General features: G+C 67.1%; 54 protein-coding genes (2 of these 54 only partly in view). 43 read left to right on the top strand and 11 right to left on the bottom strand.

Translation table 11 applies throughout. The annotated features are described in order from the left end of the window. From BAY15_RS18395 to BAY15_RS18245, 31 genes are all read left to right on the top strand, one after another. Positions 1–6,426, top strand: partial view of a putative Ig domain-containing protein gene (locus tag BAY15_RS18395; RefSeq protein WP_068854413.1) — the 3' end only. It extends 10,740 nt beyond the left edge of the window; the window shows 6,426 of its 17,166 coding nt (coding positions 10,741–17,166); its start codon lies beyond the left edge, outside the window; it ends in the stop codon at positions 6,424–6,426. After that, complete coding sequence (locus tag BAY15_RS19310) at positions 6,423–6,791, top strand: hypothetical protein (protein WP_157771781.1); 369 nt, start codon at positions 6,423–6,425, stop codon at positions 6,789–6,791. The genes BAY15_RS18395 and BAY15_RS19310 overlap by 4 nt, the downstream gene beginning before the upstream one ends. Positions 6,792–7,560: 769 nt before the next feature. After that, a complete protein-coding gene (locus tag BAY15_RS18385) occupies positions 7,561–8,709 on the top strand; it encodes a tetratricopeptide repeat protein (RefSeq protein WP_083214236.1) in 1,149 nt (382 codons plus the stop codon). A 14-nt stretch (positions 8,710–8,723) separates the two neighbouring features. Next, positions 8,724–8,969 carry a flagellar biosynthetic protein FliQ gene (locus tag BAY15_RS18380; RefSeq protein ID WP_237334290.1) on the top strand — a complete coding sequence of 82 codons (246 nt, stop codon included), beginning with the start codon at positions 8,724–8,726 and terminating at the stop codon, positions 8,967–8,969. Positions 8,970–8,972: 3 nt separating this feature from the next. Next, the gene (locus BAY15_RS18375) at positions 8,973–9,731 is read left to right on the top strand and encodes a flagellar biosynthetic protein FliR (RefSeq protein WP_068854409.1); all 759 of its coding nucleotides are present in this window, start codon (positions 8,973–8,975) and stop codon (positions 9,729–9,731) included. Positions 9,732–9,733: 2 nt separating this feature from the next. Beyond that, positions 9,734–10,801, top strand: a complete 1,068-nt coding sequence (locus BAY15_RS18370; RefSeq protein WP_068854408.1) for an EscU/YscU/HrcU family type III secretion system export apparatus switch protein — start codon at positions 9,734–9,736, stop codon at positions 10,799–10,801. Then, positions 10,798–12,861, top strand: a complete 2,064-nt coding sequence (locus BAY15_RS18365) for a flagellar biosynthesis protein FlhA (RefSeq protein WP_068854882.1) — start codon at positions 10,798–10,800, stop codon at positions 12,859–12,861. The genes BAY15_RS18370 and BAY15_RS18365 overlap by 4 nt, the downstream gene beginning before the upstream one ends. Positions 12,862–12,864: 3 nt before the next feature. Continuing rightward, positions 12,865–13,554 carry a flagellar hook-basal body protein gene (locus BAY15_RS18360; RefSeq protein WP_068854407.1) on the top strand — a complete coding sequence of 230 codons (690 nt, stop codon included), beginning with the start codon at positions 12,865–12,867 and terminating at the stop codon, positions 13,552–13,554. An 11-nt stretch (positions 13,555–13,565) separates the two neighbouring features. Then, the gene (locus BAY15_RS18355) at positions 13,566–14,339 is read left to right on the top strand and encodes a flagellar hook-basal body protein (RefSeq protein ID WP_068854406.1); all 774 of its coding nucleotides are present in this window, start codon (positions 13,566–13,568) and stop codon (positions 14,337–14,339) included. Positions 14,340–14,342: 3 nt separating this feature from the next. Then, on the top strand, positions 14,343–15,023 hold the full coding sequence (gene flgA / locus BAY15_RS18350; RefSeq protein WP_068854405.1) for a flagellar basal body P-ring formation chaperone FlgA: 681 nt from the start codon (positions 14,343–14,345) through the stop codon (positions 15,021–15,023). Next, entirely contained in the window at positions 15,016–15,609 is a 594-nt protein-coding gene (locus BAY15_RS18345) for a flagellar basal body L-ring protein FlgH (protein ID WP_068854404.1), read from the top strand. The genes flgA and BAY15_RS18345 overlap by 8 nt, the downstream gene beginning before the upstream one ends. 5 nt (positions 15,610–15,614) lie before the next feature. Further along, positions 15,615–16,727: a flagellar basal body P-ring protein FlgI gene (locus BAY15_RS18340; protein WP_068854881.1), complete on the top strand. Its 1,113-nt coding sequence runs from the start codon at positions 15,615–15,617 to the stop codon at positions 16,725–16,727. Positions 16,728–16,740: 13 nt separating this feature from the next. Next, positions 16,741–17,109 carry a flagellar basal body rod protein FlgB gene (locus BAY15_RS18335; protein WP_068854403.1) on the top strand — a complete coding sequence of 123 codons (369 nt, stop codon included), beginning with the start codon at positions 16,741–16,743 and terminating at the stop codon, positions 17,107–17,109. 2 nt (positions 17,110–17,111) lie between these two features. Then, the gene (locus tag BAY15_RS18330; protein WP_068854402.1) at positions 17,112–17,486 is read left to right on the top strand and encodes a flagellar basal body rod protein FlgC; all 375 of its coding nucleotides are present in this window, start codon (positions 17,112–17,114) and stop codon (positions 17,484–17,486) included. Further along, complete coding sequence (fliE, locus tag BAY15_RS18325; RefSeq protein ID WP_068854401.1) at positions 17,486–17,779, top strand: flagellar hook-basal body complex protein FliE; 294 nt, start codon at positions 17,486–17,488, stop codon at positions 17,777–17,779. Before BAY15_RS18330 ends, fliE begins: the two co-directional genes overlap by 1 nt. 2 nt (positions 17,780–17,781) lie before the next feature. Then, on the top strand, positions 17,782–19,164 hold the full coding sequence (fliF, locus tag BAY15_RS18320; protein WP_083214235.1) for a flagellar basal-body MS-ring/collar protein FliF: 1,383 nt from the start codon (positions 17,782–17,784) through the stop codon (positions 19,162–19,164). Next, positions 19,164–19,610 (top strand): hypothetical protein, encoded by a 447-nt coding sequence (locus BAY15_RS18315; protein ID WP_068854400.1) that lies wholly within the window; start codon positions 19,164–19,166, stop codon positions 19,608–19,610. The genes fliF and BAY15_RS18315 overlap by 1 nt, the downstream gene beginning before the upstream one ends. Before the next feature lies 1 nt (position 19,611). Further along, positions 19,612–20,280 (top strand): FliH/SctL family protein, encoded by a 669-nt coding sequence (locus BAY15_RS18310; protein WP_157771780.1) that lies wholly within the window; start codon positions 19,612–19,614, stop codon positions 20,278–20,280. After that, positions 20,277–21,605 (top strand): FliI/YscN family ATPase, encoded by a 1,329-nt coding sequence (locus BAY15_RS18305; RefSeq protein ID WP_068854398.1) that lies wholly within the window; start codon positions 20,277–20,279, stop codon positions 21,603–21,605. Before BAY15_RS18310 ends, BAY15_RS18305 begins: the two co-directional genes overlap by 4 nt. Then, a complete protein-coding gene (locus tag BAY15_RS18300) occupies positions 21,602–22,054 on the top strand; it encodes a hypothetical protein (RefSeq protein WP_068854397.1) in 453 nt (150 codons plus the stop codon). The genes BAY15_RS18305 and BAY15_RS18300 overlap by 4 nt, the downstream gene beginning before the upstream one ends. Further along, positions 22,051–22,746 carry a hypothetical protein gene (locus BAY15_RS18295; RefSeq protein WP_068854396.1) on the top strand — a complete coding sequence of 232 codons (696 nt, stop codon included), beginning with the start codon at positions 22,051–22,053 and terminating at the stop codon, positions 22,744–22,746. The genes BAY15_RS18300 and BAY15_RS18295 overlap by 4 nt, the downstream gene beginning before the upstream one ends. Then, on the top strand, positions 22,736–23,164 hold the full coding sequence (locus tag BAY15_RS18290; protein WP_068854395.1) for a flagellar hook assembly protein FlgD: 429 nt from the start codon (positions 22,736–22,738) through the stop codon (positions 23,162–23,164). The genes BAY15_RS18295 and BAY15_RS18290 overlap by 11 nt, the downstream gene beginning before the upstream one ends. Before the next feature lie 15 nt (positions 23,165–23,179). After that, positions 23,180–24,358, top strand: a complete 1,179-nt coding sequence (locus BAY15_RS18285) for a flagellar hook-basal body complex protein (RefSeq protein WP_068854394.1) — start codon at positions 23,180–23,182, stop codon at positions 24,356–24,358. Beyond that, positions 24,358–25,095: a FliM/FliN family flagellar motor switch protein gene (locus BAY15_RS18280; protein ID WP_068854393.1), complete on the top strand. Its 738-nt coding sequence runs from the start codon at positions 24,358–24,360 to the stop codon at positions 25,093–25,095. The genes BAY15_RS18285 and BAY15_RS18280 overlap by 1 nt, the downstream gene beginning before the upstream one ends. Before the next feature lie 13 nt (positions 25,096–25,108). Beyond that, complete coding sequence (locus tag BAY15_RS18275; RefSeq protein ID WP_083214234.1) at positions 25,109–25,411, top strand: FliM/FliN family flagellar motor switch protein; 303 nt, start codon at positions 25,109–25,111, stop codon at positions 25,409–25,411. Further along, positions 25,408–25,755 (top strand): hypothetical protein, encoded by a 348-nt coding sequence (locus BAY15_RS18270; protein WP_068854392.1) that lies wholly within the window; start codon positions 25,408–25,410, stop codon positions 25,753–25,755. The genes BAY15_RS18275 and BAY15_RS18270 overlap by 4 nt, the downstream gene beginning before the upstream one ends. Continuing rightward, complete coding sequence (gene fliP, locus BAY15_RS18265) at positions 25,742–26,503, top strand: flagellar type III secretion system pore protein FliP (protein ID WP_068854391.1); 762 nt, start codon at positions 25,742–25,744, stop codon at positions 26,501–26,503. The genes BAY15_RS18270 and fliP overlap by 14 nt, the downstream gene beginning before the upstream one ends. A gap of 5 nt (positions 26,504–26,508) precedes the next feature. After that, complete coding sequence (locus BAY15_RS18260; RefSeq protein WP_068854390.1) at positions 26,509–27,213, top strand: sigma-70 family RNA polymerase sigma factor; 705 nt, start codon at positions 26,509–26,511, stop codon at positions 27,211–27,213. A 79-nt stretch (positions 27,214–27,292) separates the two neighbouring features. Then, positions 27,293–28,804, top strand: a complete 1,512-nt coding sequence (locus BAY15_RS18255) for an alpha/beta hydrolase (protein WP_068854389.1) — start codon at positions 27,293–27,295, stop codon at positions 28,802–28,804. Continuing rightward, positions 28,801–29,547: an ATP-binding cassette domain-containing protein gene (locus BAY15_RS18250; RefSeq protein WP_068854388.1), complete on the top strand. Its 747-nt coding sequence runs from the start codon at positions 28,801–28,803 to the stop codon at positions 29,545–29,547. The genes BAY15_RS18255 and BAY15_RS18250 overlap by 4 nt, the downstream gene beginning before the upstream one ends. Further along, positions 29,544–30,728 carry an ABC transporter permease gene (locus BAY15_RS18245; RefSeq protein WP_068854387.1) on the top strand — a complete coding sequence of 395 codons (1,185 nt, stop codon included), beginning with the start codon at positions 29,544–29,546 and terminating at the stop codon, positions 30,726–30,728. Before BAY15_RS18250 ends, BAY15_RS18245 begins: the two co-directional genes overlap by 4 nt. 58 nt (positions 30,729–30,786) lie before the next feature. Here the strand turns inward: BAY15_RS18245 and BAY15_RS18240 are convergent, their stop codons facing one another. Beyond that, a complete protein-coding gene (locus tag BAY15_RS18240) occupies positions 30,787–31,803 on the bottom strand; it encodes an energy transducer TonB (protein WP_068854386.1) in 1,017 nt (338 codons plus the stop codon). Between the two features lie 157 nt (positions 31,804–31,960). Next, on the bottom strand, positions 31,961–32,596 hold the full coding sequence (locus BAY15_RS18235) for a TIGR00645 family protein (RefSeq protein WP_068854385.1): 636 nt from the start codon (positions 32,594–32,596) through the stop codon (positions 31,961–31,963). 107 nt (positions 32,597–32,703) lie between these two features. Here BAY15_RS18235 and BAY15_RS18230 point away from each other — a divergent pair, with 107 nt between their 5' ends. The 3 genes from BAY15_RS18230 (at position 32,704) to BAY15_RS18220 (ending at position 37,903) form a co-directional block, all read left to right on the top strand. Then, positions 32,704–33,393 (top strand): glutathione S-transferase N-terminal domain-containing protein, encoded by a 690-nt coding sequence (locus BAY15_RS18230; RefSeq protein ID WP_068854384.1) that lies wholly within the window; start codon positions 32,704–32,706, stop codon positions 33,391–33,393. A gap of 334 nt (positions 33,394–33,727) precedes the next feature. Next, on the top strand, positions 33,728–35,956 hold the full coding sequence (locus BAY15_RS18225; protein WP_068854383.1) for a S9 family peptidase: 2,229 nt from the start codon (positions 33,728–33,730) through the stop codon (positions 35,954–35,956). A gap of 147 nt (positions 35,957–36,103) precedes the next feature. Next, positions 36,104–37,903 carry a DUF885 domain-containing protein gene (locus tag BAY15_RS18220; RefSeq protein WP_068854382.1) on the top strand — a complete coding sequence of 600 codons (1,800 nt, stop codon included), beginning with the start codon at positions 36,104–36,106 and terminating at the stop codon, positions 37,901–37,903. A 108-nt stretch (positions 37,904–38,011) separates the two neighbouring features. On the opposite strand, the gene BAY15_RS18215 is transcribed toward BAY15_RS18220, so the two are convergent. Continuing rightward, on the bottom strand, positions 38,012–38,470 hold the full coding sequence (locus BAY15_RS18215; protein ID WP_068854381.1) for a hypothetical protein: 459 nt from the start codon (positions 38,468–38,470) through the stop codon (positions 38,012–38,014). Between the two features lie 200 nt (positions 38,471–38,670). On the opposite strand from BAY15_RS18215, the gene BAY15_RS18210 reads away from it, so the two are divergent. From BAY15_RS18210 to BAY15_RS18195, 4 genes are read left to right on the top strand one after another with little or no spacing between them, the layout of a single operon-like run. Then, positions 38,671–38,919, top strand: coding sequence for a hypothetical protein (locus tag BAY15_RS18210; protein WP_068854380.1), 249 nt, complete (start codon positions 38,671–38,673; stop codon positions 38,917–38,919). Between the two features lie 60 nt (positions 38,920–38,979). Then, a complete protein-coding gene (locus BAY15_RS18205; protein WP_068854379.1) occupies positions 38,980–39,897 on the top strand; it encodes a bestrophin family protein in 918 nt (305 codons plus the stop codon). Positions 39,898–39,920: 23 nt separating this feature from the next. Continuing rightward, the gene (hemB, locus tag BAY15_RS18200) at positions 39,921–40,910 is read left to right on the top strand and encodes a porphobilinogen synthase (RefSeq protein WP_068854378.1); all 990 of its coding nucleotides are present in this window, start codon (positions 39,921–39,923) and stop codon (positions 40,908–40,910) included. A 31-nt stretch (positions 40,911–40,941) separates the two neighbouring features. Then, on the top strand, positions 40,942–41,214 hold the full coding sequence (locus BAY15_RS18195; RefSeq protein WP_068854377.1) for a gas vesicle protein GvpG: 273 nt from the start codon (positions 40,942–40,944) through the stop codon (positions 41,212–41,214). A 4-nt stretch (positions 41,215–41,218) separates the two neighbouring features. Here BAY15_RS18195 and BAY15_RS18190 read toward each other — a convergent pair whose 3' ends face one another. After that, positions 41,219–42,085 (bottom strand): PD40 domain-containing protein, encoded by an 867-nt coding sequence (locus BAY15_RS18190; RefSeq protein WP_068854376.1) that lies wholly within the window; start codon positions 42,083–42,085, stop codon positions 41,219–41,221. Between the two features lie 54 nt (positions 42,086–42,139). On the opposite strand from BAY15_RS18190, the gene aroE reads away from it, so the two are divergent. The 3 genes from aroE (at position 42,140) to dinG (ending at position 45,539) form a co-directional block, all read left to right on the top strand. Next, on the top strand, positions 42,140–42,982 hold the full coding sequence (gene aroE, locus BAY15_RS18185; RefSeq protein ID WP_068854375.1) for a shikimate dehydrogenase: 843 nt from the start codon (positions 42,140–42,142) through the stop codon (positions 42,980–42,982). A 2-nt stretch (positions 42,983–42,984) separates the two neighbouring features. Beyond that, entirely contained in the window at positions 42,985–43,329 is a 345-nt protein-coding gene (locus BAY15_RS18180) for a hypothetical protein (protein WP_068854374.1), read from the top strand. A 107-nt stretch (positions 43,330–43,436) separates the two neighbouring features. Next, entirely contained in the window at positions 43,437–45,539 is a 2,103-nt protein-coding gene (gene dinG / locus BAY15_RS18175) for an ATP-dependent DNA helicase DinG (protein ID WP_068854373.1), read from the top strand. A gap of 10 nt (positions 45,540–45,549) precedes the next feature. Here dinG and BAY15_RS18170 read toward each other — a convergent pair whose 3' ends face one another. After that, positions 45,550–46,767 (bottom strand): DUF418 domain-containing protein, encoded by a 1,218-nt coding sequence (locus BAY15_RS18170; RefSeq protein ID WP_083214233.1) that lies wholly within the window; start codon positions 46,765–46,767, stop codon positions 45,550–45,552. A 56-nt stretch (positions 46,768–46,823) separates the two neighbouring features. Then, a complete protein-coding gene (gene ilvD / locus BAY15_RS18165) occupies positions 46,824–48,656 on the bottom strand; it encodes a dihydroxy-acid dehydratase (protein ID WP_068854371.1) in 1,833 nt (610 codons plus the stop codon). Between the two features lie 193 nt (positions 48,657–48,849). Here ilvD and BAY15_RS18160 point away from each other — a divergent pair, with 193 nt between their 5' ends. Beyond that, on the top strand, positions 48,850–49,413 hold the full coding sequence (locus BAY15_RS18160) for a DUF1190 domain-containing protein (RefSeq protein ID WP_068854370.1): 564 nt from the start codon (positions 48,850–48,852) through the stop codon (positions 49,411–49,413). Between the two features lie 4 nt (positions 49,414–49,417). Next, positions 49,418–50,596, top strand: coding sequence for a glutathionylspermidine synthase family protein (locus BAY15_RS18155; protein WP_068854369.1), 1,179 nt, complete (start codon positions 49,418–49,420; stop codon positions 50,594–50,596). A gap of 108 nt (positions 50,597–50,704) precedes the next feature. On the opposite strand, the gene BAY15_RS18150 is transcribed toward BAY15_RS18155, so the two are convergent. The 5 genes in view from BAY15_RS18150 to BAY15_RS18130 are tightly spaced (each overlapping or abutting the next) and all read right to left on the bottom strand, a layout consistent with a single transcriptional unit that may run on beyond the window. Beyond that, entirely contained in the window at positions 50,705–52,003 is a 1,299-nt protein-coding gene (locus BAY15_RS18150) for a DUF58 domain-containing protein (protein ID WP_068854368.1), read from the bottom strand. Then, complete coding sequence (locus BAY15_RS18145) at positions 52,000–53,001, bottom strand: AAA family ATPase (protein ID WP_068854367.1); 1,002 nt, start codon at positions 52,999–53,001, stop codon at positions 52,000–52,002. Before BAY15_RS18145 ends, BAY15_RS18150 begins: the two co-directional genes overlap by 4 nt. Further along, positions 52,998–54,173 (bottom strand): DUF4350 domain-containing protein, encoded by a 1,176-nt coding sequence (locus BAY15_RS18140; RefSeq protein ID WP_068854874.1) that lies wholly within the window; start codon positions 54,171–54,173, stop codon positions 52,998–53,000. The genes BAY15_RS18145 and BAY15_RS18140 overlap by 4 nt, the downstream gene beginning before the upstream one ends. Next, positions 54,170–55,774: a DUF4129 domain-containing protein gene (locus BAY15_RS18135; RefSeq protein WP_068854366.1), complete on the bottom strand. Its 1,605-nt coding sequence runs from the start codon at positions 55,772–55,774 to the stop codon at positions 54,170–54,172. Before BAY15_RS18135 ends, BAY15_RS18140 begins: the two co-directional genes overlap by 4 nt. Then, positions 55,764–56,335, bottom strand: partial view of a stage II sporulation protein M gene (locus BAY15_RS18130; protein ID WP_068854365.1) — the 3' portion only. The gene runs 421 nt beyond the window's last position; the window shows 572 of its 993 coding nt (coding positions 422–993); the start codon falls outside the window, past its right edge; its stop codon occupies positions 55,764–55,766. The genes BAY15_RS18135 and BAY15_RS18130 overlap by 11 nt, the downstream gene beginning before the upstream one ends.

Genomic DNA, 56,335 nt, shown 5'->3' with positions numbered 1-56,335 from the left:
GCACCTACGTTGGGCGGGCGCTCGGCAATCGCCGGCACGGCATGGAGTTACACCTTCCCCGCCTTCCAGGACGCCAACCAGGAAGCCGTCAGCTACAGCGTCAGCAACCTGCCGGCATGGATGAGCTTCAACCCCGCCACCCGCACCCTGAGTGGAACACCGGGGCCGGTTGGGTCGTGGACCCTGACCATCACTGGTACCGACGCGGCAGGCGCAAGCGCATCCACCACGCTTACCGTCACCACGCCGAACAATGGTCCAGTGCTGACCGGCGTATTGCCGGCGCATGAGACCTGGCGCAACACGGCCTGGTGGATCCAGATTCCGGCAAACACCTTCGTGGACCCCAACGGCGACACGTTGACATGGAGCGTCAGCGGCCTCCCGGCGGGCATCAACTTCGACCCCGTCAATCGCACGCTCTCGGGCTATGCGACCACACTGGGGACGTATAACGTCACCGTCAGCGTGAGTGACGGTCGCGGCGGCAGCAACGCCACCAGTTTCGCCATCTTCGTCACCAATGCCCAGCCGGTTTACAACGGCGGTCTGGTCAACCGCTCGGCCATGCGCGACGAGCAGGTCAACTGGCCGCTGCCGGCGGGCACCTTCACAGACGCCAACGGCGACGCCCTGACCTACTCGATCATGGTCGAAGACCCGGCCCACGAAGAGTGGTTCTGGGATGCCTCCGACGCCGCGTGGGCGTTCCGCCAGGTGCCTGCCACCTGGAAGACCTCCTATTCGCTGGTCATCGATGCCAATACCGGCACGATCACCGGCACCATGCCGGTGTTCACCATCCCGCGGCACCCGGTAACTGGCTGGGGCGGCGGCTTCCTCAACGACTTCCGCATCAAAATCATCGCCACCGATGGCCATGCCACGACCGAAGGCATCTTCGGTGGCCACATGACGATTCCCAACTCCGCCCCGGTTGCGCCGTCGTTGCCCGCGCGCACGGCCACGGCTGGCACGGCGTGGAGCTACGTCATTCCTGCCTTCCAGGACGCCAACGACGACGTTCTGACTTACACCGTCGGCAACCTGCCGGCGTGGATGAGCTACAACGCGACCACCCGCACGCTCAGTGGTACGCCCGTCGCGGTGGGCTCGTGGGCGATCACCATTACCGCCACCGACCCCTCCGGGGCCAGTGCCTCCGGCACGCTCACCGTCACCACGCCCAACAGCGGCCCGGTGCTGACCGCCACGTTGCCGGCACGTGAAACATGGCGCAATACGGGCTTCTGGATCCAGCTGCCGGCCAGCACCTTCGTGGATCCGAACGGCGACGCGCTGACCTGGAGCGCCAGCGGCCTGCCCGCCGGCCTCACCTTCGACGCAGCCAACCGCGTGATCACGGGCTACGCGACCACGCTGGGAACCTACAACGTCACCGTGACGGCCAGCGACGGGCAGGGCGGCAGCACCTCCACCAGCTTTGCCATCTATGTCACCAATGTGCAGCCGGTGTACAACGGCGGGCTGCCCAACCGCACCGGCCAGCTGAATGAACAGGTCAACTGGCCTTTGCCGGCCGGCACCTTCACCGATGGCAATAGTGATGCGCTGACCTACTCGATCATGGTCGAGAACCCAGCGCACGAGGAGTGGTTCTGGGACGCTGCCGACGCTGCGTGGGCGGTCCGCCAGGTACCGGCCACGTGGCAGGCCTCCTCATCGCTGACCATCAATCCGAACACGGGAACCATCACCGGCCCTATGCCGGTCTTCACCCAGCCGCGCCATCCGGTGACCGGCTCTGGCTTCGCTTACCTGCCGTCCTTCCGCGTCAAGGTCATCGCCACCGATGGTCATGCCACTGCAGAAGCTGTGTTCGGTGCCTACACGAACCTTGCGCCATCCGGCGGCATGAACAACCGGACGATCAAGTCCAACGTTCCCACCAGCTTGCAGGTCAGTACTTTCTTTGATCCCAACGGCGACGCTCTGACCTACTCGGCGGCCGGTCTGCCGCCGGGCATGTGGTTCGACCCTGCAAGCCTCACGCTGAACGGGCCGGCCACCGCAGGTACCTACACTGTCACGATCTACGCAAACGACGGACGCGGCGGCGTGGGCGCCTACAGCTTCGTGCTTACGGTACAGGCCAACAACGCGCCGAGCGTGCCGAGCATTGGCAATCTGTCGATGCAGGTGGGCACCGGCGTCGGCGTGGTCCTCCCCGCGTTCCCCGACCCGGATGGCGATCCGGTCACCTACCAGCTCTCCGCGTTGCCGCCGGGCCTGTGGTGGGACGCCAACAGCCGCACCATTGGCGGCACGCCTACGCAGCCTGGCACCTATGGCATGACCATGGCCGGTGTGGACAACCGCGGCGGGGTGAGCTACGCCGGGTTCCAGATCAGCGTGGCGGCGGCGCCCATCCCCAACCGGGCGCCCTACGTCGCCGTCGCGCCGCCGTCCCCTGCTGCCCACTTCTACGGAACCAACCGGTACGTGGTGAGTCCCTCGGGCTTCACCCTGAACCCCAATACCTTCGCCGACCCGGACAACAACCCGCTCAGCTATGCGGTGATCCAGAAACCGAGCTTCCTGTCGTATTCCTACACGCCGGGCGTGGGCCACCAGTTCTCTGGCGTCAACAACGACCAGCGCAGCTGGGCCACCCACACCATCATCATTCGCGCCACCGACCCCAGCGGTCTGTACGTGGATGTCTCCTTCACGGTCACCTCCGAGTTCTACAAGTACACCCCAGGTGGACCGCAGGAGCCGCGCATCGCGCAGTCCTCCGCTGAGCAGGTGCTTACGGCGGCGCGCACATCGGCGCTCGTTCCGGAAAGCATTGAAGACGAAGCACTGGCATTGGCGTTTGCCACCGGCGAGGCAGCGTATGGCGCGCCGATGGCCCGTGCAGCCGCGGCTCAGGCCACGTCTGCATCCACGCTGACCCCCTGGGCCGGCCCGGTGAACATCGCCGGTGGTGCTCCGCCGTCCGGTTTGGGCAACGTCTCGGTCGCCAGCGGCACCGGCGCTGTACCGGTGGAAACCAAGGAGTACTGGTACACCTACGACGGCGAGAACCGTATCCTGGTCAACAACGGGTCGCTGCAGAACGGCCAGATCGTTCTGACGCTTGCCGGCGAGGATTCCTACAGCCTGGCCTACGACGCAGCCGGCAACGTGGTATCGCGCACCACCAATCGCACCACCAACGGGGTGAGCTTCTATTGGATCGACCGCACCTCGTATGACCTGCGCGGCAACCGCCAGTTCGAGTACTTCACCGACACCATCAAGAACGGTAAGTTCGAGTCGGGCGGTGGCGTACGCAGGCAGATGAAGTACGACGCGGCCAACCACCTGACCGCGTCGATGTCCTACTACGCCAGTGGCAGCGTCTGGGAAGACAGGACTCCGCCGGGCCAGCAGTATGAAAGCTGGGGCTTCTATTACTACGGCGGCTGGCTGGCCGGGGCGGAAACCTATTCCTATGACGGCGACGGTCGCATCACGGTGCAGCAGAACCTGTTCCGCAATGAAACCGGCGACATGTCCTGGCTGAAGAACGCCGACGACGCGGGTGGACGGCAGTCCACCGACGTGGGGGTACTCAAGTTCCAGTCCGGTACCGACTACAGCGGGGGCTACGACGTCGCGGGACGGCTGACGACCTACCGTTACATCACCCCGCAATACACCCACACCTACACCACGCTCTATCAGTCCCGCGAGAGCTGGATCCAGAAGAGCATTACTGGCAGCAGCACGGACAGCAACTACAAGACGACGACCAACGTACTCAGCTACGACGCGTTCGGGCGCCTGATGTCCCAGCGCGAAACCACGCGGTTGAAGAACGGCAGCATCGATGACCGCATGCGGTACTACGCCAACGACATGGATGGCAAGGTCATCAATCGTCGCGAAGGTACGCTGAACAGCTCCGGCGTCTTCGTGCAGGAGGGCGTGGGTGGCCCATCCAACTTCCGGCTGGTGCAGGCCAACGGGCAGCAGTTCGCCGAGCTTCGTGAAGGGTTCCAGGGCGTGTTCGCCAACCGCCCTTACACCATGCCGCAGATCCAGAGCCTGGCGGGGCGAGGCACCTATGACGCTGGCGGCGGCCAGACGGTAGCGCAGGCCGGCGACACGCTGCGCACGATCGCGCAGCGCGTCTACGGTACCGATCAGCTGTGGTATGTGCTGGCCGATGCCAATGGTTTCGGCGATGCTGACGCCGAGATCGGCGCGGGCACGCGTATCAACACGCCGGAAACGTCGGTCAGCCGCAACAACGCAAACACTTTCAAGCCCTACGATCCTGCGTCGGCGATCGGCAACACGACGCCTGGCCTGCCGTACGTCCCGCCGCCGCCGAGCGGTGGCTGCGGCACGCTGGGTATGATCATCATGATCGTCATCATCATTGTGGTTACGGTCTATACAGCAGGCGCGGCCACACCCGCTGCGGGTGGGCTGGCGGGCGGTACGGCTGCTGGTACCACAGCGGCAGGAACGGCGGCGGGGACCACTGCCGCCGCCGCAACCGGCGCCGCCGCGACGACCACGACAGCCGTGACGACAGCTGCGACTGCAGCCTCGGCTGCCTCGACGTCGGTTATGGCAACTGGTCTTGCGGCACTCTCGGGGGGGAACATTGTGGCCGCCGGCATCGGCGCATTCGTAGGAAGCGCCGTCGGTCAGGCAGCCGGCAGCCTAATGGGGGTGGCCAGTTTCAGCTGGAAGAACGCAGCGGTAGCGGGCGCCACCGCAATGGGAACGGCTGGATTTGGTGCTGCGGCGAATGCGAGTAAGTTCGGCAACTACATCAGGGACGTCAACTACGCACGCGCTGCAGCGTCCTCGATGGCAGGGGGCATCAGTAGCTACGCGGCGAGCCGCGCCATCGGCGTGGACGCCAGCTTCAGCTGGCGCAGCATCGCGGCAAACGCGGTATCTGCAGCAATCAGCACCGGCATCGGCGACAAGTTGGGCTGGAACCCCACCACTGATGCAGGAGGGAGCGGCGAGTTCTGGTCGGATATGGGCAATGGAGTGGTGGGTGGCGCGACTCGCCTCCACACTCGTCGCGCCTTCGGCCTCAACGATAAGGTGGATTACAAGAGCATCGCCGCAGACGCGTTTGGGAATGCGATAGGGAACGCATCCGTCCGTGGAATTCAGAGCATGGAGATCGAACGGGCGATGCTCGAAGGACTCAGCGAGGATCAGGTTGCCGCCTACAAGGAGTCCAAGCCCCAGGGCAAAGCCGCAAGGATGACCATGCTCTCCATGTTGCGGAACATGGGCAAGGACATTCCAATCGACCAACAGGTCGACTTCATCAATCGCACGTTGGAAATGAGCACCAACGAGAGTAATTACAGTACAGAGTACAGAAGGGAAATGACCCAGGAGTACCTGGGCATGATGCGAGACGAAAATGGAATGCCGCTGAGCTCCGACGTCATCGATGCCAACATGGGTATGTTGGCAGACAAGGGCTTCTTTGGAGAGGGTGTCGTGAGCGTGGGAGTGGGCGACACCGTCCCGCTGAACGGTCCGGAGAGCGCGCAGCCCGTAGCCTCGACTGCTCTGCTTAGCGCGGAAGATCAAGCTCTGATTCTTCAGGATCAACGTAGACGTGACGCGCCAGCGCTGCTGAAGTATGAGATTGACCAAGCATCGGAATGGGTCGGCGGGAAGATGAGGATCATTGGGGAGGCGGTGGAGGAACGGCCGATCCTCAAGTACGGTTTCGTAGCGCTCGACGTTGTGGCCGGTCCGAGCATGTACCTCGTGCGAGAGGGTATCGGTCGGTCGCCGGTGGGTGCGTGGGTCGAGAAGCAGCAAGAGCGAGCTCTCGGAGCTGTGGCGGGGCGCTTCGAACAGCTGCCGGGCTACTCGTCGGCCGAAGCAAACGACGGCGCCGTCGGGGTGTTTGGCGTAGCTGGCATGTCAATGTTTGGTGCGACTGGATTGCTGAAGCGTCTGCCAGTGGTGAACCGCCTACTGGCGAAGGGGCCCCGACTTGAGTTCCACGCAGGCGCGGAGGTTCATATCGCTGGTGCTGGAGGCAATCACGGACCTACCGGTGGAAAGAGAGTTGTGTCCAATGGCGCGGGTCCGGAGAATCGCTCCCTACATGAGGATTACAAGGCTGAATTGCGGTCCGCTATGGAGAAGCCGACGGTCTCCGATCCCGTTCTTGGTGACCTCGTTGATAAGCTCTATCGGCCGAATGCTAAAGTGGGAAGCGGGAGCACTGCGGCTGCCGTTCGAGAAGAAATGGCAACGGGAAAGCCTGTAGGTAACAAATTCCATACGCAGAAGGCACAAGACAGTATTGTGTCGCTCCGGAAGTGGCTTGATAAGAACCCGACGGCGAGTGCTGGGGATCGGGCTGCGGCCGAGAATATTATTCGAGATACACAAGACGCTTTGAAGGGACGCCCATGAATACCGCTTGCAGTGACTTCGCTCTCGCCATTGCTAAACGATCACCAGAGCTGCAATCGGCTTACGATGGAACTTTCGACTATTGGGCGCCAGATCAGCCTCCGGTTACAATCTTGTTCGCCGCATTAGGTGATGAAATCGCGGTAACTTTAGGTCGTTGCAGTTTGGCCGCGGAGCAGGAGCTATTCAGTCGCATTGAGGACGCAATTAGTAGTGACGATGAGGAGTTGGCGACCGCAGTCGCAACAGGCCTAGTTGAGTCGATCGTCTCTAAGCTTGCTCAGGACGAGGTGGCACTACATCGCGTGCTCAGCATGTTTGGTGAGCAAACTAGATCGCACGCAAGGGCATGGTTGTCTGAATGAACCCGCACGGCAACAGTGCGCGGAACTCCATATCAGCTCAATCAATGCACGGCTCGGATATTAGTGCCGAAATACAAGCTGGCTAGCGCGATCCAAGATTGCCTCGCTGCGATGGCTGCTTCGACAGAGTCGCTTGAAGGCGCGTTGGGGTTCGACGACCCTTTTTCAGGGAGGAAGGGAGGGGGCACAAACAAGCAGGCTATGTTTCAGGTATTGAATATGAGTTTCATCGTGTTGGCGTGTACATCAACTCGCAGCCAGCTGGTGTCGAGATGGAGATCGAGTTTGGCCTGGGCGGAAAGTAGGGTGGTTTCGACTCATGGCGCTTATGGCAATGGGTGAAGGGCAAGCCAGGGCGCTACCCAGGCCTGTCCAGCCACCGGGTAGTTCGCGATGGATTGGCGGAAATGCGTAGCAGTGGAGAGGTTGTGCCATTGAGTGGGTCGCCTCACTTGCAGTTGGCAAGGACGAGTAAATAGAGTGGAGTGCGGCGGTTTCGGGCTCTCGCCGGTTAACGTCCAGGCAGACGGGATTAGCTAACGGCCCCCAACGTTTTTGGTTTTTGTGTCCATACTTCGTTGTTCAAGAGTTGGCAAGTCCCAGAACTCATTCGACTTCGCAGTAAGTAAAGCTGACAGGTTGCCTATTGCATTCACACAATTTTCACGCCTATGATCGGCGCTCGAGCTGACCCATACAGGGAATGTTCAGGGGGGGCGGCTCGGGGGTTGGGCCGCGACACGGTAGTTGCTAGGGGTAGTAACCGATCATGGGTCGCACGGATTCGCGTTCCGCGCGTTTGCGCGGGTATTTGGCGTCAGATCAAGGGAATATGGAACTCGCGATGGCGTTGGTCGAGGAGCTTCTGCTCGACGGCCAGCCGCGCGATGCGTATGCCGTTCTGGCTGACCACCCGGCTTCGCATACTCCGGAGTTTCGCCACCGTATGGCACAGCTGGCATTGTCGGCGGGTGACTACGCATTGGCGCTGCAGTCGCTGGAAACATTACGCGCCGAGCATGACAGCGACGTTGCGGTCGATCACGACCACGCCTTCGCCCTGATGTGCCTGCGGCGCCTGGATGACGCGTCCGACGCCACCGCGACCGCGCTGAACAAGCACGGCCCCCACCCGTCGCTCCAACTGCTGCAGGGGCGCCTCGCCATGCTGTCGGGCGACCTGGACCAGGCCGTAGCCGTGCTCAGCGCACTCGCCCAGAGCCAACCCGGTGATGCCCAAGTGCAGGGCGTACTCGCCCTGGCGCTGCTGGATACCGACGATCTCGCGCGGGCGGCGACGCACGCCGCCGCTGCCATCGCCTTGCAGGAACATCAACACGAAGCCTTGCTGGTACTGGGCACACTGGCGCTGCAGTCCGCGCCGGCCGTGGCGACGCGTCACTTCCAGCGGGCCGTAGACACCTATCCGGGCTCCGGCCGTGCGTTGTCCGGGCTGGGCCAGAGCCAGATGCTGCAGGGTGGGATCACTGCAGCCGAGGGAACATTGGTGCGGGCCACCCGTGCCATGCCCGAACACCTGGGCACCTGGCATGCATTGGCCTGGTCGCAGCTGTTGCAGGGCAATGTGGATGCCGCCCGCACAAGCTTTGAACACTCGTACGCGGTGGACCGCAGTTTCGGCGATACCCATGGCGGCCTGGCGTTGGTCCATGCGCTGCAGGGCCGCACCACCGAGGCCGAAGACGCGCTCAAGCGCGCTCTCCGGCTGGACCCGAATTCGATGACCGCACAGTACGCGCAGGTAGTACTGCGCAGCGGCCGTGGCGAAGCTGCGCTTGCCCAGCAAGGTCTCGCAGCACTGCTGGATTCGGCCGGTATCGATGCCGGCATGCCGGTTCCAGTCTTTGCCGATGCCTTGCAGCGCATCGTTGGCGGGCGGGCGCAGCCGAGCCGATGACCGCAGACTTCGCAATGCGTCTGCTCATCGAAACGTTGCTCGCCGCCGTCAAGATGAGTGCCCCGATCCTGCTGGCTACGCTGGTGGTGGGCCTGCTCATTTCGATCGTGCAGGTGGTCACCCAGATCCAGGAAATGACGCTTACGTTCGTGCCGAAGATCATCGTGGTGGTCATCGTCTGCGTAACCCTGGGTGCCTGGATGCTGGGCGTCGCGGTGGAGCTTGCCCGCCGGATGTTCGAGACCGCGTCGGGACTCTGACCCATGCCTGCCCTCCACGACTTCCTGGCTACCTACGTGCTGGCGCTGCTTCGGTTCCTTCCGACGGTGCTGCTGGTCCCATTGTCGCCGCTGCGCTGGGCGCCGGGGCTGGTTCGCATTGCATTGCTGATGCTGCTGGCGTGGCTGGGTACCAGCTTGATGCCGGCGGCGGTTTCCCTGCAGGGCGGCCCGGCATGGATCTCCGCGATCTGCGGCGAGTTGTTGATCGGCACGGCATTCGGGCTGGCGGTGATGCTGCCCAACGCCGCACTGCACACTGCTGGCTGGGTATTGGATATCCAGGCCGGCAGCAGCGCCGGCGCGCTGTTCGACCCGGGCAGCCAGAACGACATGCAGGCGGTGTTCGGCACCGCATTGATGCTGATTGCCACCGCACTGTTCTTCCTGCTGGACCTGCACCTGCAGCTCTACCGCATGCTGGCGGTGAGCCTGCAGCTGGTGCCGTTGGGCCGTGGCGGCGTGCGGCTGGAGTGGGACGGGCTGGCCGGCCTGCTGGGCCAGAGCTTCCTGCTCGGCTTCATGGTGGTGCTGCCGGTGATTCTGGGCCTGCTGCTGGTGGACGTGGGCGTGGCGTATGCCACGCGTTCGATGCCGCAGGCCAATGTGTACTTCCTGGCGCTGCCGCTGAAGCTGCTGGCTGCCATCGGCCTGATGATGGCCACCTTGCCGTTCGTGCCCACGCTGTTCGCGCGGCTGTTCAACAACGCGTTTGCGCGCGTGCCGACGTTGCTGGGGGGCTGACGATGGCCGAAGGCGACCAGGACAAGACCGAACAGCCCACCGCGTTCCGGCTCGACGAAGCGCGGCGGAAAGGCGATGTCGCGCGCAGCCAGGACATCACCGGCGTGCTGGTGCTGATCGTGTTCGCCAGCGTGTTGGCCCTCACGGCAGGCGACATTGCCGGGGCACTGGCCGACGCCACGCGCGCGATGGTGCAGGTAGCGGCCAGCGCGCCCGCGCCGGGCATGGGACTGATGCACGGCATCGCCTCGATCTGCGCACCTCTGGGCCATGCACTGATGCCGCTCGTGCTGGCGCTGATGGTGGCCGCGGTACTGGGCAACGTGCTGCAGACCGGGCTGATGTTCACTACCCACCCGCTGACTCCGGACCCCAAGCGGCTCAACCCGGCCCAGGCGTTCAAGCGCCTGTTCGCGCTGCGCAGCCTATGGGAGCTGGGCAAGATGGGGGTGAAGTTCCTGCTGCTGGCGGTGCTGTGCTGGGTGATGGTGCGCCACGCGGCCGAGCTGGTGGAGACCGCCACGCGCACCGCGCCCGGCGAGGCTGGCAGCCTGCTGCTGCGCGGCTTCGTGCGTACCTCGATCTATGTATTGATGATTCTTGCGCTGGTGGCGCTGGCCGATATGCTGTTCAGCCGCCGCAACTTCATGCGCCAGATGCGCATGAGCCGGCGCGAATTGAAGGATGAAGTGAAGCGCCGTGATGGCGATCCCGGCATCAAGGGCCGCCGCCGCGAAAAGCTGCGCGAGCTGCTGAAGAAGAGCCGTGCGCTGGGCCAGGTATCCCAAGCGGATATGGTGCTGACCAACCCCACTCACGTGGCCGTGGCCCTGCGCTACCGGCCGGGCAAGACCCTGGGCCCGGTGGTAGTGGCCAAGGGCGCGGGCGTGATGGCCACGCACATCCGCAGCCTGGCGGCGCGCCACAAGGTGCCGGTGTGGCCGTCGATGACTCTGGCGCGCGCGCTTTACCGCGAGTGCGATATTGACCAGATGGTGCCTGAGGCGCAGTACGCGGCATTGGCGCCGCTGTACCGCCGCCTGTGGGCGCAGCGCGGGGCGGCGGCATGAAGGCGTTGTTCGGCCAGCTGTGGGAAGGCAAGCGCGACCTGGCCATGGTTGCGCTGGTGCTGGGCGTGCTCATCGTGCTGTTCGTGCCGGTGCCGCCGATGCTGCTGGACCTGCTGCTGGTGCTGAACATCAGCATGGCGCTGCTGATCCTGCTGGTGACGTTCTTTACCGATTCGCCGCTGAAGTTCTCCACCTTCCCGACCATCCTGCTGCTGTCCACGTTGTTCCGGCTGTCGCTGAACGTGTCGGCCACCCGCTTGATCCTGGAAGGCGCCGACGCGGGCCGGGTGATCAACGCCATCGGCGAGTTCGTGGTGGGCGGCAACTACATTGTTGGCGTGGTGGTGTTCATCATCCTGGTGGTGGTGCAGTACGTGGTGGTCACCAGCGGTGCGCAACGCGTGGCGGAAGTGGCGGCGCGCTTCACCCTGGATTCGATGCCGGGCAAGCAGATGAGCATCGATGCCGACATGAACATGGGGCTCATCGACGAGAAGGAAGCGCGCGAGCGACGCAGCCAGATCGAGCGCGAAGCCAACTTCTATGGCGCGATGGACGGCGCCACCAAGTTCGTCAAGGGCGATGCCATTGCCGGCATCGTCATCATCCTCACCAACATCGTGGCGGGTCTGGCGGTGGGCATTGCCCAGCTCGGGCTGCCATGGGGCGAGGCGGTACAGCGCTTTACGCTGCTGACCATCGGCGACGGCATCGTCACCCAGATTCCGTCGCTGGTGATTGCCGTGGCCACCGGCATCATCATCACCCGCGCGGCCGCCGATGCGCAGCTGGGCTCGGAAATCCCCAAGCAGATCCTGGCCAACCCGAAGGCGCTGCTGATCGTGGCGATGGTGTTGCTGGTCGTGCTGGTATTGCCCGGCTTCCCGGTGGCCCCGGTGCTGGTGGTGCTGTGCATTCTGGGCGGCCTGGCGTGGCTGGCGACCCGGTCGGAAGAAGCGCGCAAGGCCGAAGCCGGCGACGCCGCGGCCGAGCCGCAGCGCCTGGAAGGCGGCGCCGCCGCCCCGCAGGATATTGGCCAGCTGCTGCGCATCGAAGCCATCGAGGTCCGCCTGGGCAGCGCGCTGTTCGATGCCTTCACCGGGCCCGACAGCGATTTGGCCGACCGTATCGAACACCTGCGCCGCCAGTTCGCCCAGGACCTGGGCTTTGTCATGCCCCGGGTGCAGCAGCAGCGCAGCGAACTGGCGCCTGAAAGCTATGAGATCCACTTCCACGGGTGCCGGGTCGGGCAGGGCAGCCTGATGACCGACCGCGTGCTGGCGATCAATCCCGGCGGGCAGCGCGCCCGGCTGGAAGGACCGGACACGCGCGACCCGGCCTATGGGTTGCCTGCGCAGTGGATCGACCGCCAGGCACGCCAGACTGCACGCACCGCCGGCTACACGCTGGTGGAGCCCGATACGGTGCTGATCACCCACCTCAGCGAACTGATCAAGCGGCAGTCGGCCGATCTGCTCACCCGGCAGGACACCGAGCGCATGCTGATGCGGGTGCGCGAACAGAATGCTTCGCTGGTGGAAGAACTGGTACCGGCGATCCTGAGCTATTCCGAAGTGCAGAAGGTGCTGCAGCTGCTGCTGCGCGAGCAGGTCAGCGTGCGCCACCTGGAAGCCATCCTGGAAGTACTGGTGGATGCAGGGCGCACGGTGAAGAACGCCGAAGACCTGGCCGAACGGGTGCGCGAGCGCCTGGGCGGCACCATCTGCCAGAGCCTGCGCGATGCCAATGGCGATCTGCACGTGATGACGCTGGCGCCGGAGCTGGAACACGAGCTGTTGTCCAGCGTGCGCGGCACCGAAGGGCGCGGCAGCCTGTTCGGCGAGATCGCGCAGCTCGATGGCTTCATGAAGAGCCTGGCCACGCAGAGCGAATCGATGATGGGCCGCAACCTGGTGCCGGTGCTGCTCTGCCCCGGTCCGGTGCGCCGCTCGCTGCGCCAGCTGCTGTCGCGCTCGATGCCATATCTGGCGGTGATCAGCCTCAATGAGATTCCGGCCACGCTGCCGGTGCGCTCCTTTGCCGCCATCCGGAGTCAATGACCGATGACCGATTCCTTGCAGGCCCTGGGCCGACAACTGGGCACGGATGTGGACACGCTGGCTTCCATCAGCCGCAACGTGGCCAACCTGCAGACGCCCGGCTACCGCGCCGAGCGCATGAGCGGCGATTTTGCCACCCAGGCCGGTCTTGCCGCGGTGCCCGACCAGCGCGATGGCAGCCTGGCCCAGACCGGGCGCTCGCTGGACCTGGCGCTGCGTGGGCCGGGCTTTTTCGTGGTTGAGCGACAGGGCCAGCAGCTGCTGGTGCGCTCGGGGAGTTTCCGCCTGGATGCCGATGGCAGCCTGGTCACCCAGCATGGCGACCAGGTGCTGGGCCAGTCCGGGCCAATCAGCATCGATGCGCGCCGGCTGACCGCCGATACGCCGCTGCGGGTGCAGGCCGACGGCCAGCTCTGGGCCGGCCAGGAAGCGCTGGGCCAGCTGCAGCTGGTGGCCGTGGCCGAACCGCTGCAGCTGCGCAGCATGGGCAACGGCGCCTACCGCTACGACGGTTTGCCCGGCCAGTGGCAGGGCAGCGTGGTGCAGGGCGCGGTGGAGCAGGCGAACGTGGACCCGGCCGATGAGATGTTGCGACTGATGGAACTGACCCGCCACGTCGATGCCGTGCGCCGGGCGATGAGCACCTACGACCAGATGCTGGATGCCGGCATCAACAAGATCGGCGAGAACTGAGAGGGATATCCATGATCGACGCATTGCACATCGCAGCTACCGGCCTGCGCAGCGGCCAACAGCAGCTGGACACCATTTCCAACAACGTGGCGAACCTGCAGACGCCGGGCTTCAAGGCCAGCCGGGTCAATTTCGCCGATATCGCCACGCCATTGCCGGCGCTGGGCGAGACGCCTGCGACCCCAATCGGCGAGCAGCACGTCGGTGGTGTACGGATCACCTCCACCAGCACCTCGTTCGAACCCGGCGAAATGCGCCAGACCGGCAACCCGCTGGACGTGGCCATCGATGGCACCGGCTTCTACGAGTTCGAGGCGGCCGATGGCGGCCTGGTGTACTCGCGCAGCGGCCAGTTCCGCGTGGATGAGGAGGGCTACCTGCGCAACTTCCAGGGCCTGCGCCTGGCGGGCGATGTGCAGATTCCGCGCGAAGGCATCGACATGCGCATCTCGCCCGAGGGCGAGGTCACCGTGCAGATGCCCGATGAGCTGGAGCGCACCGTGGTGGGCAACATCGAAGTGGTGCGGTTCGCTGCTGCGGATGCCATGCGCTCCATCGGCGACAACCTCTATGCGGTCACCCAGCAGGCCGGCACCGCGGTGTACGGCCGCGCCGGCGACGACGGTGCCGGCAAGCTCCGCCAGGGCCAGATGGAGATGGCCAACGTGGAGATCATCGAAGAGATGTCCAGCCTGGTGCTGGCCCAGCGCGCCTATCAGCTCAATGCCCGCGTGCTGCAGGCCGCTGACCAGGTGATGGATACGATCAACAACCTGAGGCGCTGAGGCATGTCACTGACGACATCGCTGCTGTGGCTCGCGCTGGCCGCCGGAAATACCGGCGACCCAGGCGCCGCGCTGGCTGCGCAGGTGCAGGCGGCGCTGCAGGCGCGCCTGCTCGCCCAGGGCAGCAGTGCACGGGTGAGTGTGGGCGGGCTGAACGCGCAGGCCTGGCCGGCCGGGCAGGTGAGCGTGGAGATTGGCGAGGTTGCCGGGCGCTGGCCGCGCGCACGCGCCACGGTGCCGGTGCGCCTGCGCGCGGATGGACGTCTGGTGCGTACGCTGAGCCTGCCGGTCACCGCCAGCGATGTGCGCACGGTGCTGGTGTTCGGTGCCGACTACACCGCGCGTACCGCGCTGGACGAGGTGCAGCTCCAGCAGGCAGCCGTGGACATGGTGTGCTGCGGTAGTGCGTCGCTGGCTGAGCGCCCGGTTGAAGGCTACCGCCTGCGCGCCGACGTGCGCGCCGGAACGCCTCTCACCGAAGACAGCATCGAAACGCGCCCTGCGGTGCAGGGCATGCAGAACGTGCAATTGCTGGTCCAGCACGGTGCCATCCAGCTGTCGGCCGAGGCGGTCGCGCTGCAGGACGGGCGCGTGGGCGAGCGCATTCCGGTTCGGCCCAGCTATGCAACGGAAACAGTGGTCGCAGTGGTCACCGCCCCGGGAAAGGTACAGGTCCATGAATAAGCTGCAGCAGCGCGTGCTGGCCTGTGTCGTGTTGATGGCCGCAACGGCCGCCGCGCACGCCGCGCCCACGCGGCAGACCTTGGTGGATGTGGAGAACTATCGGCCGCTGATGGCCGACCACCGCGCCTACCAGCCCGGAGACGTGCTCACCGTGTACGTGGCCGAAGCCACGCGCGCCAAGTCGCAGGCGGCCACCGATGCGTCCAGCCAGCTGGCACTGGGGGCATCGCTGTCCTCGCCGAGCACCAACTATTCGGCCAAGGCCGGGTTGAACGGCAGCAATGCCGGCGGCGCGCAGACCACCCGCAGCGGCGAGCTGCGCACGCAGATTTCGGTGCAGGTGGTGGCGGTGCAGCCGGATGGAATGCTGGATATCGAAGGCGAGCAGACGCTGCTGGTCAACCGCGAACGCCAGCACATCCGCCTGCGCGGCCGGGTGCGGCCGCAGGACATCGCCGCGGACAACACGGTCTGGTCGCACCGGATCGCCAATGCGGACATCGAACTGGACGGCGTGGGTGATGTCAGCACCTCGCAGCGCCAGAGCATGATCTACCGCGCCCTGAAATGGTTGAGGTTGCTGTGAGCACCATGCGTCTGCTCTGCCTTTCGTTGCTGGCGCTGCTGGGTGTCGCCAGCCCCACGCTTGCCGCCACGGTGAAGGTGAAGGACATCGCCCGCGTTGCCGGTGTGCGCGAGAACCAGCTCACCGGCTATGGGCTGGTGTTTGGTCTGTCCGGCTCCGGCGATTCCAGTCGCAACCGCGCCACGGTGCAGTCGGTCGCCAACACCCTGCGCAACTTCGGGGTGAATGTGTCCGACCAGGACGTGGCCAGCCGCAACGTGGCGGCGGTCATCGTCACCGCGCGCCTGCCGGCCTTCGCCGAGCCGGGCCAGCTGGTGGACGTGCAGGTGGCCTCGTCCGGCGACGCACGCAGCCTGACCGGCGGCACCCTGATGCTTACGCCGCTGCGCGGAGCCGATGGCCGGCTGTATGCCATGGCGCAGGGCGCGCTGTCGGTAGGCGGCTATCAGTTCGAAGGGCTGGCAGCATCGCTGCAGCGTAACCACCCCACGGTGGGCTGGATTCCGTCCGGCGGCAGCATCGAACAGGCCTCGCCCCTGCAGGTGGATACCGACGGCAAGTCGCTCTCCATCGTGCTCAACGAACCCGATTTCACCAATGCCACGCGTATTGCCGATGCCATCCGCGGCATGGGCGATGTGAGCGGTGCACGTGCCGAGCACGCCGGGAAGGTGAGCGTCACCTTCGCGCGCCCGCCAGGCGATCTGGTCGCGGTCATTTCGCGCCTGGAAAACCTCACCCTCGAACAGCAGCGCAAGGCACGGGTGGTGGTCAACGAGCGTACCGGTACGGTGGTGGCCGGCGGCGACGTGCGGCTGGGCCGGGTCAGCGTGTCGCATGGTGGGCTGAAAATCGAGATCCGCAATGAGTTCCAGGTGTCGCAGCCCGATGGCATCTATTACCGCCCCAGCAGCGGCATTGCGTCGGTGGTGACGCCTTCCACGCGTATCGATGCGGATGAAGGAGTAGCGCCGCTGGTGCAGATGCCGGAAGGCGCATCGGTGGCCGACCTGATCAGTGCGCTGCGCACCGCGCGCCTGACCACGCGGGATGTGATTGCAGTGCTTCAGTCGATCAAGACCGCCGGCGCGCTCGATGGCGAGCTGGTCATTCAATAACAGGGGGAAGGAAATGGATGCATCTACGCTGGATGCCGTGAGGCTGTCCATGGGCCTGCAGCAGCTTCGGGCGGAGCTGGCCAGCAGCAACGTCGCCCGGGCCGGCACCCCGGGCGCACGCGCGCGGACGATCGATTTCGCCGGCCTGGAAAACCTGCTGGCGGCCTATGGCGAAGGCCGCGCCTCGTCTGCCGACCTGTCTGCTGGATTGCATGCGCTGGCGGCGCTGTCGCCACGCGACAGCAGCGTGGAGGCAGCGTCGCTTGGCCTGGATACCCAGGTGGCTGAAATGTCTGCGGCATCGATGAACTACCAGACCCTGGGCGAGGTACTCAGCCGCCAGTTCGGGCTGATGCGCCTTGCCGTGACGGGTAGGAGCTGAGCATGGCCATCGACAGCATTCTCGATACGGTGCGCGCCGGCATGGCCCAGGAGCGCCTGCGCCTGGACGCGGCCAGCCGCAACATCGCCAGTGCCAACGTGGCGCTGCCGGCCACTACCGCTGCACAACGCTGGCAGGTGGGCACCGGCGCCGATTTCGCCGCGCGCCTGCAGTCCGTTCCTGCCGACACCCGCGAGGTCAGCGATCCGGGCCATCCGATGGCCGATGCGCAGGGCTTCGTGCACTACGCGCGGGTCGACATGGTGCAGGAGATGACCACGTTGATGACCGCCAGCCGTGGCTACGAAGCCAATGTGCGTTCGTTCAACCTGCTGCGCGGCATGACGCTGCGCGCGCTCGATATTGGAGCCAAGTAATGGCGATTGAAGCAATCGGCGCGCTCGACGCGCTGCGCGGCACCCCCATCGGCAGCACCGGGTCCAGCCCCGTGACCGACTTTTCGGCTGCGATCGGGCAGGGCGTGCAGCACCTTGAGAGCCGCCTGCAGGCCGCCGATGCTGCGACCCAGGCGCTGGCCAGCGGCAAGGACGTGCCGGTGCACGAGGTGATGATCGCCATGGAACAGGCCCGCATCGAGCTGACCTTCGCGGTGGAAGTGCGCAACCGGTTGCTTGAGTCGTACCAGGAACTGGCACGGATGCAGCTCTGACCATGAACGTTCCGTCTTTCTACACCTCGCTGTCCAAGCCCGCACGCGCCGGCCTGCTGGTCGGCATCCTGCTGGTGCTGGGCGCCACCGTCGCGGTGGTGGCTTGGTTGGTGGCTCCGCGCCAGCAGACGCTGTTCAGCAACTTGCGGCAGTCCGATGCGGCCGAGATCGTGCAGGCGCTGGGCGACTGGAAGGTGCCCTATCGCCTGGGCGAGGGCGGTACCTCGATCAGCGTGGACGAGGCAGCGGTGTATGAAACCCGCATGCGCCTGGTATCGGCGGGCATCCCCAAGGGCGGTCACGTCGGCTTCGAGCTGTTCAACGAATCGGACTTCGGGGTCACCGAGTTCGCGCAGAAGGTCAACTACCAGCGGGCGCTGCAGGGCGAAATCGAACGCACCATCACCAGCCTGCCCGGCGTGCTGGATGCCCGGGTGCACCTCACCATCCGCCGCCAGGGGCTGTTTGCCGAGCAGGAAGATGGCTCCAAAGCATCGGTCGCGCTGTCGCTCTCGCCGGGCCAGCGCCTGAGCCGCGGCCAGCTGGATGGCATCCGCAGCCTGGTGGCCGCGTCGGTGGAAGGGCTCAAGCCGGAGCAGGTGTCTGTGCTCGATTCGGAGGGCGCGTTGCTGTCCGGTGGTGCGCCGGGCGTTGCCGCCAGCGGTGAGCAGGTGCAGGGTGAACGCAAGGGCGAAGTGGAGCAGGCGATCACCACGCGGGTGGCAAGCCTGCTGGGCAAGACCATGAATGCCGGCGATTTCGCGGTGTCGGTGGATGCCACGCTGAACTACGACGCGGTCCGCGAAGTGAGCGAACGCCCGGTTGCGATGGGCGAGCAGGGCACCGGGCTGGTGCAGCGCCGCCGCACCACCACCCAGCCGCAGCAGGAAGGCGCCAATGCGCCGCGTCAGGAAGAGGACACCGAGTACGTGCTTGGTACCACCCGGCAGGAGGTCAACCGTGCCCCGGGCCGTGTCGAGCGATTGTCGGTGGCCGTGGTGGTGCCCGCGCGGCTGGACGACGTCGAGCTGTACCGCCTGCGCTCACTGGTGGCGGCGGCGGCCGGCATGGATTTCGAACGCGGCGATCAGCTTGAAATCTCCCGGCTGGGCCAGGGCCGCGTAGCGGCGCCCAAGGAGACGGTGGCGGCACCGGCCGGCGGCACCGTCACGCCGGCGCCCACTGCTGCCGTTGAGCGGGCGCCGAACCGGCAGGCGCCGGTGCAGGGCTACGGCTGGCGGCTGATCGCCGCTGCCCTGCTCGGTATCGTCGCCACCTGGCTGTGGATCGGCCTGCGGCGCCGCCAGCCGGCGCGCCTGACCGCGCAGCAGCGCGAAGAGGCGCTGCAGAAGATGCGCCTGTGGCTGCAGGACGGACGCCAGTGATGAGCGCGCCGGACATCGCCGAAGCGCATCGCCGCTGCGCGCTGCTGTTGGCGCCACTGCACCGGCGCGACCAGACCGCGCTGCTGGCGGCACTTCCGCCTGCCGACGCGGCGCTGGTACAGCAGGTGCTGGCCGAGCTGGTGGCGTCGGCGCTGCCCATTGATGCCCTGCCCGCCGGTTGGCTGGATGCGGAAGCGCCGGCGCGCATCGCATCCGATATGGGCGCACGTATCGATTGGAATGCGTTCGCCGGCCGCGTGTCCTCGCCTTGGCTGGCGCGCGCGCTGGCATGCGTTCATGGCGCAGAGCGCGAGTTCTGCCTTGCCGCATTGGAACCGGCCAGCCGCACTGCGGTCACGCCGTTGCTGGGCAGCGTGCCCACCCTGCCGCCGGGGCTTGAGGCGTCGTTGCGCACGCGCCTGCTCAACGCACCGGAGGCGGGCTGACATGCAGCGCGTGAGCCCGATGCCGGGTGCAGCAATGAGCCTGTCGCAGGCCTTGGGCGTACCCACGGCTGCCGCCGCTGCGGTGGTGGACGAAGCACCGGTGCCGTTCGCGCCGCCCGGCCCCACCCTGGCCGAAGAGCGCACGGCTGTACTGGAGCAGGCGCGGCAGGAGGGGCTGCGCCTGGGCGAAGCGGCGGCGGCCACCGCGCTGCAGAAGCAGTTGCGTGAGCAGAGCACGGCACAGGAAGCGGCGCATGACGCACGCCTGCAGGCACTGGCCATGCAGCAGCAGCTGCTGGCGGACCTGCTGCACGCCGTGCCGGAACAGGTCCAGCAGTTGGAAGCACGAACCCTGGAAGCGGCCGCCGTGCTGGCGTTTGCAGCCGCCACGCGTGTGTACGGCACCGCCACGGCCGACTTCCGCCAGGTGTGCGCGCAGCTGCTGGAAGAGCAGCGCGAACGCCCGGTGGTGTTGCGGGTGGCGCCGGCCCTGCATGACGTGGTGGAAGGTTTGGCCGATGCACAGGTGCGCGTGGAATCGGCGCCCGGCCTGGCACCGGGGCAAGCGCAGCTGCAGACCAGCACCGGCATTGTCGATGGTGGCGTGGATGTGCGCCTGGACGCGATCCGCACGGCGTTGCTCGCTGGCCTGGCGGCGCAGCCCCGATGACTGCCATCGGCCTGGACGCCCTGCTGGAACAGCTGCGCAGCGTGCCGACGGCACGCCGGCTGGGCCGTGTGGAGTCGTTCAACGGGATGGTGGTCGAGGCGCTGGGGCCGGACGTGGTGTTGGGCGAGCGTTGCCTGATCGAAGGTAACGGTGGGCACCGCGTAGACGCGATGGTGGTGGGTTTCCGCGCCGGCCTGACCCAGCTGATGCCGTATGGCGAGCTGACCGGCATTGCGCCGGGGCATCTGGTGCGGTCGCTGGGGCGCGGGGTCGACGTCGGCGTTGGCGACGCACTGCTGGGTCGGGTCATCGATGCCCATGGCGGTGCACTGGACGACGGCCCTGAACTGAATCTCGAGCTGCGCTATCCGTTGACGCGCCCGCCGATCAACCCGTTGCACCGTTTGCCTATCGAGCGGGCGCTGGAAACAGGCGTGCGTGCCATCGATACCCTGCTGACGCTGGGCGAAGGCCAGCGCGTGGGCATCATGGCCGGCAGCGGCGTTGGCAAGAGCACCCTGCTGGGCGCCCTTGCGCGCCAGGTCGATGCGGATGTGACCGTGCTGGCCCTCATCGGCGAGCGCGGCCGCGAGGTGCACGATTTCCTGCAGCACTCGCTGGGGGCCGAAGGCCTGAAACGCTCGGTGGTGGTGGTTGCAACCGCTGACGAACCTGCGCTGATGCGCACCCAGGCGGCGTATGCGGCGCACGCCGTGGCGGAGTACTTCCGCGACCAGGGCAAAGCGGTGCTGCTGGTGGTCGATTCGATGACCCGCTTTGCGATGGCACAGCGTGACATCGGCTTGTCCATCGGCGAGCCGCCCACCTTCCGGGGCTACACCCCGTCGGTGTTCGCGCAGCTGCCTCGCATGTTGGAACGCTGTGGCCGGGTCCGCGGCGGCGGCTCGATCACCGGCATCTACAGTGTACTGGTCGAGGGGGACGACATGAACGAGCCAATCACCGATCACATGCGCGCCATCCTGGACGGCCACATCATCCTGGACCGCGAGCTGGCGGCGCGTGGCCATCACCCGGCCATCGACGTGCTGCACAGCGCAAGCCGGTTGATCGGCGCGGTGGCCAGCGCCGACGAGCAGGACACGGCGCGCCGGGCGCGACGCGAACTGGCGGTCTATGAGCGCGCACGCGATCTGGTCGAGCTGGGTGCGCACCAACCCGGCGTCAACCCGGAGCTGGATGGCATCCTGCAACGGCGCGCGGACATGGAGGCCTTCCTGCAGCAGGCAGCCGAAACGCGCTGCGGCCGGCCCCAGGCCCTGCAGCAGCTGCGCGGCGTACTCGCCAGGGAGTCGGTGCCATGAGTCAGCGCGAACGCGCCCTGGCGGCACTGCACCGTCTGCGTGATTTCCAGCACGGCCAGCAGGAAACCGCGCATCGGCTCGCGCAGCACGACGAGAATGCGCAGCTGAACGCGCTTCAGCGCGCCCGTTCCGCGCTAGAGCACGGCCAGCAGCAAGCCGGTAGCGCGGGGCAGGGCAGCAGCCTCGATCTCGGCCGCGCCGCGCTGGTGGCGCAGCTGATGGAAGGCCTGCTGGAGAATGTCCGCGATCGGCGCAGCGCGCATGAGCAGGCAGGGGCGCGCACCGCGCTGGCCGCTGCGCAGCACCTGGCGGCGCAGCGCCAGCGCGATCAGGTGGGCGATCACCTGGCCCAGGAACGCGCGCGCTTACAGCAGGCCAGCGACGTCCGCGACTTCGACGACCGCAGCGATCTGCTGCTTGCCCGCCGGCTACGTGGAGACGCGACATGATCACGCCCCTGCTCGACCCGAATCTGATTCCGCTGGTGCGTGCGCCAGAGCGGCGCGCGGGCGACCCCGCGCCACGCGCATTCGAACATGCCGTGGCGGCGACCCTGCCGGACGCGGGCGTGGCGTCGGCGCCGGTTGAAGTGGACCTGCAGGACGAGCAGGGCGCGATCCGCACGATTGCCCTGCCGTGGGGACTGGCCGCAAACCCGCGCCTGTCCCAGCAGTTGCCCGGCGCCACCGCGCAGACAGCCTTGTTCCTGATGCTGCAACCGGGTGCTGCGCTGGCTGCGCCGGGCGAATCCGGGCAGGCAGCTGGCATCCAACCGTCTGGGATCGCACCTGCGCCGGCCATGACGATGCCAGCAAATGCATCCTTGCCCTTGCCCCTGTTGGGCCTGCGCGACACGGCGCGCGCATCGGAGCGCCCCGCCTCCACCACCAGCGCTGCGCTGCAGGCCGATACCGGCGTGCCATGGCAGGAGCGCTGGCTGCAATGGCTGCGCGGCAGTGGCGGCGACCTGCAGCTTCGCCTGCGTGACTACCGCCTGGACGATGCCGACCACCCGAAGCTGCTGGAGCAGCTGCACCTCTTCGCCCGTGACCAGGGTCTGGCGCTGACGCGCGTAAGCGTCAACGGCCATGAACTCTGGCGCGCGCCCGACCCCGCAACAGGAAACCACCATGGCCGTTGATGCAATCGGAAGCACGTTGGGCACCCAGCAGACCGAGCTGACCAACAACAACACCATCAACCAGGACGATTTCATCAAGCTGTTCCTGGCCCAGTTGCAGTTCCAGGACCCCATGGAGCCGGTGGACAACCGCGAGTTCCTGGCGCAGCTGGCGCAGTTCTCCGCGCTGGAGCAATCGCGCCAGCTGAGCCAGAACACGGCCGACCAGCTCACGATGTCGGCTGCCAGCCAGGCGGTGAGCCTGATTGACCGCCAGGTCGAAATCGCAGGCGAAGGTGGCAACACCTCTGGCCGCGTGATCGCGGTGCAGTTCGGCACCAGCGGCCCGGAACTGAGCGTGCGCGACAGCGCAGGCCAGGTCAGCACGGGGGTGAAGCTGTCGCAGGTGTCGCTCGTGCAGCCCGCCAGCTCGCCCTGATCCAGGAGATACGCCATGTTCCAGGCCTTGTTCACCAGCCTCTCCGGATTGTTCAGCTTCTCGCGCAGCCTGAACACCGTTTCCAACAACGTGTCGAACATGAACACCCCGGGCTTCCGGGGCAGCGATTCGTTCTTCGCCAACATCGAAGGCAATCTCGGTACGCGCATCGTGGGAGAAGACCTGCGCACAGTGGCCGGTGACACGCGCCAGACCGGTAACGCAACCGATCTGGCAGTCGATGGGGACGGCTACTTCGTGCTGCGCGACGGCGCCGGCGCGCTGCACTACACGCGCGCAGGCCAGTTCCGTTTCAACGATGATGGCGTGCTGGTGGACAGCGTCAACAGCTACGAAGTCATGGCAACCGACGCTACCGGCACACTATCGCCGATCACCATCGAGGGCCTGCGCACGGTAGGCGCGGTGGCTACCACCGGCGTGCATGTCAGCGGCAACCTGGTGCCGAGCAGCGCCTCGCCGACGGTACCTGCCACGCCCGTGGACCTGAACTCCATCACCGTTTACGACGCCACCGGCACGGCGCGCGTGCTGAAGATGCAGTTCAGCCGCAGCGTCGCGCAGATCCCCGGCGCGTTCGATGTTCTGGTGCTGGACGATACCGGCGCCACGCTCGGCACCGGCGAGGTGCGCTTCAGCGTGCAGGGCCTTCCCCAGGCCGGTTACAGCACGTTGGACATCGTGTTGCCCAGCGCCGCGGGCGACCAGACGCTCACCTTCGATTTCGGTACGCCGGGTTCGTTCAATGGCATGACGTCGCAATCGGGCACGCCCTCTGGCCTCACCGCGAAGGTGGACGACGGCCACGGCGTGCTTCCGATCACCACCATGAAGTTCGACGAGAAGGGCGTGCTGCAGCTGACCTACTCGACGACCGAGAAGCGCAGTGGCGGCCAGGTAGCGCTTGCCCTGTTCGCCAACGAAAGCGCGTTGAAGCTCAGCGGCGGCCGGATCGTGTCCGGCGTGGATGACTCGCAGCGCGAGATCGGCACGGCCGGCAAGGGCCGCTACGGCAAGATCGCCGGTTCCAGCCTGGAGATGTCCAATATCGACCTCACCCGCGAGTTCGCCGACATGATCATCATCCAACGCGGCTACCAGGCCAGTTCAAGGGTCATGACCGTCAGCAATGAAATGATCGAACAGCTCTACAACAGCACGCGGGGCGGCTGATGAACGCGCATGTCATTCGATGGCAGGGGCCGGCCCGCCGCCTCGCCGTGCGCACTGCACTTGAGCCGTTGCTGCAGGACTGGCAGCGGAACTGGGCAGTGGCGCCTGGCGCGGTGGTGGTGAACGATCTACCCCATGCGTCGCTCCAGGCAGCGGCATATCAGCTGGCAACCTCCGCCGCTGGCGCCAGTGTCGTGGCCGGGCTGGATCGGGCCGCCATTGCACGCCTTGGGGGCGCTCTGGCCGGCGCACCCACGCGCGTGGCCGCCGATTTCAACGCGGCGCTGGGCGTAGGCGAGGATGCGCTGGCGGCTCTCCTTTCGGCGCTGCTGGGGGCCGCGGCGACGCCAGTCGAACAGGCCGAAGCACCGGTTGAGGTGATGTCCGACCGCTACGGCTGGGTCTGCACGGAAGTACGCGTGGGTGAGATCGGCTTCTGCCTTCTGCTGGACCCGCGACTGTGCGACCGGCTCGCGCCGACGCCATCCAAAGGGGAGCCGCTGCACCGCCGCACCTCGGCGCTGGCGCAGACCACCGTAGCGATCACCGCATCCCTCGAGCTGGGCACAGTGGATGTGTCGTTGGTGAGCTCGCTGCGGCCCGGCGACATCCTTCGCACCGGCATTGCGTTGACGGCGCCGGTCACCCTGGGCGTCGCGGAGGGGCCTGCCGTCTTCACCGGTCGGCTGACCGCGCTCGATCAACACAAGGCCATCAAGGCCGAGAAAATCCACTAACAGGTACCCGTCCATGGAAACCACATCCACGACCGCTGCAGCATCGAGCAGCCTTGCCGAACAGCTCTCCGGTCTCGGCACCCCACACCCGGCACTGGCGCTGGTGGGCCATGTTGAAGTGCGCATGACCGCACAGATCGGCTCATTGACGCTCAGCATTGAACAGCTGCTGGCCATGAAGAGCGGGGACCAGTTGAAACTCGACCAGGGTCTGGAAGCGCCGGTGTCGCTGTTGCTCAATGGCCGCGTGGTGGCCAGCGCCGAGCTGCTGGCGGTGGACGACCACTACGCCGTGCGCATCCTGGAACTGCTGTGACCGCAACCACGGCCCACACCGCGCCACCCATCGCGTTCCGTGAGGAAGGCAGCAGCGGCGGTGCCGACGCGGCGCAGGCGCTGGGCATGACCGTGCTGCTGCTGGCCGTGGTGCTGGTGGGGCTCTACGCCGCCCGGCGCCGCGGCTGGCTGCAGCGCTGGTTGGGTGCCGCGGTGCTTGCTCGCCCGGCGCCCGCCCAGGACCTGCGCCTGACCGGCACGCTGCGGCTGAGCCCGCGTACCTCGGTGCACCGGATACAGAGTGGCGAGGGCGAGTACCTGGTAGTGGAGTCGAGCGCGCAGGTACAGCTCCACCGTGTGGAGAAATCCGATGCAACGCCGTAACTCCCGCGCACGCCTGTCGCGCTGCATCGCGCTGATCGCGGGTGCCTGCGTGCTGGGGTTCGCACTGCAGGCGCAGGCCAGCGCTCTCGACAGCATGGCCGATGAAGTGGCGCGGCAGGATTTCTCACCTGTCCTGCGCAACTTCGTGTTGTTGAGCCTGTTGTCGCTGGTGCCGGTGATGATGATCGCGATGACCTCGTTCACGCGCATCGTGATCGTACTGTCGCTGTTGCGCCACGCGCTGGGCCTGCCGCAGACGCCGCCCAACAGCGTGATCATCACGCTGGCGCTGTGCCTGACCTGGTTCACCATGGCACCGGTGGCGGGCAAGATCGACCAGGACGCGCTGACGCCTTATCTGAGCCAGCAGATCACCGCCAGCGAGGCCATCGAGCGGGGCAAGGATCCGTTGCGCCAGTTCATGATTTCGCAGACCCGCGAGAGCGACCTGAAAGTGGTGCTCGAGATGGCAAAGGCACCGATGCCCAAGACGGCCAAGGATGTGGCGTTCTCGCACCTGGTGCCGGCCTTCCTGCTGAGCGAACTGAAAACGGCGTTCCAGATTGGTTTCGTCATCTTCCTGCCATTTCTGCTGATCGATCTGGTGGTCAGCGCGATCCTCATGGCGCTGGGCATGATCATGTTGCCCCCCACAACCATCAGCCTGCCGTTGAAGATCCTGTTGTTCATCCTCATTGACGGCTGGGTGCTGACGGCCAAGGCGTTGCTGGGGAGCTTCTGGAACTGACAGGAGTGGACACCAATGCCGGCGAAATGGATCTGTGGCGCGCGCTGCAGACGGGCGGATCCGGGGCCAGCGAGCAGCTGGCGGCCCGGTACAGGCCGTGGGCAGAGACGCTGGCCGACCGGATCCATCGCCGTGTGGCGGGCCTGCGCATCCCGCGCGAAGACCTTCGCCAGAGTGCATCGCTGGGATTGCTGGAAGCCATGTCGCGGTTCGATCCGGCACGTGGGATCCCCTTTCCTGGGTACGCGATCGCGCGGGTGCGTGGGGCGATCTTCAATGAGGTGCGGCAGTTCAGTGCCGGCCGGGGCGAACACGACGCGGGCCCAGCACGTGAGCGGCTGCAGTCGGTGCGAAGGGGCCAACCGGTGGAGGACGCCAGCCCGCTTGATCAGCTGGTCAACGACATCGTCGGGCTGGGCCTGGCCTTTCTGCTCGACAGCGAAGCAGCAGAGGTCGACGCACAGCTGTGCACGGCGCAGGAATACACCGAGCGCAGCCTGATGAATTCCCGGCTGCGTCTGGCGCTGCAGCGCCTGCCGGAGCGCTCGCGCCTGCTCATCCATGCGCACTACTTCGAGCATCTGGCGTTCAAGACACTGGCCGAGCAGCTGGGCGTCAGCAAGGGCCGGGTGTCCCAGCTCCACCATGCAGCCCTTCAGGACCTGCGCCGCTTCCTGACGCCATCGGCGCTTCCATCGCGGCCCGGCTAACCCATCCCCCCTTCGGTCACATCCAGCCCGCCCATCCGTCATGGCATGCTGAGACCCTTCAATCCAGGATGCGATCGAAATGCGACTTTCCTGCCGTCCCCTGGCCACCAGTGCGGCGTTGCTGCTGCTGGCGGCCTGCCAGGCCACCCCGGAGGCACCCCCGGAAGCGGCCGAGCGCCAGTACGGAACACTGACGTTCAAGCCCTGCACCCTTACCAGCGCCCAGGCCAGCAACAACGTGGAAGCCGAGTGCGCCACGCTGCAGGTGCCCGAGAACCCCGATGCGCCCACTGGCCGCAGGATCGGGCTCAACATCGCCCTGCTGGATACCGCCAACGAAGGCGAGGGCAAGCAGGACCCGGTGTTCTTCCTGGCTGGCGGGCCGGGTCAGTCGGCCACGCAGGTGGCGGCCATCATCAACCAGTCGCTGCGCGACGTGCGCAAGAAGCGCGACATCATCCTGGTGGACCAGCGCGGCACCGGCAAATCCAACCCGCTCAGCTGCGTGGATGCCGACGGCAAGGAGCTTTCGTTCGACGAGAACGCGGCGGCCACGCCCGAAGTGATCGCCGAGTTCGCCACCCGCTGCGCTGCCGCGGTGGCCGACCGTGCCGACACCCGCTTCTACACCACCACCCAGGCCATTGGTGACCTGGACGCGGTGCGTGCTGCGCTGGGCGTGGACAAGATCAACCTGGTCGGCGGTTCCTACGGTACCCGCGTGGCCCAGCAGTACGCCGCGCGCTTCCCGCAGCACACCCGTGCGGTGGTGATCGACGGGGTGGCGCCGAACGACCTGGCGGTGGGCGGCGATTTCGCCAACACCTTCGAATCGGCGATCGAGCTGCAATCCGCCCAGTGCCGCAAGGACCCGGCCTGCGCCAAGCGCTTCCCGGTCGAAACCCGCACCCAGCTGCGCAACGTCATGACCACCCTGGCCAAGGCCCCGGTGGAGGTGGAGTACCGTGACCCGGGCACCGCCGCGGTACGCCGCGACCCGATCAGCGCCAACACCGTGACCAGCCTGGCTTTCATGTTCTCGTACATGCCGGAACTGTCCTCGCTGCTGCCGGTGGTGCTGGACGAAGCCGCGCAGGGCCGTTACGCGCCGCTGATGTCGCTCAACAGCCTGGCTACCCGCAACATGGCCGGGCAGATGAACCAGGGCATGCAGTGGTCGGTGATCTGCGCCGAAGACGCCGACCGCTACCAGGAAGCCCCGGCGGGCGACCGCCTGCTTGGCCCGGAAGTGGCGCGCATGTTCTTCGCCGCCTGCCCGGTGTGGAACGTGGGCACGCGCCCGAAGAACTTCACCGCGCCGTTGAGCACCGACGTGCCGGCGCTGCTGCTGTCGGGCGAATTTGACCCGGTCACCCCGCCGCGTTACGCAGAACAGGTGCTCAAGCACCTGCCCAACGGCCGCCACATCGTGGCCAAGGGCCAGGGCCATGGCACCCTTGGCGCCGGCTGCATGCCGCGCCTGCTCGCGCAGTTCATGGACAAGGCCGACGCCAAGGCACTCGACGCCTCCTGCCTGGATACCCTCACCGCGGTGCCGGCCTTCACCTCGTTCAACGGATGGGAACCATGATCGTCGCCGAGAACCTGCATAAAGCGTTCAAGACCAAGACCGGCCTGATCAAGGCGGTGGACAACGTCGGCTTCCAGGCCGAAGACGGTCGCATCACCGGCCTGCTCGGCCCCAACGGCGCCGGCAAGACCACCACCATGCGCATGCTCTACACCCTGATGTCACCCGACCAGGGCCGGGTGCTGGTGGATGGACTGGACGTGGCCACCCACCCGGTGGAGGTCCGTCGCCGCCTGGGCGTGCTGCCCGACGCACGCGGCGTGTACAAGCGGCTGACCGCGCGCGAGAACATCGCCTACTTCGGCGAGCTGCACGGCATGAGTGCAGCGCACATCCGCGAGCGCACCAAGGTGCTCTCCAAGGCGCTGGACATGGAAGACATCCTGGACCGCCAGACCGACGGCTTCTCCCAGGGGCAGCGCACCAAGACCGCCATTGCGCGCGCGCTGGTGCACGACCCACGCAACGTGATCCTGGACGAACCCACCAACGGCCTGGACGTGATGACCACCCGCGCGCTGCGGGGGTTCCTGCGCGAGCTGCGCGACGAAGGCCGCTGCGTGATCTTCTCCAGCCACATCATGCAGGAGGTGGCCGCGCTGTGCGACACGATCGTGATCATTGCCAAGGGCACGGTGATGGCCGCCGGCACGGCCGATGAGCTGCGCGCGCTGACCGGCGAAGCGAACCTGGAAGATGCCTTCGTGAAGGCGATCGGCAATGAAGAAGGACTGCACGCATGAGCGCGTTTGCCACGTTGTTGACCGTCATGCGCAAGGAACTGCGCGACCTCTCGCGTGACCGCCGTACCCTGGCGCTCACCCTGCTGCTCGGGCCGTTGCTGTACCCGGTGCTGATCCTGGGCATGGGCAAGCTGGCCGAGACCCGGTTCAAGACCCAGATCGACACCCCGCTGGACATTCCCACCATCGGCCGCGAGCACGCCCCCAACCTGGTGCGCTTCCTGGCCTCGCAGGGACTCAACGCGGTGGACCCGCCGAAGGACCTGACCGCGGAGATCCGTGACCAGAAGATCGACATCGCCCTTCGCATCAGTCCGGAGTTCGGCAAGGACTGGGCCGAGGGTCGCCCGGCACTGGTGGAGATCGTGCAGGACAGCACCCGCCGCGATGCCGATATTCCCACCGCACGCCTGAAGGCGGCCCTCACCGGTTACAGCCAGCAGGTGGGCGCGCTGCGGTTGCTGGCGCGCGGTATCGACGCGCAGGTGGCACGCCCGCTGGACGTGGCCACCCAGGACCTGGCCACGGCCGAGGCCAAGCGCGGTGTGATGCTGTCGCTGCTGTTGCCGATCCTGCTCACCATCACCTCGTTCCTGGGCGGTGCCTACCTGGTGATGGACACGACTGCGGGCGAGCGTGAGCGGCAGTCGCTGGAACCGTTGCTGGCCACCCCGGCCCGGCGCAGCGCCATCGTCAGCGGCAAGATCGCCGCCGCCTGCGTGGTGGGCGTGGTGTCGCTGCTGCTCACGCTGGCGGCGTTCAAGCTCAGCGCGCAGCTGTCCACCGGTGCGGCGGCGCGGCAGCTCAACATGGGCCTGCTGTCGATGCTGCAGATGCTGTTCGTGATGATGCCGATCCTGTTCATCGGCACCTCGCTGCTGACCTTCCTCTCGGCAGCGGCCAAGAGCATGAAGGAGGCGCAGAGCCACATGACCTGGCTGATGCTGCTGCCGATGCTGCCCGGTTACGCGTTGATGGTGTACCCGGTGAAGTCCGAGCTGTGGCAGCTGGCGGTGCCGTTCCTGGCGCAGAACCAGATGCTGCTGAAGATCATCCGCCACGAACCGATCAGCCCGCAGATGTGGGCGGTGTACCTGGTGGCAGGCTTCGGCCTGGCGGCACTGCTGTGGTTCGCGGCCGTACGCCGTTACCACCAGGAGCGCCTCGCGATCTCCGGTTGAGGCCAAAAAAAAACCCCGGATCGCTCCGGGGTTTTTTGTTGTATCCATCAGCAGTGGATCAACCGCCCGGCGCGAACGACAGCGTGCGGCGGGTGGTGACCGGGGCGCTGACCGGTTCGAACTTCCAGCGCTTGACCGCGTTGAGCGCTTCGCGGTCGAAGATGCGGGCCGGGGTGGCGCGCAGCACGCGCGAGCTGGTGACCGAACCGTCGGTGCCCACGGTGATTTCCACCAGCACTTCGCCCGAGGTACCGGCGCGCAGTGCGTCGGTCGGGTAGCGCGGCGCCGGGGTGCTGATCGGACGCAGGGCGGCGGCAGCGGCCGGTGCGGCGGTGGGCTGGCGGGCAGCAGCGGCCTGGGCGGCAGCGGCAGCCTGCTGGCGCTGTTCGGCTTCGCGGCGGGCCGCAGCCTGGCGCTCGGTGTCCTGGCGCTCGCTTTCGCGGCGGGCGGCGTCCTGCTGCGCAGCGATCTGCTTGGCCGCTTCCGCTTCCGTGGCCTGCTGCTGGCGCTGCTGGTCGGCCAGCAGCTTGACCTTGTTCTCAGCGTCCTTCTTGACCTTGTCGGTCTCTTCCTGGGTGCGCTTGAGGGCGGTCTGCATGCCGTTGGTGATGCCCGACTTCAGGCGCGGCAGCGCCGGTGCGGTCGGGTCCACCTTCTCGATCAGCGCCACCAGGCGCTGGCCTTCGGTGAAGTCCTCGCGGGTCAGGCTCTGCTCGGCGGCAATCAGCGTGTACGGCAGCAGGTCCGACAACGCGCTCTTGATCGAGGCATCGTCCGGGGTCTTCTCGCGCAGCGCCAGGTAGTACTCCATGGCGTTGTCGCCGGCCGGGCCGTACATGCGGTTTTCGCGCAGGGCCTTGCTGGCCAGGTCACGCAGTTCCTCGGTCCCCATTGACTGGACCTTGGCCGAAACCGCCGGTGCCGGCGGCGCGGCGGCAGGTGCGGCGGCCGTGGCAGCCGGTGCGGTCGGCGCGGCCGGAGCCGTTTCGTCCTTGCCCGAGCAGGCGGCCAGAGCCACCACCAGGGTCAGCGGCACCAGCAGGCGCGCCTTGGCGTTCGTGTTGACGTGCGACATCCAACTCCCCTTTGAAGAACGACGATACGTAAGGCCTGATGCGGTCAGGCCGACCGAAGCCCCGGTACGTTTCCCAGCGTCCGGCGCGGTGCAGCAGGTGCCCAATCTAGCATCCCCGCGCCCTGCTTTGCAGGGCCGGGGCGGGCAGGGCGGGCGCTTAGTGCGCCAGCGACTTGCTCGGGGTGTGGGCCATCAGCTTGTCGGTGTAGGCAATGCCGATCGCCGACAGGATGAATGCGGCGTGGATGATGGTCTGCCACATCACCCCGCTGCCGGTCATGGTGGAGCACTTGAACGAGGCTTCCACGGCCGGGCCGTACTTGGCCACGGCATCCAGCACCGCGGTGACGTACTCCGGGCTGTTGCACGCCGGCAGGCCGTCCAGGTTGCCGGCGCCGATGAAGGTCTTGAGCAGGTGGATCGAGGAGATGCCGATGATCGACAGCGCCAGCTTCACCTTCAGCACGCTGGCATTGACGTGGCTCAGCCACTCCGGCTGGTCAGGGTGGTTTTCCAGGCGCAGGCGCGAAACGAAGGTCTCGTAGCCGCCCACGATCACCATCACCAGCAGGTTGGAGATCATCACCACGTCGATCAGGCCCAGCACCAGCAGCATGATTTCCTGCTCGCCCATGGTGTTGGCCTTGTGGACCAGGTGCCACAGCTCCTTGCCGAACAGGAACACGTAGACGCACTGCGCCAGGATCAGGCCCAGGTACAGCGGCAGCTGCAGCCAGCGCGAGGCGAAGATCAGGGACGACAGGGGGCTGATGGGCTTTTCGGTCGAGCTCATGCTGGGATGCTGCGTTGCGGGGGACGCCGCAGAGTAGCGGGCCGGCATGACCCTGCCAAGCCAGCTGACGCACTAGACTCGGGATTCCTGAACCGCTGGGTCCTGTCATGATCGATCTGTATTACTGGCCTACCCCGAACGGCCACAAAGTCACCCTGCTGCTGGAGGAGCTGGGCCTGCCGTACACCATCAAGCCGGTGAACATCGGCAGCGGCGACCAGTTCAAGCCTGAATTCCTCGCCATTTCCCCCAACAACAAGATGCCGGCGCTGGTCGACCACCAGCCCACCGACGGGGGCGCGCCGCAGAGCGTGTTCGAATCCGGGGCGATCCTGCTGTACCTGGCCGAGAAGACGGGGAAATTCCTGCCGGCCGACACCCGCGGCCGGGTGGCGGTGCTGGAATGGCTGTTCTGGCAGATGGCCGGGCTGGGCCCGATGAGCGGCCAGATGGGCCATTTCAATGTGTATGCGCCCGAGCAGATTCCGTATGCCATCGAGCGCTACGGCAACGAAGTGCGCCGCCTGCACGGGGTGATGGACAAGCGCCTGGCCAGCAGCGCCTACCTGGGCGGCGACGATTACAGCATCGCCGACATGGCCAGCTACCCCTGGATCGGTGCGTACGACAAGCTGCCGCCCGATTTCGCCACGTTCCCGAACCTGAAGCGCTGGCACGACGCCATTGCCGCGCGCCCGGCGACCCAGCGGGCCTACGCCCTGAAGCATCAGGTCAACCCGGATGCCGGCAAGCCGCTGTCCGACGAAGAGCGCAAGCACCTGTTCGGCCAGCGCTGAGGCGGGTCGGGTGACATCGCAATGGCCGGCACCACCTGGGCCGGCCAACGGCCGGCGCTACCGGCGCATGCGCCCTGATCCCAATGGTCACGGCGGATGGTCCCCGATTCTGATGGGCCCATGGTCGATTGATCCCAATCCCAATTCGTCCGTAAAAATTCGTAGCCCCGGCCGTTGGCCGGACGAAGTCATCCGAAACCGATCCAACGCGGCTCGCTGCCGCCGTCCCGACGTTTTCCCCCAACCAAGGGACCCGTCAGACAGCGCGACCGATTCCGAGGCCGCCCCCAGCCGCCTGCGTTAGGATGTCCGCCTGCCGTCGCCGGACCCTTCCATGCGCCACTTTGTTGCCTCGCTCGCCCTCATGCTCGCCTCGACCACCATCGCCCACGCCGAAAAGCTCACCCTGGATGCCATCACCGGGCCGCTGCCGCTGTCCGGCCCGACCCTGATGAAGCCCAAGGTGGCGCCGGATGGCTCCCGCGTGAGCTTCCTGCGCGGCAAAGAGGCCGACCGCAATCAGCTGGACCTGTGGGCGTATGACATCGCCAGCGGCCAGACCCGCCTGCTGGTGGATTCGAAGGTAGTGCTGCCCGGCGATGAAACCCTGAGCGATGCCGAAAAGGCCCGCCGCGAGCGCCAGCGCATTGCCGCCATGACCGGCATCGTGGATTACCAGTGGTCGCCCGACGCGCGCACCCTGCTGTTCCCGCTGGGCGGCGAACTGTACCTGTACGACCTGGACAAGCAGGGCAAGGCCGCCGTGCGCCAGCTCACCCACGGTGAGGGCTTCGCCACCGATGCCAAGCTGTCGCCCAAGGGCGGCTTCGTCAGCTTCGTGCGCGACCGCAACCTGTGGGTGATCGACCTGGCCAGCGGTCGCCAGATCCAGCTCACCCGCGATGGCAGCGAGACCATCGGCAATGGCGTGGCCGAATTCGTCGCCGACGAGGAAATGGACCGCCACACCGGTTACTGGTGGGCGCCGGACGACTCGGCCATCGCCTTTGCGCGGATCGACGAATCGCCGGTGCCGGTGCAGAAGCGCTATGAGATGTACGCCGACCGCACCGAAATGATCGAACAGCGCTACCCGGCCGCCGGCGACCACAACGTCACCGTCAAGCTGGGTGTGATCGCCCCGCGCGCCGATGCCGCCGCGCGCTGGGTCGATCTGGGCCGCAACGCGGACATCTACCTGGCCCGCGTCGATTGGCGCGACCCGCAGCACCTCACCTTCCAGCGCCAGTCGCGCGACCAGAAGACCCTGGAACTGATCCAGGCCGACCTGGAAAGCGGCAAGCAGCGCACCCTGGTCACTGAAACGTCGCCGACGTGGGTGCCGCTGCACAACAGCCTGCATTTCCTCAAGCAGGGCGGCTTCCTGTGGTCGTCCGAGCGCAGCGGTTTCCAGCACCTGTACCGCGTGTCCGATGACGGCAAGAGCGTGACCGCACTGACCAGCGGCAACTGGCCGGTGGACGAACTGCTGGCCGTGGACGAAGACGCCGGCAAGGTCTACTTCCGCGCCGGGGTGGATTCCTCGCGCGAAAGCCAGCTGTACGCCGTGCCGCTGCAGGGCGGGGCGCTGCAGCGCCTGTCCAATGAAACGGGCATGCACAGCGCCAGCTTCGCGAAGAACGCCAGCGTGTACGTGGACAGCTGGTCCAATACCACCACCCCGCCGCAGATCGCGCTGCACCGTGCCAATGGCGAAAAGATCGCCACGCTGGTGGAAAACAACCTGGAGGATCCCAGCCACCCGTACGCGCGCTACCTGGATGCGCAGCGCCCGGTGGAGTTCGGCACCCTCACCGCGGCCGACGGCCGCACCGCGCTGAACTACAGCCTGATCAAGCCCGCTGGCTTCGACCCGACCAAGCGCTACCCGGTGGTGGTGTACGTGTATGGCGGCCCGGCCAGCCAGACCGTCACCGACAGCTGGCCCGGCCGAGGCGACCACCTGTTCAACCAGTACCTGGCCCAGCAGGGCTATGTGGTGTTTTCGCTGGACAACCGCGGCACCCCGCGCCGTGGCCGCGATTTCGGCGGTGCGCTGTACGGCGTGCAGGGCACGGTGGAAGTGGCCGACCAGCTCAAGGGCGTGGAATGGCTCAAGCAGCAGCCGTGGGTGGACCCGGCGCGCATCGGCGTGCAGGGCTGGTCCAACGGCGGCTACATGACCCTGATGCTGCTGGCCAAGGCCTCGGACCAGTACGCCTGCGGCGTGGCCGGCGCGCCGGTTACCGACTGGGGCCTGTACGACACCCATTACACCGAACGCTACATGGACCTGCCGGCGCGCAACGCCAAGGGCTATGAAGAAGCGCGGGTGCTGGCCCACATCGACGGCCTGCGCTCGCGCCTGCTGCTGATCCACGGCATGGCCGACGACAACGTGCTGTTCACCAATTCCACTGAATTGATGAGCGCGCTGCAGAAGCGCGGCCAGCCCTTTGAGCTGATGACCTACCCGGGCGCCAAGCATGGCCTGTCGGGCAGCAACGCGCTGCACCGCTACCGCCTGGCCGAGGATTTCCTGGGCCGCTGCCTCAAGCCGTAACGCACGCTTCCGGGAGCCCCAGTTGGCGCCGTCCGTGCCGGTGGGGCGCGGGCGGGGGCCCGCCGGGCGGCGGCCATGACCTCCGGCCGATTGCCGCTGCCTCCTCGAGTGCGTAGGGTCGCAGGCACCCGCTCACTGGAGTCCTGCATGAAGCCGCTTGCCCTTGCCGTCGCGTTGGCCCTTTCCGTCCCCGCCGCGCTCAGTGCGCCGCCGGCCTTCGCTGCCACTCCTGCCGCCACCAAGGCCCCGGCCAGTGCGGCCTGGGTGACCCGCAGCAACGAACTGGCGCAGATCCTGCTCGATGCGCAGGGCCCGTTCCAGCCGGAAGAGACCGGCTTCTTCGGCGTGCCCGGCTACGACGACAAGGTGGCCGATTTCGGGCCGGACAACGCCAAGCGCTACCGCGCCGCGATGGCCAAGGCGCGCGACCAGCTCAAGGCCAAGCTGGCCACTGAGCGCGACCCGAACGTGCGCCAGGACCTGGCGATCATGATCGCCGCCGCCGACGAGAACATCGAAGGCAGCGAACTCAACGAAAAGTACCTGCTGTCGTGGAGCGACACCCCGCAGACGGTGTTCAGCGGCATCAACCTGCTGCTGTCCGACCAGGTGCCGGCCGAGCGCCGCGCCAAGGCGCTGGACCGCCTGAAGGCGTATGCCGGCCTGGCCCCGGGCACCACCGCCATCACCACGCTGTCGCGCCAGCGCTATGAAGAGCGCCTGGCCGACAAGACCCTGCTGCAGCCGACGAAGATCGAGGTCGAGCAGTCGCTGGCCAACGTCGATACCTACATCACCGGCATCGAAAAGCTGTTCGACAAGTACAAGGTCGCCGGCGCCGACGAGGCGCTGAAGACCATCGCCACCCAGCTGCGCGAGTACCGCGACTGGACGAAGAGCGAGGTGCTGCCCAAGGCACGTGCCGATGCGCGCCTGCCCGAGCCGCTGTACGCCTTCCAGCTCAAGCGCGTGGGCATCGACATCGACCCCAAGCTGCTGATGCAGCGGGCGCAGCTGGAATTCATGGAAACGCGTTCGGCGATGCGCCAGCTGGCGCCGCTGGTGGTCAAGGCCAAGGGCCTGAAGGTGGCCGACCCGACCGATCCCGTGGCGGTGATCCGCGCGCTGAAGGGCGACAAGATCGCCAACGACCAGCTGGAGCACCACTACCGTGGCGTGATCGATGCGATCGACCCGATCATCCGCGCCCAGAAGATCGTGGACGTGCCGCAGCGCCCGATGCAGATGCGGCTGGGATCGGCCGCCGAAAGCGCTGCCTCGCCGGCCCCGCACTTCCTGCCGGCGCCGCTGGTGGGCAACACCGGCCAGCAGGGCACCTTCGTGCTGCCGCTGGGCAACCCGGCCGCTGGCGACAAGGCCGCGCAGTACGACGACTTCAACTTCGGCTCGGCCGCGTGGACGCTGAGCGCGCACGAAGGTCGCCCGGGCCATGAGCTGCAGTTCACCGCGATGGTGGAGCGCGGCGTGTCGCTGGCGCGCACGATGTTCGCGTTCAATTCGGTCAACGTGGAAGGCTGGGCGCTGTATGCCGAAGCCGAAATGGTGCCGTATGAGCCGCTGGACGGGCAGCTGATCGCCCTGCAGTTCCGCCTGCTGCGCGCTGCCCGCGCGATGCTTGATCCGATGCTCAACCTGGGGCTTATCGACCGGGCCAAGGCCGAGCGCGTGCTGATCGACGAAGTGGGCCTGTCGCAGGCGATGGCCACCCAGGAACTGGACCGTTACATGGTGCGGTCGCCGGGCCAGGCGGGCAGCTACTTCTACGGTTACACCCGGATCCTGGAACTGCGCATGCAGACCGAACTGGCACTGGGCGCGAAGTTCGACCGGCTGGCGTTCAACAACTTCCTGCTCGACCAGGGCCTGCTGCCGCCGGACCAGCTGGCCAAGGCGGTCAACGAGGTGTTCATCCCCAAGCACCGGTAACGGTGCCGGAAAACCGGTAGCGCCGGCCGTTGGCCGGCCCAAGCGGTAGAAGGTTCCCTGAGGGCCGGCCAACGGCCGGCGCTACCGGGGGCACGGTGACGCGCTGCGTTATCGTGTTGGGGTGATCGTCTGCACCGGCAGGCGCTCCGCCGGTGGCGGGTTGGGAACCCAGATTGCCACGCCGGCCGCGCGCTTCTGCGTGGTCGGAATGCCGATGCCCACGCCGCCGCCACTGTGCGAGCCGTAGCTGCCGCCGCCTACCGACAGGCCGCCGCCTGAGCTGCTGGACTCCACGCCCATCAGGATCACCCCGTTGGCGCCGAGCGCGGCCGCTTCCTTCTTCAGCCGCATCACCGCCGCATCGGTCTGGCCCTGGGTGCCGAAGCCTGCCGCGCTGGTGGACTCCAGCTGGGCGATTTCAATCGAACCCGGCGGTGGCGTGGAATAGATCTGCACCAGCGCCGGATCGGTGGGTGCACGGGTCTGGCCCAGCATCACCTTGGAAGTGCTGGCGCAGCCGGTCACGGCCAGCAGCACGCCGAGCAGCGGAAGGAGTCGAATGTTCATGGGTTCACCCTTGTTCGGCCTGGTCGGCCTGCGCCTGGATCATCCGGGCCGGCCACTGAATCGGCGCCAACCCCGTTCTGGCGAACGTTAACACCGCCGGGGTGAGCCTGCCGCATCCCGGTCTTGCCGCCGCCATCACGCGCCACTGGCGCGGGGGTCGCTACGCTGCCGCCAGCATTTTCAGGTTAGTGGAGCGGGGCATGGGATTGATCAGTTTGTTGTGGGGCGTGGTAGCCCTGTTGTGGATGATCCTCGCCCTGATCCCGCTGCTGGGCTGGGGCAACTGGTTCCTGATCCCGTTCGCCGCAGTCGGTGCGGTCATCGGCGCGTTCGGCATCCTGTTCACCCACCCGACCAAACGCGGCCGCGCGTGGACCGGCCTGCTGCTCAACGCGGTCGTGGTGGTGGTGGGCATCGTCCGCCTGTCCATCGGCGGCGGGATCGTCTGACTGCGACACCCCGTCGCACCTGCCGGGATGTCGCATCCGAGGGCGTAGAATGACCGCCCCATGATCATTCGTCCCCGCCCACACGGCTGGCAGCTGCTGTACATCCTGCGCGGCTCCATCGTGCCTGCCATCGCGCCCAAGGTGGCCGCCATCTTCGTGCTGGCCGTCGCGGTGGCCACCTTCGCCGAACTGGCCCACCCGCCGGGCATCGAGCGCGTGTCGGTGGCGCCGTTCACGCTGCTGGGCCTGGTGCTGTCCATCTTCCTGAGCTTCCGCAACAACGCCTGCTTCGACCGCTGGTGGGAAGGGCGCAAGCTGTGGGGCCAGCTCATCTATGAATCGCGCAGCCTGGCGCGGCTGTGCAGCACGCTGCTGGCCGGACAGCCGGCGCGCGCCGACCGCATCTGCCGCCTGGCCATCGCCTTCGCACATGCACTGGCCGCACGCCTGCGCGGGCAGGACGCCGCGCTGGCCGGGCTGCCCTGGGTAACCGAGGCCGACCGCGAGCGCTACGCGCAACGCCAGAACGTGCCGGACCAGCTGCTGGCGATGATCGCGGTGGAAACCACCGCCGCGCTGCATGCCGGCGAGATCGACAGCATCCTGTATGCCCAGTTCGAAACCCGCCTGCATGCGTTGTCCAGCATCCAGGCCGGCTGCGAGCGCATCCTGCTGACCCCGCTGCCGTTCGCCTACACCCTGCTGCTGCACCGCTGCGCGTGGATGTTCTGCGTGCTCCTGCCGTTCGGCCTGGCCAGTTCGCTGGGCTGGGCCACTCCAGTGGTGTCAGCGGTGCTGGCCTATGCCTTCTTCGGGCTGGACCAGTTGGGCGAGGAAATGGAAGAACCGTTCGGGCTGGAACCCAACGACCTGCCGCTGGATGCGATGGTCCGCACCATCGAAATCGACCTGCTCGACAGCCTGGGCGTGCGCCCGCTGCCGGAACCCCTGCAACCGCAGCGCTACCTGCTGCAGTAACCGAATACCGTCTGGAGCATCCCATGGCCCACCCCGACTATCGCCCCCGCCGCATGCGCCACGACGAGTTCTCGCGCCGGCTGATGCGCGAAAACACGCTGACCACCGACGACCTGATCTACCCGGTGTTCGTGCACGAGCTGGCCGGCCGAGCGCCGGTCGCTTCGATGCCGGGCGTGGAACGGCTGTCGATCGATGAGCTGCTGAAGGTGGCCGAGGAAGCCTTGGAACTTGGCATCCCGGTGATCGACCTGTTCCCGGTGATCGACCCGGCCGGCAAGAGCCTGGATGCGGCCGCCGCGTGGGACGAGAACGGCCTGGCACAGCGGGCGATCCGCGCGCTGAAATCGCGCTTCCCCGAGCTGGGGGTGATGACCGACGTAGCGCTGGATCCGTACACCACCCACGGCCAGGACGGGATCATCGACGACAAGGGCTACGTGCTCAACGACATCACCGTGGCCGCGCTGGTCAAGCAGTCGCTGTCGCACGCCGAAGCCGGCGTGGACATCATTTCGCCATCGGACATGATGGACGGCCGTATCGGCGCGATCCGCCGCGCGCTGGACGCCCAGAACCACGTCAACGTGCGCATCATGGCCTATTCGGCCAAGTACGCTTCGGCGTTCTACGGCCCGTTCCGCGACGCGGTGGGCAGCTCGGCCAGCCTCGGCAAGGCCGACAAGAAGACCTATCAGATGGACCCGGCCAACGGCGACGAGGCCATGCGCGAAATCGCGCTGGACCTGGAAGAGGGCGCGGACATGGTGATGGTCAAGCCGGGCATGCCCTATCTGGACCTGGTGCGCCGGGTGAAGCAGCAGTTCGGCGTGCCGACCTTCGCGTACCAGGTCAGCGGCGAGTACGCGATGATGAAAGCGGCCTTCGCCAACGGTTGGCTGGACGAACGCGCCTGCGTGCTGGAGTCGCTGATCGGCTTCAAGCGCGCCGGTGCCGATGGCGTGCTGACCTATTTCGCACCGCAGGTGGCGCGTTGGCTGCGCGAACGCTGACAATACGCGTCAACACGCAGACAGGAGCAGGATGATGCAGACGATGGGATGGGTGCAGTGGCTGACCTGGGGCACCGGCGTGCTGGTGTTCGCAGTGGTGATCGGCCTGGTCATCCGCGGCGTGCTGCGTGCCGCCCGCCGCGCGCCCGAGCAACCCTCGGCCGCCGCCCGCCTGGCCCGCGAAGCCAACCTGCCGCCGGCCGTGCAGGCCCAGCTGGCCGCGCTGAACCAGCGCAAGGACAACGGCGAGATCAGCGAAATCGAGTACGAGCAGCAGCGCGCCGCGCTGCTGCGCGCGTACTGAACCCTCACCGGCAGCCAGCCACTGCTGGTGTGCGCAACCTGTACAGATCCAACCCACCGGCCTTCGGCGACTTTGCTTGCCCAGCCACCACCAGCTCGCTGGGCTTGGAAGCATCCACCACCGGCGCACTGGTCTGCCCGTCGGCGGTATTGAACGACAACCCCAGCGGCACCGCCGCCGCGCCGTAGTCGCAGCCCACCTGCCACACCTGCGAATGCCCACCCGCCACGCGGGTGAACACAAGCGCCCCGCCATTGCCCAGCCAATCGCCCCCCAGCTCGTCGGCCGCGCTGTTGAGCGGCGCCGCCAACGGTGTTGCCGCGTTGAACCCGCGGCCCTGTGCGGTCGCCACGAACAGGTCGAACCCGCCCTGGGTGCCCTTGCCATTGCGGGCAAACAGCAGCACCTGTCCATCCGGCCGCAGCGCCGGGCGGCGCTCGTCGGCCGCCGTGTTGACCGTCACCGGCATCGCCAGCACGGTGCCGAAGCTGCCGTCCTCGCGGATCATCACCCCATACAGGTCGAACCCACCGCGCCCGCTGCCGCCGTTGGAGGCGAAGTACAGCCAGGCCCCGTCGTGGCTGAAGAACGGATCCACCTCATCCCCGGCAGTGTTGAACGCCAGCGGCGCCGGATCCTGCCAGCGCCCGTCGCGCAGCGTGGCCTGCCACAGGTCCCAGCCGCCGGCGCTTCCGGGCCGGTCGCTGGCCCAGATGATGTGCTTGCCATCCGGCGCGATGGTCGCCTGGGCCTCGTTGGCCTTGGTCGACACCACCCCCATGCCTTCGATGCCGAACTCGGAAAGCGCCATCGCGCCCGGTGCGGAGAGTAAACTCAGGCTCAGCGCGAGCAGAGACAAGGGAGTGCGCATAGTCGCTTCCATTGGGGTTTGCGTTTCAATCCAGGCCCGGAGTTTAAGACACCCATGACCGCCCGTTACGCCGTATTCGGCCAGCCCATCGCCCACTCGCAGTCGCCGCACATCCATGCCGCGTTCGCCCGCCAGGAAGGCATCGCGCTGGATTACCGCGCCATTGAAGCGGCGCCGGCCGATTTCCCGGCGGCGCTGGAGGCGTTCGCCGCCGACGGTGGCGTCGGCGCCAACGTCACCGCGCCACTGAAGGAAATCGCCTTCGGGCTGTGCAAGACCTTTACCTCCCGCGCCATGCTGGCCCAGTCGGTCAACACGCTGCTGCGAAAGGGTGACGGCTGGCACGGCGACACCACCGATGGCGTGGGCCTGGTGCGCGACCTCACCGACCGCCACAGCCTGGACCTGCGCGGCCGCCGTGTGCTGCTGCTGGGTGCCGGTGGTTCGGCGCGCAGCGTAGCCCCGGCGCTGCTGGATGCCGGCATCCGCGAACTGGTGGTGGTCAACCGTACGCCCGAGCGTGCCGACGAGCTGAGCGATGCGATCGGCGAGCCCGGCCGCGTGCTGACACAGTACTGGGACCGCATGGACGAACTCGGCGACTTCGAGCTGATCGTCAACGCCACGTCCGCGGGCCGTGATCGCAATGAAGAGTTCAAGCTGCCGCTGTCACTGGTCAACAGCATGACCACCGCCGTGGACCTGAACTATGGCGAGGCCTCCTTCGCGTTCCTGGCCTGGGCCCGCGCGGCACAGTGCCGCAACATCGTCGACGGCCTTGGCATGCTGGTCGAGCAGGCCGCCACCAGCTTCCAGCAATGGCACGAAGTGCGCCCGGAAACCGACCCGGTCTACGCCGAGCTGCGCGCGAAGAACGCGCTGGCAGGTGAAGAGTGAACATGGACCTGCTGCTCAGCCTGCTGGGCATGGCCGCGATGCGCCTGCCGGTGCTGATCGCGCTGGCGGTATCGCTGGTGTGGGTGGTGGATACCCCGCGCGGCGCCATCCGAAGTGTCGCCCTGTGGGCACTGGGCCTGCTGCTGGCCGGCACCCTGGGCGGGCTGGCGCTGAACATCGTCCCGACCTGGCTGGTCCAGACCGGCGACTACGGCAACGTACAGATGCTGTCGTACTGGCTGCGCGGCGGCCACTTCGCGCTGGGCCTGGTCGATGCCCTGGCCACGGTGCTGCTGGTGTGGGCGATGACCCGTGTGCTGCGCAACCGCGCCACCCCGGCCGCCTGATCGGGCGAACCCGGTCACGGATCTGAACCGGCGCGGAAAAATCCGCGCCGGTCCCGGCCCCGGAGCATGAGAAAATACCCGCCTGATCCAGGCAGGACCTCCCCGGCGTGACCGAAAAAGTTGAAGCCCCGCGTGCGCTGAACGACGAGCTCAAGACCGTCATCCGCGATGCCTACGCCAAGCTGCAGGCCAATACCCCCGGCTTCAGCACGCGGCGTTCGCAGAGCCAGATGATCGGCGTGGTCTCGCGTGCGCTGTCGCAGAGCGGCGGGGTAGGGGTGGTCGAGGCGCCCACCGGCGTGGGTAAGAGCCTGGGCTACCTCACCGCCGGCGTGCCGATTGCGCTGGCCACCAAGAAGAAGCTGGTGATCAGCACCGGCACGGTGGCGCTGCAGTCGCAGCTGGTCGAGCGCGACATCCCGAACTTCCTCAAGGCCACCGGCCTGGAGGCCACCGTGGCGCTGGCCAAGGGCCGCACCCGCTACCTGTGCACGCGCAATGCCGCCGAAGCGCATGGCGATGGCGCGCAGGAAGGCATGTTCGAGGACGAGCAGCCGCTGTTCGACCGCCCGCTTGCGCCGATTGAAATGGACCTGGCGCAGAAGCTGAGCAAGGATTTCGTGGAAGGTCGCTGGAATGGCGACCTGGACAACGCGCCGGATACCATCAGCCCATCGCTGCGTTCGCGCATCACCACCCCGGCGTCGGGCTGCGCGGGCCGCAAGTGCGCCTACTCGGCGCAGTGTGCGGTGCTGCGCGCACGCAACACCGTGCGTGATGCGCAGATCGTGGTGACCAACCACGCGTTGCTGCTGTCGGCGCTCTCCATTGGCGAAAGCGACAACGGCCAGCCGCTGATCGCCCCTCCCTCGGACATGCTGCTGGTGCTCGACGAAGGCCACCACATCGGCAACGTAGCCATCGACCAGGGCGCGGCCAGCCTGGCCCTGGATGAGATGGCCAAGCGCACCGGCCGCCTGCAGATCCTGATCGCCGCCGCCTACCGCGCGGTGGACAAGGACAAGCTGGGCAACCTGCTGCCCAACGAAGCCATCGACGTGGCCGCGCGGGTCAGCAAGCAGCTGCGCGCGTTCCGCGACGTGATCGACCGCAGCTGGCAACCGGACCCGGCCGCGCAGGAACCGATGTGGCGCGCGCCGAACGGTCGCCTGCCGGATATCTGGATGGCCGACATCGAGGCGCTGGCCGACGATACCCGCGCGCTGTTCAACTGGGCCCACGCCGCGCAGTCGCAGGTGGCCAAGGGCAAGCCCGAAGATGCCGCGCGCGAGCGCCTGCAGCGCACGCTCGGCATGGCGCTGGAAATGATCGAACAGCAGCACAACCTGTGGACCGCCTGGCGCCGCGAGGACAAGGAAGGCCAGCCGCCGTTCGCGCGCTGGGTGACGCTGTCGCGCGATGGCGACCTGATCCTGCACTGCTCGCCCGTGTCGGCCGCCAACGTGCTGCGCAAGCTGCTGTGGGACGAAGTGGATTCCGTGGTGATGACCTCGGCCACGCTCACCGGCGGTGGCGATTTCCAGGCGCTGGCGATCGACAACGGCATTCCCAACGAAGCCGAGATGGTCTCGCTGGCGTCCCCGTTCGACCTGCCCAACCAGGCCGAGCTGATCGTGCCCAATTTCCCGGTCACCCCGGACGACCGCGACCGGCATCCGAAGGAAGTAGCCAAGTACCTGGTCAAGGAACTGGACTGGAGCAAGGGCAGCATCGTGCTGTTCACCTCGCGCTGGAAGATGGAGAAGGTGGCCGAGCTGATGCCGGCCGCGCAGCGCAAGCAGGTGCTGGTGCAGGGTGAGACCGCCAAACAGAAGATGATCGACGAACACCTGCGGCGCACCTCGGCAGGCGAGGGCTCGGTGCTGTTCGGGCTGAATTCGTTCGGCGAAGGCCTCGATCTGCCCGGCGAAGCCTGCACCACGGTGGTGATCACCCAGGTACCGTTTGCGGTGCCGACCGATCCGCAGACCTCCACCCTGAGCGAATGGTTCGAAAGCCGTGGGTTGAACGCCTTCAACCTGATCGCCATCCCGCACGCGCTGCGCACGCTGACCCAGTTCGCCGGCCGCCTGATCCGCACCTCCACCGACACCGGCCGCGTCATCATCCTCGACTCGCGCCTGATCAGCCGCCGTTACGGCAAGCGCATCATCGATGCATTGCCGCCCTTCAAGCGCGTCATCGGCTGATGAGCACCCTCTACGCGCGACGCATCGGCAGCCGCTGCCACTCGCTCAGGCTGCGCCACAACCACTCCGCCGGGCCGAAGTAGTACCGTCGCAGCCACCAGGCACTCAGCCACAGCTGCAGCGGAAACACGATGGCCGCCACCAGCAGCACTGGCCACAGGCCGTGCGAGGGCCCGATACCGAGCCCGAACCCGGCAAACAGCGGTACGCACACCAGGCTCTGCAGCAGGTAGTTGCTCAACGTCATGCGCCCGGCCGGCACCAGCACGCGCAACCCGCGCTCGGCCCACGGCCGCAGGTACAGCAGCGCGAACCCGCAGGCGATGGCGATGCCCAGCGCCAGCGGTGCCACCCGATAGCTCACCCGCAGCAGATAGCCCGGTACCCCATCGCGCAGCAGCGGCCATTGCGCCTTCAGCGCGGGCGCAGCGGCCTCGATGCACAGGAACACCACGCCAACCATCGCGCCGCCAACGCACAGGCCCCACAGCAGCGGCAGGTGCTGTTCGGGCCGCTGCAACAGCCCCCGGCGTCCTGCCCAGTAGCCGAGCAGGAAGCGGCCCAGCACGAACAGCAGCAGGGCCCAGTTGGTGAGGCGCACCCAGCCGCCCAGCACCAGGTTCTGCCACCACGCCTGCCAGAGCGTGCCGCCGGACAGCGCATCCAGCGCATTCCCATACATCTGCGTGCGCGGCGTCAGCGTCAGCACCCACTCGCGCATCCACGGGGCCAGCAGCGGTGGCAGGAACAGCGCCGCCACCAGGCCGGCCACCAGCAACCCGCGGTTGCCCAGGTGCCGGAACAGCGGCAGCAGCAAGCCCACCACGGCATAGGTCAGCAGGATGTCGCCCCACCACAGCACCGTGGCATGCAGCAGCCCGATCAGGGCAAACGCCCCCATCCGGCGCAGATGCGGAACCAGCCCAGGGCGCATTTCCATCTGCATGGCAAAGCCCATGCCGAACAGCAGCGAGAAGATCGTCACCGCCTTCATATCCAGCAGCCACCCCATCCCGGTGCGCACCGCATGATCCAGCGCGGCACTCGGCAGCGCCTGCTGCGCGGCCTCATCCAGCAAGGCATCCAGCGAATAGAACCGCAGGTTGACCAGGAACACGCCCAGCAGCGCGAAGCCGCGCAGCGCATCGATCAGCGGTTGGCGCGGGGGTCGCGGCGGCGCATCAATCAACAATTGGCGGGGTGGCCCCATGGCGTAGAGCCACGCCATGCGTGGCTGCGTATCAACAGGCCCCCAGTAGAGCCGGGCCCAGCCCGGCTGTCCAGCTACAGCTTGCCCAGATCCCGCACCGCGCCCTTGTCCGCGCTGGTCGCCAACAATGCGTACGCCTTCAGCGCCCCGGTCACCTTGCGCGGACGCGCCTCCCGTGGCTGCCACCCCAACGCATCCTGCTCCGCACGCCGCGTCGCCAGGGTAGCGGCATCCACCAGCACATCAATCCGCCGCGCCGGAATGTCGATCCGGATCCGGTCGCCATCGCGCACCAATCCAATCGTGCCACCCGCCGCCGCCTCCGGCGACGCGTGTCCGATCGACAGCCCGGACGTACCACCCGAAAACCGTCCATCGGTCAGCAGCGCACACTGCTTGCCCAGCCCCTTCGATTTCAGGTAGCTGGTCGGGTACAGCATCTCCTGCATGCCCGGCCCGCCACGCGGGCCCTCATAGCGGATCACCACCACGTCGCCGGCCTGCACCTCGTCGGCCAGGATGCCCTGCACGGCCGCGTCCTGGCTTTCGAACACCTTCGCATTGCCCTCGAACACGTGGATGGACTCATCCACGCCGGCGGTCTTCACCACGCAGCCATCCTCGGCCAGGTTGCCGCGCAGCACCGCCAGCCCACCTTCGGCCGAGTACGCGTTCGCTACATCGCGGATGCACCCCTCGGCGCGGTCCAGGTCCAACGAAGGCCAACGCGTGGCCTGGCTGAAAGCCACCTGGGTCGGAATGCCGGCCGGGCCGGCACTGAAAAATTCATGCACGCCGGCATCGTCGGTCACCGCCACATCCCAGCGCGCAATGGCATCGGCCAGGGTGCGGCTGTGCACGGTCGGCACATCGACATGCAGCAGCCCGCCGCGTGCGAGCGATCCCAGGATCGCGAACACGCCACCGGCGCGGTGCACATCCTCCATGTGGTACTTCGGCGTATTCGGCGCCACCTTGCACAACTGCGGCACCCGTCGCGACAGCGCGTCGATGGCATGCAGGTCGAAGTCCACCTCCGCCTCCTGCGCGGCCGCCAGCAGATGCAGGATGGTGTTGGTGGAACCGCCCATGGCGATATCCAGCGTCATCGCATTCTCGAATGCCGCACGCGTGGCGATCCCGCGCGGCAGCGCGCTGGCATCTTCGCCGCCATACCAGCGGTGGCACAGCTCCACCACCAGCCGACCGGCACGGCGGAACAGCTGCTCGCGGTCGGCGTGGGTGGCCAGGGTCGACCCGTTGCCTGGCAGCGACAGGCCCAGCGCTTCGGTCAGGCAGTTCATCGAGTTCGCGGTGAACATGCCCGAACACGACCCGCAGGTAGGACAGGCGCTGCGTTCGTACTCGGCCACCTTTTCATCGGAGGCGCTGGCATCGGCGGCGATCACCATTGCATCCACCAGGTCCAGCTTGTGCTCGGCCAGCCGGGTCTTGCCCGCTTCCATCGGCCCACCGGAAACGAACACCACCGGGATGTTCAACCGCAGGGCGGCCATCAGCATGCCGGGGGTGATCTTGTCGCAGTTGGAAATGCACACCAGCGCATCGGCGCAGTGCGCGTTGACCATGTACTCCACCGAGTCGGCGATGATCTCGCGGCTGGGCAGCGAATACAGCATGCCGTCGTGGCCCATGGCGATGCCGTCATCCACCGCGATGGTGTTGAACTCCTTGGCCACGCCGCCGACCTGCTCGATCTCGCGCGCCACCAATTGGCCCAGGTCCTTGAGGTGCACGTGGCCGGGCACGAACTGGGTAAATGAATTGGCGATGGCGATGATCGGCTTGTGGAAATCCGCATCGGTCATGCCGGTGGCGCGCCACAGGGCGCGGGCGCCGGCCATGTTGCGGCCGGCGGTGGAGGTACGGGAGCGGTATTCAGGCATGGGGGCTGGCAGGATCTGGCGGGCCGTGGGGGCGCGTTGCCACTCGATTCTGCCCAAAAATTCCGGTTGCTGTTGCAACCGTCGGGATCGCCGATCCTGAAACGCCGTTCATCTTTTTCACTTTGCCGGTTTTGGTTGTTGGCGGGGATCAGGCATGATTGAGGCGATAACCGTACACAGGGGGCATGCCGCCATGAAACGTTCCAGGACCACCGCACTGTTGCTGATGAGCGCCGCACCGCTGCTGTTCACTGCCTGCCAGAAGGATGAGGCGGTGAAGGTGCAGGAGGGGCTGTACACCTCGGTGCAGGCCTGTACCGACGCCACCGGTGACCCGTCCGCCTGCCGCACGGCGTTCGCCGAAGCGCAGAAGCAGTCCGCTGATGCGGCCCCCAAGTACGCCTCGCGTGCAGAATGCGAAGCCGAGTACAACGCCGAGCAGTGCGTGGAACAGAAGACCTCCACCGGCCATTCGTTCATCGGCCCGATGATGATGGGCTTCTTCATGTCGCAGATGCTCAGCAACCGTGGCGCCGGCCTGGCGCAGGCCCCGGCCGCGAGCCCGGCCTACCAGGACAAAGCGAAGGGCTGGGCACGCCCGGCCCCGGGCGGCAGCGGCGGGCTGAACACCGCCAGCGGCATCGGCGCCGGCAAGGCCGGCCTGGCCCCGGTCACCAGCACCCCGAACCGCGCCGTCACCGCCAGCCGCGGCGGCTTCGGCAACACCAGCAGCAGCCGCAGCAGCTACGGCGGTTGATGCAATGAAGCGTGTGCGAATCGACGAGCGCAGCCAGTGGCGCGCTCGTGCCGCCGAGTCCGGTTTCCGCTTCCACACCATCGACGGCCTGCCGTACTGGGATGAAACCGCGTACTACGCCTTCACCCTGCGCCAGATCGAGCAGGACATCGAAGACCCCAGCGCCGAACTGCACGCGATGTCCATGGACCTGGTGGACGAGGTGGTGCGCAGCGAACAGCTGATGGACCAGCTGGCGATTCCGCCCGCGTTCCGCGACTGGATCGCCAACAGCTGGCGCCGCGGCGAGCCGCACCTGTACGGACGGCTGGACTTCGCCTATGACGGCACCGGTCCGGCCAAGCTCTACGAGCTCAATTACGACACGCCGACCTCGCTGTTCGAGGCCTCGTTCTTCCAGTGGCAGTGGCTGGAAGACCAGCGCAACCAGAACCGCCTGCCGCCGCAGGCCGACCAGTTCAACGCCATCCATGAGGCGCTGGTGGAGCGCTTCGGGCAGCTGTCGGCGCAGTTGCCGCCGCCGCTGTACTTCAGTGCCGTGGGCAGTTCCGAAGAAGACCAGGGCACCGTGGCCTACCTGCGCGACTGCGCGGCCCAGGCCGGGCTGCGTGGCGAGGCGATCGCAATCGAAGACATCGGCCTGTCCGAGGACGGGCGCTTTACTGCGCTCGACGACACGGTGATCGGCAGCCTGTTCAAGCTGTACCCGCTGGAAGACCTGATGACCGAATCGTTCGGGCAGGCGCTGCCCACCTCGGGCGTGCAGCTGCTGGAACCGGCGTGGAAGGCGATCCTGAGCAACAAGGGCGTGCTGCCGCTGCTGTGGCAGCGCCACCGTGGCCACCCGAACCTGCTGGCGGCCGAGTTCGATGACGGCAGCGCGCTGCCGGCCGGCTGGGTGCGCAAGCCGTTGTTCTCGCGCGAAGGCGCCAACGTGGCCATGCATTTGGCCGACGGCAGCTGGCAGGAGAGCGAAGGCCCCTACAACGGCCCGGCGATCCGCCAGGCCGCGCATCCGCTCACGTCGTTCGACGGCGGTTACCCGTTGATCGGCAGCTGGATCGTGGGCGACCAGGCCTGTGGCATGGGCATCCGCGAAGATGACAGCCGGATCACCCGCGACAGCGCCCGGTTCGTCCCGCACGCGATCATCGACGAAGCCCCGACGCGCATTTACGTCTGACGGGTTACCGGCGTCACGACCAACGGTCGTGACCTACCGGCGCACACCAACCGTTCAACCCGGTCGCGTAACGTGGCCGGTAGGTATCGACCGTTGGTCGATACGTGCCTACAGCAACCCGTCGCGTTTGACGGCGAGGTACCGCTCCACCAGCGCCCCGGGCAGCGCATCGGCCGTCACGTCCAGCACCATCACCCGGTGGCTGCGCAGTGCTTCATGCGCGTCGTTGCGCTGCTGCAGGTAGCGCGCGATGGCGCCGGCCTGGGTCGCATCCTGCAGCGTCTCCACTTCCTGCTCCAGCGCCCCGTCCAGCTCGCGCTCGCGCAGGCTGGCCACGCACACCAGGTGTTGCCGCTGCAGCAGCCGAACCGCGACCAGCAGGTCTTCGATGTCCTCATCGCGCACGTTGGTGACCAGCATCACCAGCGAGCGCCGGCGCTGGCGCAGGCTCAGCTCGGTGGCGGCAGCCAGGTAATCAGTTGCCACCGGCTGCGCCTGCAGGTCGTAGCTGGCGCGCAGCAGCGCGTCGATCGCGCCCATGCCGCGCTGGGGTGCCACCCAGCGGCTCTCGCCACCACTGGCGAACAGGCCCACGCCATCGCCCTGGCGCAGCGCCAGGTAGGACACCACCAGCGCCGCGTTGAGCACATGGTCGAAGTGCGACAGCCCGCCTTCGCTGGCCATCATGCGGCGGCCGGTGTCGATCATCAGCACCAGCTGCTGGTTCTTTTCATCCTGGTACTCACGCGAGATCAGCTTGCGTGCGCGCGAGGTGGCTTTCCAGTCGATCTGGCGCAGGCTGTCGCCGATGCGGTACTCGCGCATCTGGTGGAAATCGGTACCCTCGCCACGGCGGCGCTTGAGGTGCGCACCGACCAGGCGCGAGGCCTGTTCGGCACTGAACAATGCGAAGCGGGTGAGCGGGGCGAAGTTGGGATACACGCGTACGGTCAGCGTCGGTGGCAGCAGGCGGCGCTGGCGCCACATCCGCCAGGGCGCGTGCAGGCGAACATGCACGCCGTCGAACACGAAGCGGCCGCGCGCGGTCGGGGTCAACGTGTACTCCACGCTGCTGGCCACCAGCGGCTTGAGTGTCAATGCACGCGGCATGCCCTGCAGCGACCACGCTCCCGGCACCAGGTCGAACACCTCCACGCGCTGGCGGCGGCTGGACTCGAAGCGCAGCGTGGTGCGCCGCTCGACGTTCAACGCCAGCGCCTCCGGCAGTTCGCGCTGCACCGTGGGCGAAGGCTGCGCGCGCAGCCGCAGCAGATCCACCAGTGCCAGCACCGCGATCGCCGCTGCGGACGCCCACCACGCCGACACCGGCAGCAGCCCGAACGCCACCGGCAGCCCGAGCAGCGCCCAGCCGACCAGCAGTATCAGCAGCAGCGGGCCTGGTCTCATTTGCGCGGCGCTTCCACCTTGGCCAGCAACGCGGTCAACGCATCGTCGGCCGACTGGCCTTCGATCTGCAGTTCCGGGGCCAGCGCAATACGGTGGCGCAGTGCCGGGCGGGCGATCTCGCGCACGTCATCGGGAGTGACGAAGTCGCGGCCGGCCAGCACCGCCTGCGCACGCGCCGCACGCACCAGCGCGATGCTGCCGCGCGGGCCGGCGCCGAGCGCGATGCCAGGGAACTGGCGGGTGGCCGCCACGATGCGCACCGCGTAGTCCACCACTTCCGGATCCACCGTGATCGCCGCGGTCGCCTGCTGCAACGCGATCACCTCGGCGGCGTTGAGCACGCGCGGTACCTGCGACAGATCGAAGTCGGCGGCGCTGCGGCCGGTGGTGATTGCATCCACCATCCGCTTCTCGTCCTCCAGCGCCGGGTAATCGATGATGACCTTGAGCAGGAAGCGGTCCAGCTGGGCTTCGGGCAGCGGGTAGGTGCCTTCCTGTTCGACCGGGTTCTGCGTGGCCAGCGCCAGGAACGGCGGGGTCAGTGCGAATGCCTTGCCTTCGATGGTGACCTGGCCTTCCTGCATCACTTCCAGCAGGGCCGACTGGGTCTTGGCCGGGGCGCGGTTGATTTCATCGGCCAGCAGCAGGTTGGTGAACACCGGGCCGCGGCGGATCTTGAAGCTCTCCGATTTCGGGTCGTACACCGCGTGGCCGCTGACGTCGCTGGGCATCAGGTCCGGGGTGAACTGCACGCGGCCGTAGTCCAGCTCCAGTGCCTGCGCCAGGGCGCGCACCAGCAGGGTCTTGCCCAGCCCGGGCACGCCTTCGATCAGCACATGGCCACCGGCCAGCAGCGCGATCAGGATCTGGTCGAGCACCTCGGGCTGGCCGATGAAAGCGCGGCCGACGGCGTCGCGCACGGCATCGACGCGTTCAACCAGGCTCTGCCCGGTCAGCGCGGGCGGGGACAACGGCGGCGGAGCGGAGTGGTCGGTCATAGCAGGTTTCTCATCTGGATCAGCAGGCGGATGCGCTCACGCAGGGCCACCACATCCTTCGATGGCGGCACCTGCAAAGCGGTCTGGACACGGGAATGCGGCCAGTGCAGCAGGCTGGCGATGGCGTGCACCTGCGCCTCGCCGCTGAGCGCGGCAGCGGTGGGTGCGCGCCGCCGCAGCCGGGCCAGGAAGGCGCGTCGGGTGGCGTCGTACAACAGCGGTGCCTTGCCATAGCGCAGCAGGTGCTCGCCGCTGGCACGAACATGTTCCAGCAGCGAACGGCGTTCGGTGGCCGGCGCCGGCAGCAGGCTGCCCAGCCGCTGCGCGCGCTGCCACAGCCATGCCAGCAGGGCCAGCAGCAGGGGTACCCACACCGGCCAGCCCTGGTAGAAGATGCGTGACCACAGCGTGGGCGGGCGGGAGCCGTAGATCAGCCACACCGTGCCTTCGGCGTAGTTCGGGTCGAGCACATGGCGGGTCAGGTCGCGGTGCGCGAGGTCGTGCAGGCCGTCGGCCAGGCTGCCCTTGGGATCCTCGGCGTTGAAGATCCTCGGCGTGCCCTTGAGGAACTCCATGTCCGACAGCACGTCCACGCTTCCTTCGCCCTTGCGCAGCCGCGCGAACACCAGGCCCTCGTCATCGCCCCATTCGCGATCGACACGCACGCCGTCGGGCACGTCCACGCCGAAACGGCGGCCACTGCAGAACTCGGAATGGCCCGGGTCGTCGGCAATGTGGAAGGCCTTGCAGTTGCTCTCGTAGTACTCGGTATCCACGCCCAGCGCGTCCAGCAGCGGCCCCTGCGCGGCGTCTTCGTCCTTGAACGGCGGCGGCGTGCGCAACAGCAGGTGGCCGCCGCGTTCCACCCACGCCAGCAGCGCCTGCGCGGTGGGGGCGGGCACATCGGCGGTGTCCTGCAGCAACAGCACGGTATCGGCCGGCTTGAGCTGCATGCGCGGCAGGTCGAGGCGCGGGCTGGAATGCACGGTGATGCCGTCGGCACGCAGCGCCTGGCCCAGCACGTACAGCGGGTTGTAGCTGGCCTCGCCCTGCGGCGGCAGGTGCTCGGTATGGACCACGCGTTCATGGCTGCGCAGGAACAGGATCGCCAATGGCACGCCCACCACCAGCAGCACGGCCAGCACCACCAACCAGCGCAGACGGGCACTCATGCGCGCCACCGGAACTGGGTCTGCAGGGTGGTGGCCAGATCGTCGAACTCGTCCGGCTCGGGCAGGCGGCCGGCGTACGCGGCGTACTGCCAGACCCGCACGATGCGGGCGAACAGGGTGCGGTCAGCCTCGACCGGCATGCGCCGCGAGGCGCGCAGGCACTGTGCTTCGGTCGCGCCCGGTGGCAGCACCACCTCGGCGCGTTCGCTCATCGATTCCACGCTGGCCCGGTACAGCAGCGCCAGGGCCTGGCGCGGCCGGCCCTGCTGCCACAGGTCGCGCGCGCGCGCGGCGGGATCCGGCGGAATCACTTCGGGCAGTTCCACCGCTTCCTCGACCACCGGATCGGTGGCCTTGCGCCGCCTCACCCCGGTGCCGCGCAGCCAGCGCAGCCACCACGGCGCGGTGGCGATCAGCCCAAGCACCAAGAGGCCGACCAGGCCCCACAGGATCCATTCGGCAATCTGCGCGGGCAGGCGCGGGCCGCGCCCGAGCGGATTGCGGTTGTTGTCCGCATCGTCCTTCTTCTTGTTCTTCTCGGCCTCGCTCAGGGTGCGCTCCCAGCGTTTCACTTCGCGGGTAGGCGCCACCAGGGGATCTTCGTACGCGCGCTGCACGGCCTGGCGGAAGCCGGCGGTGTCGGGCGTGCCACCGAAGATCACGGACGGGGTGTTCGACGGATCGTCGGCGGGCACTGCATCAGCCGCTTCTTCTTCCTCATCACCAGCATCGTCATCCATGCCAGTAGGTGCGGCGCAGCTCGGCGCCTGCGCAGGTTCTTCCGCATGCAGCCCACCCATCGGCCAGCACAGCACCAGCGCCAGTACCAGCAGCGGCGCGGCCTGCTGCAGCCGATCACGCATGCGCCGGAACGCGATTTCTACGTCCCAGGCTTCCATTTCCGTGCGGCGGTTGAGATACAGCGCGAAACCGGCGCCGGCGTAGAACGGCCCGATCAGCGTGGCGGCGAGCCAGAACAGCGCATTCACCCCCAGCTGTGCCCACGCCGGCATGGTTTCGCTGACCATCTCCCACGCCGCGCGCCACGAATCGGACAGCAGTTCCAGCGGCACGAACAGGAAGATCGCCGCGATGCAGCCGCTGACAATCACCAGCTCGAACACCATGCACATCAGGGTGAGCAGCACGGCATGCCCGAACGTGCCGCTGAGCACGGCGCGGCGGCGCACGCTGCGCTGCGAGGCATCGCTGCCTTCCAGCAGGTTCACCGGCAGCAGCAGCGAGCGGAACGGGCTGAAGCGGCGCCAGCCCAGGTAGCCCCAGAACCCGCTCCAGCCCCAGTGCCGCTGCGCGCGCAGGGTCTGCAGCGGACGTGGTTCGTCGCCGAACACGCCGCGTGAGATCACATACAGCGCGATCCGGTCCGATACCGGCTTGAGCCACCACATCAGCAGCCAGGCCCAGCCGAACGCATCGGCCCACCATGCAGCGGCATTGATCACGGCGAACAACGGCAGCGACACCGCGATCAGCGGCAGCCATATCGCCCGCGCGTGCCGGCGCACCAGGGCGGTGCCCAGCTCCATCGCTTCCCATTCGGAGCGCGCCCGCAGGGCGACGTTGAGCTGGTCAATCCGCATGACCGCTCCCGCGCCCACCGCGCCACAGCCACACGAACACCAGCGTCCACAGCACCGCAGCCGCGCTGTACTTGCCCCAGGCCGGGATCGCGGCGATGGACGACCAGAACGCTTCGATGAAGGCGGCGATCAGCAGCATCGCGGCGATGCCCAGGCAGAGTTTTGCGCCAATCACCCCGCCCTCGACGAGTGCATCGATGCGTCGGCGGCGGCCGGGCGCCAGCAGCTTCATGCCCAGCTGCAGGCCGGCACCGCCGGCGATGACGATCGCAGTGAGCTCGAACGCGCCATGGCCGCAGACGAAACGCCAGAACGGGTCGCCATGGCCGATGTGCTGCAGGTGGCCGGCCGCCGCACCGATGGTGAGCCCGTTGAACAGCAGCACCAGCACCGTGCCCAGGCCGGCCAGCAGCCCGCTGGCGAACGTACGCAGGCCGATGCTGATGTTGTTCATGATGTAGTAGCCGAACATCATCCAGTCCGTGCCGCTGTCGCGGCCCAGGTTCGGCGATGCCGGGTTGTACATGCGCTCCAGCGAGGCGATCGCGCCGTTGTCCATCA

Source organism: Stenotrophomonas rhizophila (assembly GCF_001704155.1).
Taxonomy (GTDB): domain Bacteria; phylum Pseudomonadota; class Gammaproteobacteria; order Xanthomonadales; family Xanthomonadaceae; genus Stenotrophomonas; species Stenotrophomonas rhizophila_A.
Note: the sequence above shows the minus strand (reverse complement) of the source record. Positions and strands in the feature narration are given on the sequence as shown.

Coding starts and splice junctions, on each gene's coding strand:
- BAY15_RS19310 (WP_157771781.1), top strand. CDS start 6,423: ATGAATACCGCTTGCAGTGACTTCGCTCTCGCCATTGCTAAACGATCA.
- BAY15_RS18385 (WP_083214236.1), top strand. CDS start 7,561: ATGGGTCGCACGGATTCGCGTTCCGCGCGTTTGCGCGGGTATTTGGCG.
- BAY15_RS18380 (WP_237334290.1), top strand. CDS start 8,724: ATGCGTCTGCTCATCGAAACGTTGCTCGCCGCCGTCAAGATGAGTGCC.
- BAY15_RS18375 (WP_068854409.1), top strand. CDS start 8,973: ATGCCTGCCCTCCACGACTTCCTGGCTACCTACGTGCTGGCGCTGCTT.
- BAY15_RS18370 (WP_068854408.1), top strand. CDS start 9,734: ATGGCCGAAGGCGACCAGGACAAGACCGAACAGCCCACCGCGTTCCGG.
- BAY15_RS18365 (WP_068854882.1), top strand. CDS start 10,798: ATGAAGGCGTTGTTCGGCCAGCTGTGGGAAGGCAAGCGCGACCTGGCC.
- BAY15_RS18360 (WP_068854407.1), top strand. CDS start 12,865: ATGACCGATTCCTTGCAGGCCCTGGGCCGACAACTGGGCACGGATGTG.
- BAY15_RS18355 (WP_068854406.1), top strand. CDS start 13,566: ATGATCGACGCATTGCACATCGCAGCTACCGGCCTGCGCAGCGGCCAA.
- flgA (WP_068854405.1), top strand. CDS start 14,343: ATGTCACTGACGACATCGCTGCTGTGGCTCGCGCTGGCCGCCGGAAAT.
- BAY15_RS18345 (WP_068854404.1), top strand. CDS start 15,016: ATGAATAAGCTGCAGCAGCGCGTGCTGGCCTGTGTCGTGTTGATGGCC.
- BAY15_RS18340 (WP_068854881.1), top strand. CDS start 15,615: ATGCGTCTGCTCTGCCTTTCGTTGCTGGCGCTGCTGGGTGTCGCCAGC.
- BAY15_RS18335 (WP_068854403.1), top strand. CDS start 16,741: ATGGATGCATCTACGCTGGATGCCGTGAGGCTGTCCATGGGCCTGCAG.
- BAY15_RS18330 (WP_068854402.1), top strand. CDS start 17,112: ATGGCCATCGACAGCATTCTCGATACGGTGCGCGCCGGCATGGCCCAG.
- fliE (WP_068854401.1), top strand. CDS start 17,486: ATGGCGATTGAAGCAATCGGCGCGCTCGACGCGCTGCGCGGCACCCCC.
- fliF (WP_083214235.1), top strand. CDS start 17,782: ATGAACGTTCCGTCTTTCTACACCTCGCTGTCCAAGCCCGCACGCGCC.
- BAY15_RS18315 (WP_068854400.1), top strand. CDS start 19,164: ATGAGCGCGCCGGACATCGCCGAAGCGCATCGCCGCTGCGCGCTGCTG.
- BAY15_RS18310 (WP_157771780.1), top strand. CDS start 19,612: ATGCAGCGCGTGAGCCCGATGCCGGGTGCAGCAATGAGCCTGTCGCAG.
- BAY15_RS18305 (WP_068854398.1), top strand. CDS start 20,277: ATGACTGCCATCGGCCTGGACGCCCTGCTGGAACAGCTGCGCAGCGTG.
- BAY15_RS18300 (WP_068854397.1), top strand. CDS start 21,602: ATGAGTCAGCGCGAACGCGCCCTGGCGGCACTGCACCGTCTGCGTGAT.
- BAY15_RS18295 (WP_068854396.1), top strand. CDS start 22,051: ATGATCACGCCCCTGCTCGACCCGAATCTGATTCCGCTGGTGCGTGCG.
- BAY15_RS18290 (WP_068854395.1), top strand. CDS start 22,736: ATGGCCGTTGATGCAATCGGAAGCACGTTGGGCACCCAGCAGACCGAG.
- BAY15_RS18285 (WP_068854394.1), top strand. CDS start 23,180: ATGTTCCAGGCCTTGTTCACCAGCCTCTCCGGATTGTTCAGCTTCTCG.
- BAY15_RS18280 (WP_068854393.1), top strand. CDS start 24,358: ATGAACGCGCATGTCATTCGATGGCAGGGGCCGGCCCGCCGCCTCGCC.
- BAY15_RS18275 (WP_083214234.1), top strand. CDS start 25,109: ATGGAAACCACATCCACGACCGCTGCAGCATCGAGCAGCCTTGCCGAA.
- fliP (WP_068854391.1), top strand. CDS start 25,742: ATGCAACGCCGTAACTCCCGCGCACGCCTGTCGCGCTGCATCGCGCTG.
- BAY15_RS18255 (WP_068854389.1), top strand. CDS start 27,293: ATGCGACTTTCCTGCCGTCCCCTGGCCACCAGTGCGGCGTTGCTGCTG.
- BAY15_RS18250 (WP_068854388.1), top strand. CDS start 28,801: ATGATCGTCGCCGAGAACCTGCATAAAGCGTTCAAGACCAAGACCGGC.
- BAY15_RS18245 (WP_068854387.1), top strand. CDS start 29,544: ATGAGCGCGTTTGCCACGTTGTTGACCGTCATGCGCAAGGAACTGCGC.
- BAY15_RS18240 (WP_068854386.1), bottom strand. CDS start 31,803: ATGTCGCACGTCAACACGAACGCCAAGGCGCGCCTGCTGGTGCCGCTG.
- BAY15_RS18235 (WP_068854385.1), bottom strand. CDS start 32,596: ATGAGCTCGACCGAAAAGCCCATCAGCCCCCTGTCGTCCCTGATCTTC.
- BAY15_RS18230 (WP_068854384.1), top strand. CDS start 32,704: ATGATCGATCTGTATTACTGGCCTACCCCGAACGGCCACAAAGTCACC.
- BAY15_RS18225 (WP_068854383.1), top strand. CDS start 33,728: ATGCGCCACTTTGTTGCCTCGCTCGCCCTCATGCTCGCCTCGACCACC.
- BAY15_RS18220 (WP_068854382.1), top strand. CDS start 36,104: ATGAAGCCGCTTGCCCTTGCCGTCGCGTTGGCCCTTTCCGTCCCCGCC.
- BAY15_RS18215 (WP_068854381.1), bottom strand. CDS start 38,470: ATGAACATTCGACTCCTTCCGCTGCTCGGCGTGCTGCTGGCCGTGACC.
- BAY15_RS18210 (WP_068854380.1), top strand. CDS start 38,671: ATGGGATTGATCAGTTTGTTGTGGGGCGTGGTAGCCCTGTTGTGGATG.
- BAY15_RS18205 (WP_068854379.1), top strand. CDS start 38,980: ATGATCATTCGTCCCCGCCCACACGGCTGGCAGCTGCTGTACATCCTG.
- hemB (WP_068854378.1), top strand. CDS start 39,921: ATGGCCCACCCCGACTATCGCCCCCGCCGCATGCGCCACGACGAGTTC.
- BAY15_RS18195 (WP_068854377.1), top strand. CDS start 40,942: ATGATGCAGACGATGGGATGGGTGCAGTGGCTGACCTGGGGCACCGGC.
- BAY15_RS18190 (WP_068854376.1), bottom strand. CDS start 42,085: ATGCGCACTCCCTTGTCTCTGCTCGCGCTGAGCCTGAGTTTACTCTCC.
- aroE (WP_068854375.1), top strand. CDS start 42,140: ATGACCGCCCGTTACGCCGTATTCGGCCAGCCCATCGCCCACTCGCAG.
- BAY15_RS18180 (WP_068854374.1), top strand. CDS start 42,985: ATGGACCTGCTGCTCAGCCTGCTGGGCATGGCCGCGATGCGCCTGCCG.
- BAY15_RS18170 (WP_083214233.1), bottom strand. CDS start 46,767: ATGGCGTGGCTCTACGCCATGGGGCCACCCCGCCAATTGTTGATTGAT.
- ilvD (WP_068854371.1), bottom strand. CDS start 48,656: ATGCCTGAATACCGCTCCCGTACCTCCACCGCCGGCCGCAACATGGCC.
- BAY15_RS18160 (WP_068854370.1), top strand. CDS start 48,850: ATGAAACGTTCCAGGACCACCGCACTGTTGCTGATGAGCGCCGCACCG.
- BAY15_RS18155 (WP_068854369.1), top strand. CDS start 49,418: ATGAAGCGTGTGCGAATCGACGAGCGCAGCCAGTGGCGCGCTCGTGCC.
- BAY15_RS18150 (WP_068854368.1), bottom strand. CDS start 52,003: ATGAGACCAGGCCCGCTGCTGCTGATACTGCTGGTCGGCTGGGCGCTG.
- BAY15_RS18145 (WP_068854367.1), bottom strand. CDS start 53,001: ATGACCGACCACTCCGCTCCGCCGCCGTTGTCCCCGCCCGCGCTGACC.
- BAY15_RS18140 (WP_068854874.1), bottom strand. CDS start 54,173: ATGAGTGCCCGTCTGCGCTGGTTGGTGGTGCTGGCCGTGCTGCTGGTG.
- BAY15_RS18135 (WP_068854366.1), bottom strand. CDS start 55,774: ATGCGGATTGACCAGCTCAACGTCGCCCTGCGGGCGCGCTCCGAATGG.